Origin of the sequence: Flectobacillus longus (genome assembly GCF_030056705.1) — a bacterium.
In the GTDB taxonomy this organism is placed as follows: Bacteria; Bacteroidota; Bacteroidia; order Cytophagales; family Spirosomataceae; genus Flectobacillus; species Flectobacillus longus.
In genome coordinates, this window is record NZ_JASHIC010000032.1 from 1 (window position 1) to 57,671 (window position 57,671).

At 36.4% G+C, this 57,671-nt stretch carries 46 protein-coding genes (1 of these 46 running past the window's edge); 17 read left to right on the forward strand and 29 right to left on the reverse strand.

Annotated elements, in window-relative coordinates; translation table 11 throughout:
• Positions 1-451 precede the first annotated feature (451 nt).
• Both mog and QM491_RS21270 read right to left on the reverse strand, forming a co-directional pair.
• Positions 452-982 carry a molybdopterin adenylyltransferase gene (gene mog / locus QM491_RS21265; RefSeq protein ID WP_283329545.1) on the reverse strand — a complete coding sequence of 177 codons (531 nt, stop codon included), beginning with the start codon at positions 980-982 and terminating at the stop codon, positions 452-454.
• 372 nt (positions 983-1,354) lie between these two features.
• Positions 1,355-1,936 carry a TetR/AcrR family transcriptional regulator gene (locus QM491_RS21270; RefSeq protein WP_283329546.1) on the reverse strand — a complete coding sequence of 194 codons (582 nt, stop codon included), beginning with the start codon at positions 1,934-1,936 and terminating at the stop codon, positions 1,355-1,357.
• Between the two features lie 264 nt (positions 1,937-2,200).
• Here QM491_RS21270 and QM491_RS21275 point away from each other — a divergent pair, with 264 nt between their 5' ends.
• The 7 genes from QM491_RS21275 (at position 2,201) to QM491_RS21305 (ending at position 8,883) form a co-directional block, all read left to right on the forward strand.
• Complete coding sequence (locus tag QM491_RS21275) at positions 2,201-2,596, forward strand: carboxypeptidase-like regulatory domain-containing protein (RefSeq protein WP_283329547.1); 396 nt, start codon at positions 2,201-2,203, stop codon at positions 2,594-2,596.
• A gap of 11 nt (positions 2,597-2,607) precedes the next feature.
• A complete protein-coding gene (locus QM491_RS21280) occupies positions 2,608-3,822 on the forward strand; it encodes an MFS transporter (RefSeq protein ID WP_283329548.1) in 1,215 nt (404 codons plus the stop codon).
• Between the two features lie 110 nt (positions 3,823-3,932).
• Positions 3,933-5,339 (forward strand): aldehyde dehydrogenase family protein, encoded by a 1,407-nt coding sequence (locus QM491_RS21285; protein WP_283329549.1) that lies wholly within the window; start codon positions 3,933-3,935, stop codon positions 5,337-5,339.
• Positions 5,340-5,488: 149 nt separating this feature from the next.
• Complete coding sequence (locus tag QM491_RS21290) at positions 5,489-5,743, forward strand: hypothetical protein (RefSeq protein WP_283329550.1); 255 nt, start codon at positions 5,489-5,491, stop codon at positions 5,741-5,743.
• Between the two features lie 34 nt (positions 5,744-5,777).
• The gene (gene nhaD, locus QM491_RS21295) at positions 5,778-7,055 is read left to right on the forward strand and encodes a sodium:proton antiporter NhaD (RefSeq protein WP_283329551.1); all 1,278 of its coding nucleotides are present in this window, start codon (positions 5,778-5,780) and stop codon (positions 7,053-7,055) included.
• A gap of 270 nt (positions 7,056-7,325) precedes the next feature.
• Positions 7,326-7,757, forward strand: coding sequence for a hypothetical protein (locus QM491_RS21300; protein ID WP_166550042.1), 432 nt, complete (start codon positions 7,326-7,328; stop codon positions 7,755-7,757).
• Positions 7,758-7,938: 181 nt separating this feature from the next.
• Entirely contained in the window at positions 7,939-8,883 is a 945-nt protein-coding gene (locus QM491_RS21305) for a universal stress protein (RefSeq protein WP_283329552.1), read from the forward strand.
• Between the two features lie 127 nt (positions 8,884-9,010).
• Here QM491_RS21305 and QM491_RS21310 read toward each other — a convergent pair whose 3' ends face one another.
• The 3 genes from QM491_RS21310 to QM491_RS21320 form a co-directional block, all read right to left on the reverse strand.
• Positions 9,011-9,856: an N-acetylmuramoyl-L-alanine amidase-like domain-containing protein gene (locus QM491_RS21310; RefSeq protein ID WP_283329553.1), complete on the reverse strand. Its 846-nt coding sequence runs from the start codon at positions 9,854-9,856 to the stop codon at positions 9,011-9,013.
• 179 nt (positions 9,857-10,035) lie between these two features.
• Positions 10,036-11,367 carry an MFS transporter gene (locus tag QM491_RS21315; protein ID WP_283329554.1) on the reverse strand — a complete coding sequence of 444 codons (1,332 nt, stop codon included), beginning with the start codon at positions 11,365-11,367 and terminating at the stop codon, positions 10,036-10,038.
• A 107-nt stretch (positions 11,368-11,474) separates the two neighbouring features.
• Positions 11,475-13,193, reverse strand: a complete 1,719-nt coding sequence (locus QM491_RS21320) for an alpha-amylase family glycosyl hydrolase (protein WP_283329555.1) — start codon at positions 13,191-13,193, stop codon at positions 11,475-11,477.
• 461 nt (positions 13,194-13,654) lie between these two features.
• Here QM491_RS21320 and QM491_RS21325 point away from each other — a divergent pair, with 461 nt between their 5' ends.
• The 3 genes from QM491_RS21325 (at position 13,655) to QM491_RS21335 (ending at position 19,123) form a co-directional block, all read left to right on the forward strand.
• Entirely contained in the window at positions 13,655-15,559 is a 1,905-nt protein-coding gene (locus tag QM491_RS21325; RefSeq protein ID WP_283329556.1) for a glycoside hydrolase family 13 protein, read from the forward strand.
• A gap of 261 nt (positions 15,560-15,820) precedes the next feature.
• Positions 15,821-16,471 (forward strand): beta-phosphoglucomutase, encoded by a 651-nt coding sequence (pgmB, locus tag QM491_RS21330; protein WP_283329557.1) that lies wholly within the window; start codon positions 15,821-15,823, stop codon positions 16,469-16,471.
• A 324-nt stretch (positions 16,472-16,795) separates the two neighbouring features.
• Positions 16,796-19,123 (forward strand): glycoside hydrolase family 65 protein, encoded by a 2,328-nt coding sequence (locus QM491_RS21335; RefSeq protein WP_283329558.1) that lies wholly within the window; start codon positions 16,796-16,798, stop codon positions 19,121-19,123.
• A gap of 55 nt (positions 19,124-19,178) precedes the next feature.
• Here QM491_RS21335 and QM491_RS21340 read toward each other — a convergent pair whose 3' ends face one another.
• From QM491_RS21340 to QM491_RS21350, 3 genes are all read right to left on the reverse strand, one after another.
• Complete coding sequence (locus QM491_RS21340) at positions 19,179-19,898, reverse strand: sulfite exporter TauE/SafE family protein (protein WP_283329559.1); 720 nt, start codon at positions 19,896-19,898, stop codon at positions 19,179-19,181.
• Positions 19,899-20,000: 102 nt separating this feature from the next.
• The gene (locus QM491_RS21345; protein ID WP_283329560.1) at positions 20,001-20,450 is read right to left on the reverse strand and encodes a FixH family protein; all 450 of its coding nucleotides are present in this window, start codon (positions 20,448-20,450) and stop codon (positions 20,001-20,003) included.
• 124 nt (positions 20,451-20,574) lie between these two features.
• On the reverse strand, positions 20,575-21,027 hold the full coding sequence (locus tag QM491_RS21350; RefSeq protein ID WP_283329561.1) for a hypothetical protein: 453 nt from the start codon (positions 21,025-21,027) through the stop codon (positions 20,575-20,577).
• A gap of 293 nt (positions 21,028-21,320) precedes the next feature.
• Here QM491_RS21350 and QM491_RS21355 point away from each other — a divergent pair, with 293 nt between their 5' ends.
• The gene (locus QM491_RS21355) at positions 21,321-22,865 is read left to right on the forward strand and encodes a S10 family peptidase (RefSeq protein ID WP_283329562.1); all 1,545 of its coding nucleotides are present in this window, start codon (positions 21,321-21,323) and stop codon (positions 22,863-22,865) included.
• A gap of 293 nt (positions 22,866-23,158) precedes the next feature.
• On the opposite strand, the gene QM491_RS21360 is transcribed toward QM491_RS21355, so the two are convergent.
• Positions 23,159-23,791 (reverse strand): NAD(P)H-dependent oxidoreductase, encoded by a 633-nt coding sequence (locus tag QM491_RS21360; RefSeq protein WP_283329563.1) that lies wholly within the window; start codon positions 23,789-23,791, stop codon positions 23,159-23,161.
• Positions 23,792-23,898: 107 nt separating this feature from the next.
• Between QM491_RS21360 and QM491_RS21365 the strand changes: the two genes are divergently transcribed.
• Positions 23,899-24,264: a winged helix-turn-helix transcriptional regulator gene (locus QM491_RS21365; RefSeq protein WP_283329564.1), complete on the forward strand. Its 366-nt coding sequence runs from the start codon at positions 23,899-23,901 to the stop codon at positions 24,262-24,264.
• Between the two features lie 62 nt (positions 24,265-24,326).
• On the opposite strand, the gene QM491_RS21370 is transcribed toward QM491_RS21365, so the two are convergent.
• From QM491_RS21370 to QM491_RS21380, 3 genes are all read right to left on the reverse strand, one after another.
• Positions 24,327-25,097, reverse strand: a complete 771-nt coding sequence (locus QM491_RS21370) for a rhamnogalacturonan acetylesterase (RefSeq protein WP_283329565.1) — start codon at positions 25,095-25,097, stop codon at positions 24,327-24,329.
• Positions 25,098-25,319: 222 nt separating this feature from the next.
• Entirely contained in the window at positions 25,320-26,444 is a 1,125-nt protein-coding gene (locus QM491_RS21375) for a glycoside hydrolase family 88/105 protein (protein ID WP_283329566.1), read from the reverse strand.
• 141 nt (positions 26,445-26,585) lie between these two features.
• Entirely contained in the window at positions 26,586-27,962 is a 1,377-nt protein-coding gene (locus QM491_RS21380; RefSeq protein ID WP_283329567.1) for a glycoside hydrolase family 88/105 protein, read from the reverse strand.
• A gap of 501 nt (positions 27,963-28,463) precedes the next feature.
• On the opposite strand from QM491_RS21380, the gene QM491_RS21385 reads away from it, so the two are divergent.
• Positions 28,464-29,504 carry a GntR family transcriptional regulator gene (locus tag QM491_RS21385; protein ID WP_283329568.1) on the forward strand — a complete coding sequence of 347 codons (1,041 nt, stop codon included), beginning with the start codon at positions 28,464-28,466 and terminating at the stop codon, positions 29,502-29,504.
• 73 nt (positions 29,505-29,577) lie between these two features.
• Here QM491_RS21385 and QM491_RS21390 read toward each other — a convergent pair whose 3' ends face one another.
• The 11 genes from QM491_RS21390 to QM491_RS21440 all read right to left on the reverse strand — a co-directional run bounded on the left by QM491_RS21390 (position 29,578) and on the right by QM491_RS21440 (position 41,084).
• Complete coding sequence (locus QM491_RS21390; protein ID WP_283329569.1) at positions 29,578-30,519, reverse strand: phosphatase PAP2 family protein; 942 nt, start codon at positions 30,517-30,519, stop codon at positions 29,578-29,580.
• Positions 30,500-31,027 (reverse strand): DUF4833 domain-containing protein, encoded by a 528-nt coding sequence (locus QM491_RS21395; RefSeq protein WP_283329570.1) that lies wholly within the window; start codon positions 31,025-31,027, stop codon positions 30,500-30,502. Before QM491_RS21395 ends, QM491_RS21390 begins: the two co-directional genes overlap by 20 nt.
• A complete protein-coding gene (locus QM491_RS21400; protein WP_283329571.1) occupies positions 31,014-31,721 on the reverse strand; it encodes a CDP-alcohol phosphatidyltransferase family protein in 708 nt (235 codons plus the stop codon). Before QM491_RS21400 ends, QM491_RS21395 begins: the two co-directional genes overlap by 14 nt.
• Before the next feature lie 32 nt (positions 31,722-31,753).
• Positions 31,754-34,339: a DUF5686 and carboxypeptidase-like regulatory domain-containing protein gene (locus QM491_RS21405; RefSeq protein WP_283329572.1), complete on the reverse strand. Its 2,586-nt coding sequence runs from the start codon at positions 34,337-34,339 to the stop codon at positions 31,754-31,756.
• Complete coding sequence (locus tag QM491_RS21410; RefSeq protein ID WP_283329573.1) at positions 34,320-34,700, reverse strand: GtrA family protein; 381 nt, start codon at positions 34,698-34,700, stop codon at positions 34,320-34,322. The genes QM491_RS21405 and QM491_RS21410 overlap by 20 nt, the downstream gene beginning before the upstream one ends.
• A gap of 25 nt (positions 34,701-34,725) precedes the next feature.
• Positions 34,726-35,208: a phosphatidylglycerophosphatase A family protein gene (locus QM491_RS21415; RefSeq protein WP_283329574.1), complete on the reverse strand. Its 483-nt coding sequence runs from the start codon at positions 35,206-35,208 to the stop codon at positions 34,726-34,728.
• A gap of 107 nt (positions 35,209-35,315) precedes the next feature.
• Positions 35,316-36,647 carry an inositol-3-phosphate synthase gene (locus QM491_RS21420; protein ID WP_283329575.1) on the reverse strand — a complete coding sequence of 444 codons (1,332 nt, stop codon included), beginning with the start codon at positions 36,645-36,647 and terminating at the stop codon, positions 35,316-35,318.
• Between the two features lie 360 nt (positions 36,648-37,007).
• Positions 37,008-37,625 carry a TetR/AcrR family transcriptional regulator gene (locus tag QM491_RS21425; RefSeq protein WP_283329576.1) on the reverse strand — a complete coding sequence of 206 codons (618 nt, stop codon included), beginning with the start codon at positions 37,623-37,625 and terminating at the stop codon, positions 37,008-37,010.
• Positions 37,626-37,722: 97 nt separating this feature from the next.
• Positions 37,723-38,487 (reverse strand): ABC transporter ATP-binding protein, encoded by a 765-nt coding sequence (locus tag QM491_RS21430; protein WP_283329577.1) that lies wholly within the window; start codon positions 38,485-38,487, stop codon positions 37,723-37,725.
• 21 nt (positions 38,488-38,508) lie between these two features.
• On the reverse strand, positions 38,509-40,215 hold the full coding sequence (locus QM491_RS21435; RefSeq protein ID WP_283329578.1) for a hypothetical protein: 1,707 nt from the start codon (positions 40,213-40,215) through the stop codon (positions 38,509-38,511).
• A gap of 80 nt (positions 40,216-40,295) precedes the next feature.
• Entirely contained in the window at positions 40,296-41,084 is a 789-nt protein-coding gene (locus QM491_RS21440; protein ID WP_283329579.1) for an ABC transporter ATP-binding protein, read from the reverse strand.
• A gap of 230 nt (positions 41,085-41,314) precedes the next feature.
• Between QM491_RS21440 and QM491_RS21445 the strand changes: the two genes are divergently transcribed.
• Positions 41,315-42,802 (forward strand): xylulokinase, encoded by a 1,488-nt coding sequence (locus QM491_RS21445; RefSeq protein WP_283329580.1) that lies wholly within the window; start codon positions 41,315-41,317, stop codon positions 42,800-42,802.
• 376 nt (positions 42,803-43,178) lie between these two features.
• On the opposite strand, the gene QM491_RS21450 is transcribed toward QM491_RS21445, so the two are convergent.
• Positions 43,179-44,474 (reverse strand): Gfo/Idh/MocA family protein, encoded by a 1,296-nt coding sequence (locus QM491_RS21450; protein WP_283329581.1) that lies wholly within the window; start codon positions 44,472-44,474, stop codon positions 43,179-43,181.
• A gap of 221 nt (positions 44,475-44,695) precedes the next feature.
• Here QM491_RS21450 and QM491_RS21455 point away from each other — a divergent pair, with 221 nt between their 5' ends.
• Positions 44,696-47,617, forward strand: a complete 2,922-nt coding sequence (locus QM491_RS21455; protein WP_283329582.1) for a PAS domain S-box protein — start codon at positions 44,696-44,698, stop codon at positions 47,615-47,617.
• 134 nt (positions 47,618-47,751) lie between these two features.
• Here the strand turns inward: QM491_RS21455 and QM491_RS21460 are convergent, their stop codons facing one another.
• The gene (locus QM491_RS21460) at positions 47,752-48,324 is read right to left on the reverse strand and encodes a TetR/AcrR family transcriptional regulator (protein ID WP_283329583.1); all 573 of its coding nucleotides are present in this window, start codon (positions 48,322-48,324) and stop codon (positions 47,752-47,754) included.
• Positions 48,325-48,524: 200 nt separating this feature from the next.
• On the opposite strand from QM491_RS21460, the gene QM491_RS21465 reads away from it, so the two are divergent.
• Positions 48,525-49,052 carry a ferritin gene (locus QM491_RS21465; RefSeq protein ID WP_283329584.1) on the forward strand — a complete coding sequence of 176 codons (528 nt, stop codon included), beginning with the start codon at positions 48,525-48,527 and terminating at the stop codon, positions 49,050-49,052.
• 69 nt (positions 49,053-49,121) lie between these two features.
• On the opposite strand, the gene QM491_RS21470 is transcribed toward QM491_RS21465, so the two are convergent.
• The 4 genes from QM491_RS21470 to QM491_RS21485 all read right to left on the reverse strand — a co-directional run bounded on the left by QM491_RS21470 (position 49,122) and on the right by QM491_RS21485 (position 54,670).
• A complete protein-coding gene (locus QM491_RS21470; protein ID WP_283329585.1) occupies positions 49,122-51,596 on the reverse strand; it encodes a bifunctional glycoside hydrolase family 9 protein/polysaccharide deacetylase in 2,475 nt (824 codons plus the stop codon).
• Between the two features lie 347 nt (positions 51,597-51,943).
• On the reverse strand, positions 51,944-52,288 hold the full coding sequence (locus tag QM491_RS21475; protein ID WP_166553330.1) for a nucleotide pyrophosphohydrolase: 345 nt from the start codon (positions 52,286-52,288) through the stop codon (positions 51,944-51,946).
• Positions 52,289-52,311: 23 nt separating this feature from the next.
• On the reverse strand, positions 52,312-53,067 hold the full coding sequence (locus tag QM491_RS21480) for a DUF6882 domain-containing protein (RefSeq protein ID WP_283329586.1): 756 nt from the start codon (positions 53,065-53,067) through the stop codon (positions 52,312-52,314).
• Between the two features lie 76 nt (positions 53,068-53,143).
• On the reverse strand, positions 53,144-54,670 hold the full coding sequence (locus tag QM491_RS21485; protein WP_283329587.1) for a M20/M25/M40 family metallo-hydrolase: 1,527 nt from the start codon (positions 54,668-54,670) through the stop codon (positions 53,144-53,146).
• Positions 54,671-54,981: 311 nt separating this feature from the next.
• Here QM491_RS21485 and QM491_RS21490 point away from each other — a divergent pair, with 311 nt between their 5' ends.
• Positions 54,982-57,671, forward strand: the 5' portion of a protein-coding gene (locus tag QM491_RS21490; protein WP_283329588.1) for a hybrid sensor histidine kinase/response regulator transcription factor. Its footprint extends 1,438 nt past the window's final position; the window shows 2,690 of its 4,128 coding nt (coding positions 1-2,690); it begins with the start codon at positions 54,982-54,984; the stop codon falls past the right edge of the window.

A 57,671-nucleotide genomic window follows, 5' to 3' on the forward strand; every position in this document is an offset into this window, starting at 1 on the left:
GTTAATGTGTTAATTTTGTTCATGGCTCGTCTTTTTTAGTTTGTTTGGTTTTGCAACTACAAATCTAAAAAATTCAAGCCTTTTTTTATGATACTTCTGAAACCGTGATAATGTCTAATCAATAAAATATGTTTTTTGAAAAGTTTAAACAGCTTCTTTATTTATGAACACTAGTCGATGCTATATTAAGTAAAACTGAAATATCTTCATTTTGTAACTATCTCTGCCAAAGCCTTCCTATTTCAAGTTTTCACACACTAAGAAGTTGTAAATCGGTACCACTTGATAGCTGGTCTATTTCTACTAACATAACTCTCAAAAAAGATATCGCCTGTATACTTTGTAGAGGATTGTGCATTTCAATGATTGATATGTACAAAGATACCTATCAACTTTATCTATTGAAATACTACATTTGTAGTATAATTTGTATGTAAAGATGATTTTTACACTATGACTTTGGTCTAAACTCTTTCATAATAGTCTGATTACATACCAAAAAAGGTCCTTCTATCAAATCTATACAATATGGAACCGCAGGAAATACTGCATCCAAGCATTGACGGATTGCCTTGGGCTTCCCTGGAAGATTTATAATCAAAGATTTACCTCTAATCCCAGCGGTTTGTCTAGAAAGAATTGCAGTAGGAACATACTTCAAACTCTCCGTACGCATCAATTCGCCAAAGCCAGGCATCATTTTTTCACAAACAGCCTCAGTAGCTTCTGGAGTTACATCTCTTTTGGCTGGACCAGTACCGCCAGTAGTTACGATTAGGCAACATTCTTCGGTATCCGACATATATTTTAGTGTTTCAGCAATAAGCTCTTGTTCGTCAGGAATCACTCGATAAACAGTTTCAAATTCAGAAACAAGATATTCTTTTAATGTTTCAACTACAGCTTTTCCTGGGATGTCTTCATAAATACCGGCACTTGCACGGTCTGAAACATTGATTACGCCAATTTTGATTGGTTTCATAAGTACAAAATAATGTTTTAAAAGATAATGTATGGTTATTGGGGGGAGCTTGTGTATTTTTGCTCCGAACAATTTCCTATACTTTCAACAACTAGTAATATGTTATATCTGCAATCAAAGTTACCAGATGGTTTGGAAAAAATCATGACATTGGTCTTTTTCGGTCTGATTCTTTTAGGTTTGTATGTTGCGATGAAAAAGTTTAATAAAAATCATTAAGCAAAGTAAACGTGACGAGTAATGAGCTTTAAATTTGCAATTTTGTTTATCTAAACAGTAAATAAAGTTAATTTTGCCAATACCAAAAGCCAATACCTAATAGGCAAATAATAAAAAGTCCTCCGTTGATGATATATGACGGAGGACTTTTTATTATTGTTTTTTGATACCATCCCAACAAGTAAAAAAGGCTAGTTCGAGGTCAGAGCTTGTCAGTTGAAACTCTCCTGATAGTTGTAATTTAATCAGAGAGCCAACACTACCCATCACAAAAGATATCATGATTTTGGGCGGAATATCACGAACTGCTTGTGTAAACACTGCTTTTCGTAAAAAATCGTAAATAGGCTGTTCAAGCTTAGTTAAATCTGTTTTAGGAATTTGTAGTAAAAACGGAGAGTTTGAAAACTGCTCCAAGAAATAAAATTCTTTGGGGTTTTTAGTGAAGTAATGGAAGTTTTGAAGATAAAACGCACGAATCCTATCCTTATAATTTTTAGATGTATCATCGTTTTTGAGTAGTTGATTCGTCGTTTTCTCTTTCAGACTTACGTATAATGCGCAGATTAATTCATCTTTGCTTTTAAAATAGTGGTAAATGGTCCCTGCTGCTACATTGGCTTGCTTGGCCACTTCTGACATAGGAGAGCTATGAAAACCATGCTTTGATATAAGCTCAAGGGTTGCGTTCAAAATAGCTTCTTTTTTGTCAAATTCTTTTGTAATGTTTGCCATCGTTACTTAGTACACGCTTGTTTTATCAAATTTGCCCATAAATGTTTTTATCTTTCTTGTGGTGTAGTCTTTGTAAGAAAAATGCAATCCTTTGTACTACAATTAATTAATAGAAATTTGTTGTATGAGAATCATCTAAAATGACTTTAAATCATCCAACAATGTCAGTTTTATATGTTATGGATTCGGATAATTCTATCTAAATTGGCTACTTTCGCCATTATGACTGTTAATTTTACATTAAGTTTCAAATTATTTAGCACCATGAAAAACCTACTATTGTTATTTTCATTCCTTTTTTTAACCAATTCTAGCTTCGCGCAAAAAATCTTAACAGGGCGTATTTTGGACGGCGATAGTCAACAACCAATCCAAGGCGTAAATATTACTGTTAAAGGCGGAACCGAACGTGCAACCCTCTCAGATATTAAAGGTAAGTTTAGTCTTCGTACTGAAAGTACCACTACAATTTTATTAGTAGAAATGGAAGACTATGAACCTTTAAAAATTAAATTAAATACAAATTCTCAAAATTTAACAATTTTATTGACATCATCGAACGAAGGTTCAAACGGTTTACGCTCTGTAGGCTTCCTTAATTCAAAAATGTTGCCAAAACGTAAAGATTTGCCCACTTTTTATGCTAAAGTGTTAGACTAATTTTGAAACAAATGAAAGTTTTTACAGGAATGAACAAATTCTATCGTGGATGGTGGGTATTGCTGGGTTTGTCTTTAATGTATATTGGGTCTAATGGATTTGGTATTTATACTATCCCTCTTTTTTACCCAAGTATTTCAGAAGAATTAGCCTTGACCAAAGGTGTTATTACCCAAGCACCTAGTAATATGTATTTGATATTGGCGCTGTGCTCTCCCTTTTGTGGGTGGTTGTTGGATAGATTTGCGCCAAGAGTTATCCTCGGTATAGCGGCATTCATTATGTCGATACTGTTTCTTTCGTTGTCCAAGATAAGTACCTTCGAACAGTTTAAATGGTACTATTTATTTTTTGGAGTAGCATTAAGCTTAGGAGGAGTCATACCGAGTGTATATTTGATTAGTCGCTGGTTCGACAAGCACCGAGGCATTGCGTTAGGGTTATTTCTGAATGCTTCTAGTCTTGGAGCTACAATTTTAAGTAAGCCTTCAGGGCATTTTTTAGAAACTGGTGGATGGCGAACAGCAGCCACTTACGTAGGGATTCCTGTGGTTGGAATTATTCTTTTGGCACAATTTCTATTAAAAAATCGCCCTACAGAAGAGGAATTTCAATATGAATGGACATCTAAAAATCACCATCAACAGGATTTGACCCTATCTGAAGCACTTCGTCAACCAACATTTTTTACGCTATTGATAGCCACAGCAGCTTTGTGGTTCTGTATCAATGGTATTTTGTTCAATAAGGATCTATTTTTAACTGACCTTCATTTAATACCTTCGCAAACAGCGAACTTTGCCTCTTTATTTTTCTTTTTTAGTATTATTGGAAAAATTGTATTTGGGTATATCAGCGATAAAATTCGTAAAAAAGATGCGATGCTTGCGTCTATAGCAGTATTGGGAATTGGTGTTTTGCTTTTAAAGACGTGCCTAATAAATACTGACCTGTTAGCTATCTCAGCTATTGTGCTGGGAATGGGATACTCAGGTGCTTTTACTATGATTCAGTTATTGATAGCAGAACATTACGCAGGCAAATCTTATGGTTTGATTTTGGGAGTATTTACCATGATTGACACCCTAGCGGGAAGCATTGGTATTCGAACTATCGGGCAGCTTCGTGCTTCTACAGGTTCGTATGCGACCTCTTTCGAGGTTATGCTAACATTGTGTATTGTCGCAACAGTATTAGTATTTTTTTCGAGAAAAAAGAAAGTTTAAATTCTAGGTTTTCCCAATAGGAAAAATCTAAATAGTTAATTTTGTCAGAATAGAGAGGCAAAGCAATCATGTAGTTTTGTCCAAAAGCTTAATTTTTAGCATAAAATTTTATGGAAATAAGAAATCCCAGAACTGGCAAATTTGATTTTTCGATACAACCAGTAGATGCAAACGGTGTGCGTTCTAGAACGATTTCATTGAGGGCTTCGCAACCTGGTTGGTTGGCCAAAGGAATCGAACAGCGAGTAAGGGTTCTTCAACAGTGGCACACATTAATTGAAGACTACTCTACGGATTTATTAGAATCCTTAATAGACGATACAGGAAGAAAGACCGAATCAGAGAAAGAGCTAAATTATGTACTTCGTGCTATCGATAGCTGGTGTGAAATAGCCAAAAAGATTTTGCGAGAACCAGAGAGTTTATCTACTTCTATTCCTGTGCTAAAACTCCAAAATCACTATGAGCCTTTTCCTCTGGTAGGAGTTATTAGTGGTTGGTGTTTCCCTTTTGCTCACTTAATGAAAGAGATTATTCCTGCGCTACTGGCTGGTAGTGCTGTAATCGCTAAGCCAAGTTGTGTTACTCCAAGATTTGTCAGAACGCTCAATCATACCATTCATCGCACAAGAGGGTTAAGAGAGGTTCTTTCTATCGTGGAAGGTACAGATGATATTTTAGAGCCCCTTTGTTCTAACTCCGATTTTGTATGTTATAATGGTACTGCCACCGAAGCAAGGCAAGTTTCCGACATTGCTCATAAACTGTTCAAGCCTTCTTCTATTCAGCATGGCTTAAAAAATACCGTTATTATTACCGAAACAGCAGATTTAGAAAATGCTTCTTCGGCAATCTTATTAGGAGGTTTTTGGAACGCAGGACAATCTTCTTCTTCTATAGAAAGAGTATATGTTCACCGCAACGTGTATCATCTGTTTCTGTCAAGATTGGTTGGTAAGGCTAATCTCATACGTTTGGCATATCCCACTACTGAATCTGGGCAGATTGGGCCTATTATTGCCGAACCTCAGATCAATATCATCAACGGACAATTATGGGAAGCCTTAGAAAATGGCGCTAAATTATTGACAGGAATCGGACAATGTGAAAAATGGGAAGGTGGTTATTATTGTCGCCCCACTATTATTACTAATGTAAAGCCAAGCATGAAAATTCTGAATGAAGAAACGCTTGCACCGATTTTGCCTGTAATGTCTTATCAAGATACAGAAGAAATTTGCGAATGGGTAAATGGTATCACACAGGCACATTCAGGAGCTATTTTTTCAAAAACAGCCAATGAAGCAATTGCCTTGGGCGATAAGCTTTCAATACCTTATCTGTCGATTAATGATATTGCTTTAGAAGAAGTTTTGCAAGTGGGGCAGCATCCTCAGATGACCCCTGAAACATTAGAATTTGAGGGTACATTTTCTAATTATAAGAAATTCTTCAGAAAAAAAACATTTATTATCAATACCCATAAACCTTTTGGTACGGGTTGGATTAAATCATAGGAAATGGCGTAAGTGGAATAGCTTACGCCATTTTTGTTTAAAATTGTTTATTTTCAATGATTTAATGAAATTCTAAGGAATTATTCATTAGTTGTTGAAGCTTGTTGAGTTGTTTTGTAAAATATAATTTTACAAAACAATACATTTGTATGCAACTCAAGCTCATCACCAAACTGGAAAAAGCTGCTCCACAAAGAACACCTTTTAGTGTAATTGTGCTGAGTGCTTTTTTACTTCTATCTGTCATTATCAATATCCTTTTAGGTATTTCTAGCAATTCATGTTCACAACAATTAGCGCACTATAAAGTATTGAATGACTCTATTATTACCCAGAAAAACCAACTTCAAGAGCAGCTCAATGAATTTGTTCAAAATTCACAAGGCTCAACCTCACATCAGTAACCTACAATTTTTTATTCAATAAAACTAGCGTATAATGACCACATTGATGATTCTTATATTTGTGATTGGCTATTTAGCAATCACACTCGAACACAATATCCATATCAACAAAACAGCTACTGCCCTACTTACAGGTGTTTTGTGTTGGGCTGTTTATGCCCTTAGTGCTTCCGATATACATATCGTAAGCGAACAATTGTCGCACCACCTTGGAGATATTGCCGAAATCGTCTTTTTCTTATTAGGAGCCATGACCATCGTTGAACTGGTGGATGCCCATGATGGTTTTGCGATTATTACTCAAAAAATCAAGACACAAGATATCAAGACTTTGATGTGGCTTGTGGCAATTCTGACTTTTTTTATGTCGGCAGTTCTAGACAATCTAACTACTGCTATAGTAATGGTTTCGTTGCTAAGAAAAATCTTGGTATCGGGCGAAACCCGAAAAATAATGGTTGGTTTAGTAGTCATTGCAGCCAATGCAGGTGGTGCATGGTCGCCACTTGGTGATGTTACCACAACTATGCTTTGGATTGGCAAACAGGTGTCGGCTATGGGTGTAATTTCTCAATTATTGATTCCAAGTATGGTATCACTCATTGTACCGCTGATATATCTTCATTTTACATTAAAGTCAAAAGGAAATGTGTTTTCTACTAAACTCGAAAACACAATGAGTTTGCCTAATACCGAAAGAAACTTGATGTTTGCAGTTGGCTTAGGGGCTTTATTATTTGTTCCAATATTCAAAACTGTAACGCACTTGCCTCCTTATATGGGTATGTTGATGGGATTAGGGGCTGTATGGTTGGTGTCAGAACTAATTCATAAAGACAAAGATGAAGAAACCAAGTCAAAATACTCGGCAGTGCATGCTTTACGCAAAATAGATACGCCAAGTATCTTGTTTTTTCTAGGTATTTTGGTGGCAATTGCAGCCTTAGAAAGTACTGAACAATTGCATCATTTTGCTGAGTGGATGAATCATACCCTAGGTAATCAAGATTTGATTGTATTCATTATTGGTATTGCATCGGCTGTTATAGATAATGTGCCTTTGGTAGCGGCCTCAATGGGTATGTACGACCTTCAAACATTTCCGACTGATTCCAAATTATGGGAGTTTATGGCCTATTGCGCAGGAACAGGCGGTAGTATGCTTATCATTGGTTCGGCGGCTGGTGTGGCAGTGATGGGTATGGAAAAAATCGACTTTATGTGGTATTTCAAGAAAATATCCTTTGTGGCATTGTTGGGGTACGTAGCAGGTGCAGCAGTGTATTTAGCGCTCTATTCATTTACACATTAAGAAGAAAAAAGGGTATTTAAGCGAAAAAAGCGATAACTGAATATTAATTCTTTCAAAGAGTAGCACTTTTAACACGAATATTTTTTAAATTTTGATGTTTTTTCGGATTCAGTACCAAAAAATTGGCAAATCAAGGTAATCACAATACATTATTGTAAATTTGTGAAACCTTACTTTATTTATTTGGTTTGCTAAGGTTAGGGATTCGAATTGAACGTATTCCCTATATTCAACTTTAATCCAGTATTAAACGCATAACTCTAAGTGATTATGAATAATTCTATAAAATATCTTTCAATCGGTGCTATTGCTTTGACACTAACATCTTGTACCGAATCGAAACAATTAGTTGCTTTGCAACAACAAGCCGCTCAATTAGAAAACACTTTGAAGAAGGAAAGAGAAGAAAATGTAGAACTTAGTAGTTTTCGCTTTAGTCTCGAAAGTCAGTTCAAAAAGAAAACAGAAGATTACGTAAAATGCCAAGAAGATGGTAAAGAAACCATGGAAAGCTTGTCAGAACGCTATAATCGTTTGTTGACTGACTATAACCAACTTTCAGCAAGTTATGAGGTTTTGGACAAGTCAAACAAAGAACAAGTAGAAGCTACCAAAGCACGTATCTCCGAATTAGAGTCTCAATACAAATCGGCTGCCAGCAAAAAAATTGTATCTAAATCAAAAAGAAAAAGAAGAAGATAGATTTTTTTTACGCTTATAGATATTTTAACGCCCTCCTGTATCAGTTACAGGAGGGCGTTTTTTTCTTAAAATCTTCTAATTTTTTTTTAATTGAACTTTAATTATTCCAGATTGTATTTTTTGTAACTTCATTTCGTTAGTATTTTGTAATTAGTATTTGAATTAAAATCCCTTATGTGCTATGGAACGTATGAGAATCGAAAAAATCTTAGTACCTATTGATTTCAGCCTAACCTCAGAAAATGCCTTAAAAGCTGCTATAAATATTGCAGAACAACATCAGGCGAAACTTTACCTTCTACACATTATTGAGCCCGGAATTTTGATGTTTGCTCAAGATGGTAGCCTAATTTTTGATATTACGTCAGATAGTATTGATAAAGAACATGAAAATCGGTTAGAAAAACTATATGACCGTTTCAAAGGCAAAGGATATTGGGAGGTAGAAAGCATAGTGAAACATGGTGAAGTAACCCCTTTAATTGTACAAACAGTAGAGGAGATTGAGGCAGATTTGTTGGTGATGGGAAGTCATGGTACTGAAACAAGCTTGGATGACCTATTGGGTACCAATGCTTACAGTGTTGTAAAACGTGCTAAATGTCCAGTTTTAACGATTCCTACACATTATCATTGGGAAGGAATCAACAAAGTCTTATTCCCGATTCGCTCGGTATTAGGTGCTTTGGACAAATATCCTATAACTGAGGCGCTATTGTCTCCTTCTGACAACCCAGAATGGTTACTTGTTGGATTGAATGACCACGAAAAACCAGATGATAAAGCAAAAGTAGAGGAATTTGTAGGGCAATTTACCAAGTTTTTGGAAAGCCAAAACAAGCAGTTCAAATTGGCAAATTATACTGGTGAAAATTTAGCAGGGAAAGTGTTAGAAATGTCAAATAGTGAAGGAGTAAGTTTGATTGTGATGACCACTTCCACAACAACTTCATTTGCTAAATACTTGGCAGGAAGTTATTCTCAACAAGTGGTGAATCACTCAAGAATACCAGTGTTGTCAGTAAGTCCTGATATTTCGATTAAAATCAAAGAAAGTGACGCAACGCCAGAAGAAATTTTGGAAAACCTTGGATACGGATATCCATTTTCAGGTACAGTGCTCTAATAGTTGAGCCAGACAAAATAGGAACGATTTGAAGACTATGCAGTCAAATTTTGTCAATATCAAAACCTCAATCAGGTAATATGATAGATGCTTTTATCTCTCACTTACCTGATTGAGGTTTTTTATGTTATTTCTTCACCAATCTTGAAATCATAATACCTGTCTGACTAGAGTGTTTTGCCAAGTATTCAGCTAGTGGTTCTGGTGAAATAATGACTTCTTTCAAATCTTGTGAGGCGTGTAATAAATGTACTCGCCCATTGACTACAATCGCAAATCCTTGATGCGAAATATCCAAGCCACTTTTTGAGGTTGTGATGGCAATAATATCTCCGTTTTGAATACAAGACTCTTTTTTCGCCACTTCAGCTTTGGGGATATAGAAGAAACTTTTACGCATCAATTCTATTTCTGCCATTTTCACTGCTTCAAGCGCACGATAATCTTCTAGTTGAGGATAAAGCGGAAGATGAGAGGTCATAAATGACACACTTTTCTTGTAGGGCTTTCCAGCACAAGCCTGTGTTTGGTCTTTGATGAGCCCTTTTCTTTCGTTTTCCTTTAGCCAATCTGTAAAGTAATGTAGGCGTGAGCCATAGCCATTTACATGACCAAAACGATAGCGAAGCGTTTCGAGGTTATGCTTGAACTCCTCAAATGAATTGTTTTTGCATAGCGAAATAGCTAATACGGATTCAACCAAAGTAGAACAGTCAAATTCTCGAAGATTGACGACTAAATTTTCTTTTTTGCTTTCTAATGTGTTTGCTACATAAGGTTTCCCCAAAAATGTTTGAGCAATTTCAATCACCCTTTGACCTTGTTCTGAATTATACTTTTTTTGAATAGTAACTTCAAAAATACTTTTGTCTGATTCTTGAGCAATTCCTGCCCAACTAATCCCACAAAATAAAAGGTTTAAGGCAATCGCCTTAAACCTTTTACCCAGATATGCTTTTTTAAATAATGACACGGTAGTAGTAATAAAATGGTTGCGCTTTTTTTCTTTAACGCAATATTAAAACTTCTTATTTGAAACTTATCCTGATTAATTGTGCTATTACCGAATTAAAAATGGAGAGACATAGCGCTAAAATCTAGTTACTAACAGCGTAAGCCAAGATTTATAAAGCCTACAAACTATTTCCAATTTTATGATTGTTTTTCTTTCACAAACATAACAGATACCGCTCCCAAAATCATAAAGACACCTGCCATCACCAAAGCATATATTTCATTCGAATTGTAAACATTTTTAACAATCCAACCTCCAAAAATACTATTTACAATTTGAGGGAAAGTGATAAAGAAGTTGAAAATACCCATATAAACTCCCATTTTATGAATTGGAATACTATCTGCGATAATTGCATAAGGCATTGCTAAGATACTTGCCCAAGCAAACCCGATACCCACCATACTTAAAATCAAATAATCTGGATTTGTGATAAAGAAAATAGAGATTAGTCCTAAGCCCCCGCATACTAAAGAAAAAGCATGTGTGGTCTTTTTGCCCAATAATGAGGCGATTTTAGGTAAAGACAAAGCAAATACAGCAGCAACTCCATTGTAAATCCCGAATAATGAACTTACCCAGTCTCCGGCATCATTAAAGGCTTTTGAATTATGATCTGCTAATGGTAAACCGTAAACATGGTGTGCAATCGCAGGAGTAGCATATACCCACATGGGAAAGAGCGCAATCCATGAGAAGAATTGTACAAGTCCTAGCTGTTTCATGGATGTTGGCATTTGAACAAAGTCCTTAAATATATCTTTCAAGCTACTTTGTTCATGCAAATCATCATTAAAACCAAATGATTTTCTTTCAGCAGGGGAATATTCCTTTGTAGTAAGAATTGTCCAAAGAATGGCCGCTAGAATAACGATAGAACCAATATAAAAGGAATATATCACGTTATCTTGTACATTTCCATTGATAGATTCATTCGATACGTTGAAAAATTTATTAAGAATCGTAGGAAGAAAACCTCCTGCCACTGCTCCAATTCCAATTAAGGTAGTCTGCACCGAAAACCCTGTTGTATTTTGTTCTTCAGGCAAGTTGTCGGCCACCAAAGCTCTGAATGGCTCCATGGCAATATTGAAAGAGGCATCCATAAACATCAAAAAGCCTGCTCCCAAAACTACCGCAGGAAGTACACCTGCCAAAAATGAAGCATTCGGCATAAATGCTAAAGCAACGGCTGCTAAAATAGCTCCTGTCAAGAAATAAGGTTTTCGTCGACCAAATCGTCCCCAAGTGGTATCCGAATAGTGTCCAATAATTGGCTGGACAATCATTCCTGTTAGTGGTGCTGCCAACCAAAACCAAGAAAGGTGTTCTACATCGGCGCCATAAGTTTGAAGAATACGAGAGGCATTTCCGTTTTGAAGCGAAAAGCCAAATTGGATACCCAAGAAACCAACGCTCATATTGATAATCTGCGCCAGACTCAAGAAGGGTTTATTAATTTTTTTCATGTTTATGGTTAATGGATTATTGGGTGAAAGTGTAAAGTTTTGAATATCAATTCAATGGTTTTAATTTTCCAATAAGTTGTATTTAAAACTCTACACTCTCAAATGTACTATTTTTTAGAAGAAATTTCATAAATCACCGCAGTGTTTGGCGCTACTTTGATAGAGATATTTTCTTTAGCATTAATTTTTTGTGAGCCTTTAGCTTCATAAACACCTTTCATTGTACAATTTCCTTGTGGATCCAATCCCATGGCTGTCCAAGCACCTTCAGGAATATGAAGGTTGATGTTTTTTTCTTGATAATGATCAAAATTACATACAACCAAAAGCTTTTGATTTTCGCTATATCGTAAATAAGAATATACCTTACGACGGTCGTAATCATGATTTTGTATGTATTGAAGATCAAAGAATGCTCCTTTTTGCACAGCTTCAGAACCATTGACAAATTTCAATAAGCCTTTATAGAATGCTTGTAAATTCTTTTGTTCCTCGGTTAAGCCTGCGCCATCAAATTTACCTCCATTCATCCATGCCTGATGGGAAGGAACTCCCCAGAAATCAAACATTGTGGTACGGTCATCGGCTTGGTTGAAACCTTCTTTTCCATCTGCTTTTTCTCCTAGTTCTTGACCAAAGTAAATCATCACTGGTCCTGTGTGAAGCGTGGCTGTAACGACCATGGCAGGTACTGCTGCGAATGGATTTCCTTTGGCAAATGCTGGTGTATTGACACGTTGCTCATCGTGATTTTCTAAGAAACGTAACATGTGCTCAGAAATATCCCCTGATTCATGTTGCCAAACGCGAGTAATATCTTCTACGGTTGCTTCATGTTTTTGCTCAACCAATCTTCTTAGTCCATCATACAAACCAACTTTGTCATACAAATAGTCAAATCCTCCAACCTTGATATAATTGTGGTATTCACGAGGGTTGTAGATTTCTGCAATGAATACCATTTCTGGATACTCTTTTTTAATGGCTGAAGTTGCATACTGCCAAAACTCTACAGGTACCATTTCGGCCATATCACATCTAAAACCATCAACACCTTTGGCAGACCAATATTTTAAGATTTCAACCATCTTAATCCAAGTAGATGGAACTGGATCAAAATGACGACTACGTCCGTTGAGAATATCTACACCATAATTCAATTTTACCGTTTCAAACCAGTCATCAATTGTTGGTTTTGACGAAAATACATCGTTACCCGAGGCTTTTGCAGGCGACTCAATATACGGACCTTCTGGTTTGACAGGAGAGTTTACTCCATCAGGGATTTGGAACTGAGTATGAGGGAGATAGTAAAAGTTATTATGTGGGTCAAAGCCTTTATTTACGTCATCATCTTGACCAAAGTCACGTACACCCGCAGGCTTCATGTCTGAGCGATACACACGTGCCACGTGGTTGGGTACAAAGTCCATTACTACCTTTAGTCCATTTTTGTGAACACGAGCTACCATCGCCTCAAATTCTTCCATTCTTTTGCTAGGATCTGTTGCAAAAAATGGGTTTACGTCATAATAATCCTTGATAGCAAATGGTGAACCACAACGGCCTTTTACTACATCTGGATGGTCTTTTGGAATACCCAACGCCGTTAAATCTTCCATCGTAGCATGCTCAATAAGACCAGTCATGTACAGATGTGAGTAGCCAAATTTTTTCAATTCTTTCAACGCTTTATCGTTGATGTCTTTGAATTTAGTCACACCATTTTCGGCAGCCGAACCATTCATTTTGTTGGTTGAATTGGTATTGCCCCACAAGTGGAACATCATCTGTAGAATTACTAACTTGTCGTTTTTCTGGGTCATAATTTTCGTTTTCTCGCTTGATTTAGTTTTTGTCAGGGATTTATCTTTATTCTTTAATTTACTAGAATTATTCTTGTTGACCAAAACTTGAGTTTTCGGACGTTTTTTAGTTTGCGAGAAGGATGCCCAATTCAGAAATATGCATCCCAATATTGTTAGGAAAATGAAGTGTTTTTTAAGCATTTTTAGAATAATATTTGGCTATTAGCACAGTTTAGCACAGATTCAATTCATTTAAGTAGCTAATAGCTTTGTGATAATTTTGCTCGAATTTAAGATTTTATTATTAGGATTTTCTTCATTTTATTTGAAAAATTGCAAACTTTTAAAGTTGTCATCAGGCATCTTGAGTAATTTTTTTTGTATTTTAGAAATGTTTAATTGTATTTACATTTTCTGCCTTGCTGCTCATTGCCAATAGCTTAATGACTCATTTTTCCATTAACCATCTCTTTATAAACATGAAAAAAACAATTCTATCCTTGGTGCTTTTGGGAAGTACTTTTTTGGGTATCGCTCAAACACCAAGTATCCAACGTGTAAACCCTACAAACTGGTGGGTGGGCATGAAAAACCCATCTTTGCAATTATTGGTATATGGTAAAAACTTGAAAGGCGCCGATGTCAAAATCAATTATCCTGGCGTTACGCTTCAAAAAGTAAATACTGTAGAGAATCCAAATTATTTATTTCTTGATTTGACAATTGCTCCTGAAACAAAAGCGGGTACATTAAACGTAGAAATGACTAAGACCATTCAGGTACAGAAAGGAAAGAAGAAGGCTATAGACCAAGTGGTAAAAATTACACAGCCTTTTGAATTGCGTGTTCGTGATAAAAAGCCTCAAACTGTCAATTCTAAAGACTTTATTTATTTGATATTACCCGACCGTTTTGCCAATGGCGACCCAAGTAATGATAAGTTTGAGGATATGGCCGATAAGGTTTCGGATCGTAAAAATCCTTTTGCCCGCCATGGTGGCGACTTAAAGGGAGTTACCCAACATCTTGATTATTTCAAAGAGTTAGGCGCTACGACTCTTTGGTTGAATCCCGTAATTGAAAATGACCAGCCTCAAACCAACGAGGGTGGTGCAATGCGTTCTGCTTATCACGGCTATGGTTTTACCGACCAATATAATGTTGACCGTCGTTTGGGAGGCAATGCAGCTTATTTGGAAATGGTCACTGAAGCACACAAAAAAGGCTTGAAAGTGATTCAAGATGCAGTGTACAACCACGTGGGTATCAACCACTGGATTTTGAAGGATATGCCATCAAAAGATTGGTTGAATCAATGGGACACTTATACCAATACTTCATATCGTGATGAGCCCGTTGTTGATGTTTTGCACGGGAATAAATCTGACTTTAAGGTTCAGCAAAGTGGTTGGTTTGTACCATTCTTGCCAGACTTAAATCAAAATAACGCTTTTGTAGCAAACTATCTAATTCAGCATGCTCTTTGGACTGTGGAGTATTTTGGTATCGATGGCTGGCGTGTCGACACTTACCAGTACAATGATTTACCATTTATGAACCGTTGTAATGCCGCTCTTTTTGAGGAGTATCCAGATATGTTTATCACAGGTGAAAATGCTGTACAAAATATCTACAGTCAGGTATATCATGTGAGAAACAATATCAATTTGCCTTTCAAGAGCAATTTGCCTTCAGCAAATGATTTTGTATTGCAAACGGCTATCAACGATGCTTTAAATCAAAATTTTGATTGGGGAAAAGGCTTCAATCGCCTCTATCAAGTTTTGTCGATGGATGCTTTGTATCAAAATCCTGATTTGAATATGACCTTCGTTGATAATCATGACCAAGACCGCTATTTCTCAGTTATTGGGGAAGATTTGAACAAATACAAATTAGGTTTAGGTTTCCTATTGACCACACGTGGAACTCCACATTTGTATTACGGAACGGAAGTATTAATGAAGAATTTCAAAAATCCTTCTGATGCAGAAGTTCGTCAAGACTTTCCTGGCGGTTGGGCTGAAGACGCAGTGAGTAAATTCACAGCTAATGGACGAAATGAGAAAGAGAATGAAGCGTTTAATTTTGTAAAAACTTTAGCCAATTTCCGTAAGAACTCTTCAGCACTAACTACAGGGAAATTGATGCAGTTTTTACCACAAAACGGCATGTATGTATATTTCAGATACGATGCACAACAAACCGTAATGGTAATCATGAGTCAAAATAAGGACGAGAAAGAGCTATCAACCGACCGTTTTGCTGAAATTATGGGAGGCTTTACTTCTGGTAAAGAGGTTATCTCAGGTAATACCGTTTCTTCTTTGCCAAAAATCAAGGTTCCAGCTATGTCAATTCAAGTAATTGAGTTGAAAAAGTAGTTTTTTATAGGAATGAAGAAGTGAAGGAAAGGAATTGGGTCTAATAAAATTTCATTGTTACAATTAAGACTTAAGTTTTGATTTTTAATGAGATTTTTTTATAAATCCGAAATCAAATATCCGACCTCTGAAATATTCTCTATTCCTCAGTGTCTTTCTAATCGATACTCCTTGTAACTTTGTAATGATAAATATTTAGAAAAGGTTGGGAATGTTATTATTCCCAACCTCTCTTTTTTCCATTAACCAAACTTTTAAACAATGACAACAGTAAAAGCGTGCCTTTTTGACTTAGATGGCGTAATTGTCGATACAGCAGTATATCATTTTCAGGCTTGGAGAAGATTAGCCAACGAGTTGGGTTTTGATTTTACAGAACACCAAAACGAGCAGTTGAAAGGAATCAGTCGCATGGAATCACTCGAATTGATTCTAAATTGGGGAGGTGTATCGCTAACCGAAGAGGAAAAAATAGCATGGGCTACCAAAAAAAATCAATGGTATTTAGACTTGGTTATGCAAATGACTCCCAACGAAGTCTTACCAGGCGTACCAGATTTTTTGAAATCATTGCGTGAAAATGGTATCAAAATCGCACTAGGTTCTGCCAGTAAAAATTCTAAATTAATTTTGGAAAAAATCCAAATGCTAGACTATTTCGACGCCATTATCGATGGTAATAATATCACTAATGGAAAACCAGACCCTCAGGTGTTTTTGATGGGAGCTGAAGCTACAGGCGTACAACCTACAGAATGTGTTGTATTTGAAGATGCTGTGGCAGGTGTACAAGCTGCCAAAGCAGGTGGTATGAAAGCCGTAGGCGTTGGTTCAGCAGATATTTTAACAGAGGCAGATATTGTCATTTCTACTTTTGAAGGTTTTTCGGTTGAGCAATTACTTCAGGTGTAATTTCATTCTAATACAATCAATTCTGTATATTTTGAATACAATCTAGCCCTTGTGAGGGTAACCCTTGTTGGTTACCCTCTTTCATTTTCAGTACCTTACGATAATATTAGTAAAAAACAGTAAAATCTCATCGTACCAAAATTCAAAAAAACACCCTAGCACAGCAAGGACAATTTTCTACAATTGAAGTAATTTAGCAGACTAATAAAATAATCAACTTAAGGAATTGTACATTTCCAAGAACTTGCGTGAAAAAGATATACTAAAGTATTGAAGAATTGGAAATAGTTAGATACATTGCCATTAACCATCCATTATAATACAATGAAAAACTACTTAAAACATGACGAATGGTGCATAATTGAAGAAGGATTTCACCGTGAATACAACGAAATCACAGAGTCAGTTTGCTCCCTAGGAAATGGACGTATGGGCCAGCGCGGTAACTTTGAAGAAACCTTCACAGGAAAAACTCTTCAAGGAAATTATGTAGCTGGTGTGTACTACCCTGACAAAACCCGTGTGGGTTGGTGGAAGAATGGTTATCCTGAATATTTCGCAAAAGTATTGAATGCTGCCAACTGGATTGGTATCAAGGTCGAAATTGATGGAGAAGAGTTAGATTTGAATCGTTGCGAAGTAGCTGATTTCCGTCGTGTACTCAACATGAGAGAGGGATACTTGGAGCGCTCTTTTATCGCAACTTTGGCTAGTGGAAAACAAATCAAAGTATATACAAAAAGATTTAACTCAATCGTTGACGACGAATCAGGCGCTTTTAGCTACTCGATTACGCCTTTGAATTTTGATGGTAAACTTACTCTTACTCCATTTATCGACGGTGATATCAAGAATAAGGATGCCAATTATGACGAAAAGTTCTGGGATGAAATTCATCGCGAAACTGCTTTTGCTGAAGGTTACATCGAGCTTCGTACTAAAAAAACTGGTTTCCATGTAGTAACTGGTCAGAAATTTGAAATTCTTCAAGATGGTAAATCGGTTGATTTTCAAAGTTTTCCAATCAAAGCGGAAAAATACGTTGCAAGCCAAGTAAGCTTAGATGTTATTTCGGGTCAAGAAACTACTTTGATTAAATATGCTTGTAATCTTTCTTCAGAAAACTATGCAATAGAAGAACTTCTGCCAGCGGCAAAAGCATATTTAGCAAAAGTTTCTGCAAAGGGTTATGATAAAATGTTGGCTGAACAAGCAGAAAAATGGATATCTAAATGGCATATAAACGACATCGTTATTGAAGGCGATGTGGCTGCACAACAAGGTATTCGTTTCAATATTTTCCAATTGAACCAAACTTATTCAGGCGAAGATGCTCGATTAAATATTGGTCCAAAAGGATTTACTGGTGAAAAATACGGAGGCTCAACGTATTGGGACACTGAAGCTTATTGTATTCCATTCTATATGGCAACTTCCGACGCACAAGTCGCTCGTAATTTGTTGGTATATCGCTGGAAACAATTGGGGCGTGCTATCGAGAATGCTGGTAAATTAGGGTTTAAAGATGGCGCTGCTTTGTACCCAATGGTAACCATGAACGGTGAAGAGTGTCACAACGAATGGGAAATTACTTTTGAAGAAATCCACCGTAACGGAGCAATCGCTTATGCCATTTACGACTATATCAACTATACTGATGACAAATCATACCTAACAGAGTACGGTTTTGAAGTATTGTTGGGAATTGCTCGTTTTTGGGCTCAGCGTGTCAACTGGTCTATTGCTAAAAAGCAATATGTAATGCTTGGCGTAACAGGTCCAAACGAATATGAAAACAATGTAAATAACAACTGGTACACAAGTTACATTGCAGTTTGGTGTTTGAAATATGCTAAAGAAGTAGCAGAATATATCAAGTCAACCGATAGTGCTCGTTATGCTGAGTTAGTAGATGTATTGAATTTGAATGAGGAGGCGGAATTTGGTAAGTTCCAGCATATCATCGACAATATGTATTTGGCAGAGGACAAAGAATTGGGTATTTATTTACAACAAGATGGATTCTTAGACAAAGAATTAATTCAGGTAAAAGACCTTGCAGCTTCAGAGCGCCCAATCAACCAAAAATGGTCTTGGGATAGAATCCTTCGTTCTTGTTTTATCAAACAAGCAGACGTTTTACAGGGAATCTATTTCTTCGAGGACGATTTTGATATTGACACGATTCGTCGCAACTACGAATTCTATGAGCCAATGACAGTTCATGAGTCTTCATTGAGTCCATGTGTTCACTCAATCATTGCAGCTAAATTAGGTGATAAACCACGCAGTTATGAATTCTATCAGCGTTCGGCTCGTCTTGATTTAGATGACTACAATAATGATACTGAAGATGGTTTGCACATTACTTCAATGGCTGGTACATGGATGTCTGTGATTAAAGGATTTGGAGGAATGCGCGTGAGAGGTGGACAAGTACATTTGAATCCGTTTGTGCCAGAAAACTGGAAATCGTTTGCCTTCAAAATCAGATTTAGAAATAACATTCTTAATATTATTACTACTTCAGATAACGTAACTATCGAAAATCTTGAAGGTGGAGATATTACTATTAACGTCGGAACTGAGGCATATCAGGTAAAAACTGCATCATCAGTAGTAGTAGCCTTAGGCGAGACAGAATTAGTATAATCATATTTGTAAATTATGGCTGTAGGTTGTGTAAAATCCTTCCTACAGCCGTAATTTAATTTTTTGCTCTAGTATGACAAATAGGTATTTCTTTTGATTCAGGATTTTTATCAAAATATGGACTAAGATACGGAATACCCAAATTTAAGCCTCTAAGCACAAAAAACACCGCCAATACAAAGGTGTAAACTGGAACTATTTTTTGAAATTTTAAACGAAATGTTCCTTTTAATAAATGTGGCAAATAACTTACTAAAAGTAGTGCAGGCACTGTTCCTAGACCATACATCAACATGTAAATACTACCTTGTATTGGCGTTGATGTAGCAGCAGCACCAGCCAAAGCGATGTACAAAATCCCACAAGGTAAATATCCATTTAGCAAACCTAGCGTTCCAAAACCTATCAATGACTTTTGCTGAATTACTTTTGATGCAGTTTTTTTCAATTTTCCCCACAATCCCTGTATAGCTGATATTCCCAAATTGTGCTGAAAAAACACTAATGTCAACATCATTAAACCTATCGCTATAGATAGCCACTGTTGCATTCCTGCCCAGCGAACTCCCCAACCAAAATACCCAAAAACATATCCCAAACTCATGTAGGCAGATAGACGTCCGATATGATAACTCATCCGTGCGATTAATGCTTTTAAAGGACTCATTCCTCCAATCGGTAAAGCCACGGCTATTGGTCCACACATACCCACACAATGCAAACTTCCTACAAAGCCTGTAATTAAAGCGACCGAAAATAAGGTTGAAGACAACATACGTTTTAATGCTGAATGATAAGTTGTGAATCGTGACTGGTGAATTTGTCCTTGCCTAAAATAGATTGCCCTATCAAGTATCTAAAAGTAACCACTATGTGCTTACTTTATAACTACTTCATCTTCTAAATAATACTCCTCACGCCCATCCGTCCAAGTCGTTTGGATTTTCCAAAGTCCTTTTTTGAGATTAGTCGTAGGAATTGTCACAAGCGAATTACTTTGTGCCAATACAGGCACCGAAAAATCAAGATTTTTGTCAGATGGTCTGAAAAAAGTCACCTCACCTTTTTTCACTGAAGTAGGCAAGGCTATTCGAATGATTTGATCTGGAACTGAATAAGTCATTGACGATTTTTGCTTTAAAAGTGAAGTATGTTGTATTCTCTCAATTTGTTTTTGGTATACTTCTTCTTGTTGATAATAATTGTCAGCTACAAGGTCAACTCTTTGTGATATCATTCGGTAAACCATTGTGCCTATAAATCCAGCAAAAACTACAAAGGACAGTACAATTGCGCCACCCCAATTAAATGTATTAGAACGTGTCATAACTCGTGAGTTTATATCAGAAAATCAAAAAGGGTAATGATGAACCTTTTGGCTCAAAATTACCCTTCGAAGTACCTATAAATAATGACAAATGTTAGTTTTTGAAATGAGTTTTCTGCTAAAGCTATTTCTTTAATACTTTCAACTTCAATTCTCCCAAATATTTCTTATCAACTACCAATAACAAAAATGGTCGCATGGTAAAACTAAGTTTTTTGCCCCATTTTTCTTCATATGTTAATTGTAATTTTTTAGGTGCTATTTGAGATAAACTCACTGCTCTATAGCTCAATTCAAAATCAGAAGCCTTTTGAAAAATAGCAATCACAAACTCTTTTTTGAAATCTATAGAGGTGGGTGTACCTTTAGGCCCCATGACAGTTGCCATTCCAAAAATTTCCGAAAACTTCAACGCATCGGTAATAATAGGATTAACAAGTTTGTCTTCTGTAACAGTATTTTTAATAAAGTAGTTATCCCCTGTGTGATAAGGAATCTTTGTGGTTTGAGCAATAGCTCCAAGCGCAGACATAAGTACAGCTAAAAGAGATACAAGTATTTGAATTTTGTTTTTCATACGTATTTTTGAAAAGAGTGAAAATATAGGCTAACTTTTGAAAGCCTCGTTTGCAATTTATAGGTATTTTTAAAGAAAAGTAATTTTGAGAAAAATTTAATGTTCGTACAAAACATCTATAAAAATTAGTTTTTGTTTAAATATATGAGGGAAACTTAATTTATAGCTATTTCAAAATAATCCCTGCTCTAAACTCTACAAGACTATATCCCACAAGCACAAATCCTACTTGTCATTCTGCTAATCTTTTGTATTTTTGTTATAAACCCATTTTTTCACATTCAACAAACCTTATGAAAAAAACACTTTACCTCCTGAGTTTTTGCTTAGGGACATCGCTTTTTGTCCAAGCTCAACAAAAACCTACTCCTAAAGAAAATGCTCCTCTCTTTACTACAGTAGAAGATAAGCCCAATAATGGTAGTCGCACACTCAATCCTGATTCGTATGTAGTTACAACCAACGAAGTAACGATAAAAGGTCAAAAAGTACCATACAAGGCTTTAGCAGGTACAATCCCTGTATGGAACGATGATGCCAAAATTCAGGCATCCTTGTTTTATACTTATTATGAAAGAACTGATGTAAAAGATAAAGCCACTCGCCCTTTGGTTATTTCTTTCAATGGTGGCCCTGGCTCTGCCTCAGTTTGGATGCACATTGCATACACAGGTCCCCGTATTTTGAAGATTGATGATGAAGGTTATCCTATTCAACCTTATGGTATCAAAGACAACCCCTACTCTATTTTGGATGTTGCTGATATTGTATTCGTAGACCCTGTTAATACTGGTTTTTCAAGAATCATTGACAAAGACGCTCCAAAATCAAATTTCTTTGGAATCAACGCAGATATTAAATACCTAGCAGAATGGATTGGCACTTTTGTCAATCGCAACAATCGTTGGGCTTCACCAAAGTTCTTGATTGGCGAAAGTTATGGCACAACACGCGTTTCGGGCTTAGCCAATGCACTACAAGAGTCTCAATGGATGTATTTGAATGGTGTTATTTTGGTTTCTCCAACAGACTTGGGTATCACACGTGAAGGTCCAGTAGAAACTAGCTTAAAACTCCCTTATTTTGCGGCAACGGCTTGGCATCACAAAGTTTTGGAATCAAGTTTACAAAACAAAAAGCTGGAAGATATGCTTCCAGAAGTAGAAAAATTCACAGTTGAGGAATTACTACCCGCTATTACACAAGGCGGCTTTATCGCGCCAGAAAAGCGTCAAGCAATTGCGAAAAAGTTTGCAAGATACTCTGGATTGAAAGAAACTGTCATTCTTCAAAATAACCTAGATATCTCCTTAGATTTATTCTGGAAAGAACTTCTTCGTGATAAGGGCTATACTGTCGGTCGCTTGGATTCTCGCTATTTGGGTGTAGACGCCCGTGAAGGTGGTGAAAAAGTAGATTATAATGCCGAACTCAACTCTTGGTTACACTCGTTTACCCCTCCTATCAACATGTATTTGAGAGAGGAATTGAAGTACAAAACCGACTTGAAATATAATATGTTTGGTCCAGTTCACCCTTGGGACAGAAGCAATGACCATACGGGCTATGATTTGCGCAAAGCAATGGCAACCAATCCCTATTTAAAGGTATTGGTGCAATCGGGGTATTATGATGGAGCTTGTGATTATTTTAACGCTAAATACTCGATGTGGCAAATGGATCCAAGTGGTAAATTCAAAGATCGCCTATTCTGGGAAGGCTATAAATCGGGTCACATGATGTATTTGCGTAAGGAAGACTTAGAAAAATCGAATGAGGATTTAAGAATTTTCATCAAAAAATCTCTTCCAAAACCTGGCGAACCAGCCAAATATTAATGAGTGAATGGTGATTTAGTGAATGAGTGATTATTTTTATGTAGAGACGTAATACTTTACGTTTAGCGAAGATTAATCACGAGCTATAACATAAACATGAATCATCCAGAATTTTAGGATTGGGATTATTCTCCAAATTTTCATCAAAAAAGCGGTTGGAAAATATTTTCCAACCGCTTTTTTGATACTACTATGCTAGATACGACTAGGATTAAGACGCAATCATTCCGTCTCTACAGCCAGAATACTAATTTTAAAATAATCACTCAATCACCACCCACTCATTCACTCAATTATTTAATCTCAACGATCAATTCTTCTTTCGCTTTGCGATATTTTTTCAAATTTACATTCCAGTCATTAGCTGCATCACGGTAGCCTAAAGGAAGTAAAACAACACTTTTCAAGCCTTGTTCTGCCAAACCTAAGATTTTGTCAACTTCTGGAGGAGTAAATCCTTCGATTGGCGTAGCGTCCACTCCTACCTCAGCGGCAGCAGCAATAGCCAAACCAAATGAAATATAAGCTTGTTTAGCTGCGTGAGTTGCATGCCATTCTTGACCAAGAGGTTCGTACATTCCCCAAAGTGTAGATTTGTAAGCATCCATTGTATTCAATGGAAGTCCACGAACTTCCATCATTTCGTTGAAAACTGTTTCAATTTTTTCCAAAGAATAACCATCCCACGCTGCAAATACCAATAAGTGAGAACACTCAGTGATTACGCTTTGATTCCAAGCCACTGGTCTGATTTGCTCAAGGATTTCTTTGTTTGAAATCACAAATACTTTATAAGGTTGTAAGCCCGACGACGAAGGAGCCAATCTAGCTGCTTCTAAGATATAATCCAATTTATCTTGAGGAACAACCTCACCGTTCATTTTTTTGGTAGCGTAACGCCATTCCAAAGAATCTAATAATGCCATAACAAATAATATTTTCTAATTTTATGAGACAAAACTAGCAATACTTGGTGACAAAAAGTAACTTTGTGTCATAAAGTAATAGTTACATTTAGGTAACCAGATGACAAATGACGGAAATTAGCCCAATTCACAAATCCACGGCATGTGGAAAGTCGATTCAAGCCATACATGATGTAATGGATATTATTGGAGGAAAATGGAAAATCTCCATCATTGCCTGCTTGTGTTATGGCAAAATGCGATATTCGGATTTATTGAGAGAAGTAAATGGTATTTCGGGCAAAGTTTTAAGTCGAGAATTGAAGGATTTGGAAGAAAATCTTCTTATTACTAGAACCGTAATAAATACGCAGCCTATCAGTGTAGAGTATGAGTTGACTGAATATGGGCGTTCATTAAAAAGTATTACGAATGTGATTGCCGAATGGGGATTTGAACATCGAAAAAGAATTTTGGAACAGGAGTTAGTATAAAATCAATGGGCTTCCTTCTAGCGATACGCTTTGAGGAAGCCCCTGACCAAATAATAAATTGTCTATTTCAAAAGTTTTTTCAACTTACATTTCTTCAGTTGCTGTATCTGTTCGCTCACAATTTGAGCGGTTAATTTCGAACCTTCGTAATTAGGATGGGTATGATCTTTTGGAAAAAACTTCTCCACATTCTCTTTTCCTAATTCTTCGTATTTTGTTGCTACCACTTCGTTTAAATCGATGAAATAGGCTTTATTTTCTTCTGCAATTTGTTTTGCCCAAAGTCCATAAGACTGACTAGCTCTTTCAACTTTTCCATTTTTCCAAACATTCCTTGGGACTAAAGAACAAACAATTGGCGTGGCACCTTTGGCTTGTGTTTCTTGTACATACTTACGAATATACCAGCCATACGAGTGTACGATTTCGTGCTTTTTGGTCAAAAGGTTATCTATCTCCTCTACCTCGTTGCCGATTCCTTTGATAGAGCCTCTCGCACGACTTGTATCATTGATGGCACCGCCGTCGTTATGTCCAAATTGCATAATTACATAATCTCCTTTTTTCAATTTTGCTATAATTTTATCCCAACGTCCTTCAGTCAAAAACGTACGACTACTACGACCGCCAATAGCATGATTCTCTACGTGTATTTTTACGGTATCAAATTGTTTATCCATAAAGCTTCCCCAACCCCACAAACCATCAGAACCAGCTCCTGATCCATTTCTAACGGTCGAATCACCAATGATATAAATCGTAGGTTTTGTTTTTAGCATGGTAAATGAACATGCTAAAACAAAGGCACAAAGTACCAAAAACTTGTTTTTCATCTGAGTAAAATTTTGAATGACAGAATAGATTTCGAGATAAAGTTGATTTTTGAAGAAACTAGTCCCTCTATAAAAAAGGAAGTTCCTCATGCTACCATAAGGAACTTAACCTAAATCTCCCCTAATCAACTGTTTACTTACAAATTACTTGTGTTGTAATCTTCGAAGTAACAAGTGTTTCAATAACGAAGAGTTATCTTGTCCACTTATATACTCATTATTTTATTTTTTCATTCTCACGATTTCGCTACCAGCCAATAGGAAACATCCTAAACCATAGTCTTCGAAATCAGGAATTTTATCAATAGCCAATGGTTGACCATCTTTTGGTTCTTTTCCTGTGCCTTGTACCCAACCCAAAAATCCTGTTGGTTGTACACTTTCCGTTGCCAAAGCATTCCAAGCTTTTACTAAAGCAGGCTTGTATTGTTTAGCATTCAAATGTCCATGATTGATTCCCCAAGCCATACCGTATGCAAACAACGATGTTCCTGTAGCTTCTTTTCCACCATAATTGTTTGGATCATGTAAACTCACATTCCAGAATCCATCTTCTCTCTGAAGTGGCAACAATGCCTTCATCATGGTTTGGTACATTTGCAAATATTCGTCACGATGTGGTGCATTTTTAGGCATAATCTCTAACACTCTTACTAAAGCAGCCACAATCCAACCATTTCCACGAGACCAATAACAATCCTGTCCGTTTGGCTCTTTATAGGGTGGTACAAAGTCTTTATCTCTCCACCAAAGTCCATCTTCTGGATTAAATAAGCCCTTACCTCCTTCTATTGTTTTTGAGTGATTGTACATTTGGTACATTTTCTCAAAATAGGTATTGTCTTTGTACAAAACACCCAATTTAGCAAATACTGGCATACCCATCTGTAGCGCATCAATCCAAGTCCAATAAGTACAATTAGGATTTTTTACCAGACTATCCATATTGGCTTTAATATCGCGAATACGCTCTGTTTTTTTGTCCATCAAATACAAATCAATATAAGTCTGTCCGCAACATTGGTCATCGGCATTGTGTGTCAGTAAGCCCGAACGTAATCCCCATTTATGACTTTCGCCCCAAGCTACTGCATAATCGATATAGCGCTGTTGAGGGTCTACTTTATACAAATCCATTAATCCTTCATAATACACTGCACGAGTCCAGATATTACTCGGACGTGTTTTGTTGGTTACAATAGGTTTGCCAGTATCTGGCCATTTTTGCATAAAATAGTCATTTGCTTTACGCATTGAGGCTATCACTTCGGTTTTGCTCGGTAATTTTTGAGCTACTACCGACATACCGCCTAACAACAAGCATAGCATTAATGGTACTTTTTTCATATGTTCAGAATTTAATTAACAATTGAGTCCTGTTTACTAGAAATAAGACTTTATGATTACTATTAAACAATTTCGGATTTGAGATTGCTGATTTCGGAATAGACTTTTTGAATCCTTCGTACGGTTCTAATCGGACACAGTTTATTTCTTTTTAATCAACAACTGTACGGAGCTATCGTTTATTTCGAATTGGTTTGATTTTAGCAAGTTTAACATTTCTGCTCCTGCATAAATCACTGGACCATAACCATGTGCCGCAAACGGACTGATTGGACGGTGGTAATAAAACGCTGGGTCAAATCCCATCCCTGTTCCCACACATGTACCTTCTACTTGTCCTTGCTCGTTAACTTTAGTACTTACAGCATTCCAAGCCAACATTGTAGCAGGAGTATAGGCCAATTTGTCAATCCATCCTTTATTGATCGCCTTGGCAAAACAATACGCATAAATCGCAGTAGCGGAGGTTTCCAAGTACGAATCGTTTCTATCTAACAATTGATGCCAAAAGCCTGAACCTGATTGGTATTTCATCAAGCCTTTTACGTGTGCTTTCAACAAATTCAAGACCTCTTCACGACCTGGGTAATTTTCTGGTAAAGCTTCCAACACTTCGATCTTGGTCAAAATAGCCCAACCATTAGCACGTGCCCAGTGGAATTGAGGGTGCTCGGTCATTCCTTCTACCCAGCCGTGCATATAAACACCCTTTTCAGGATTGAACATTCTTTTCGAAAACTGACGAACCTGTTTGATGGCTTCGTCATAGTATTTTTTATCGCCAGTCAATTTACCCATTTGAGCAATCGCAGGAATACCCATAAACATATCATCTAACCACAAAGTACTTGCTTGTGGACGATTACGAGCCAAAGTTCCATCACTCAAACGAAACTCCTTATTCATAATATAATTGATATGGCTATCAATTAAAGGACGATAATTGTTTTGTGTTCCAGCCACAGATGATTTAATCATGGCAGCACACATAGCCCCACAATCATCCAAAGCATGAGGATTCAACAGTCCTTTCAATGGCCCTTTTGTTCCCCAATCTTCGCTGGCACCCGATGATTTTTTAAAGAACGGTACAGCATCGTTGATAAACTTCAAGCGTTTTTCTGTATATTCTTTGTAGCGTGCATCGCCTGTGTATTGCGAAGCCAGCATCATAGCCTGATAAGTTACACCCCATTCGTAACTCACCAAACGAAAATCACCTTTTTGTAAAGCCGTATTTTCATCAATTTTTGACAAATCACTTACTACTTCATTTGTCTTGGTATTGATAAAATTGGTAGGAGTCACCTTTTCTAAATACGCATGAACTCTTTGTAAAGTTTTTTCAACCTCCTCAGCTTTCACTATTCCATAAGGAACAGGGTAGTCAGGCTGAATCAAGTGCAAAGGCGTATTTGAGTCGTTAGATTTAGTAACGTTCTTTTGAGCGAAGCCTTCTGCTCCAGAAAGCAGTAAAAAACCTAACAATGCGACTTTATCAAATGAGTACTTTTTCATAATCGGCTTTGGGATTTTTGGATAATATGTTTTACTCTCAGAAGTAAAAATAGAAGAAATTCTACTTGTAAAATTGTCTTCGATTTGTACAACTTCCTCAAAGATAAATATCATTTATGGGTTAGCCGTCCTGTAGCATCCTTGTTGAAATCAAAAACTGACTTGAATTGGGGGTAGAATATGGTAAGATATATTAAAAAAATACAAAAATCGTACAATGAAATTATTACTAAATAACTCCACTAAAACTGGATTTTGCACAAAAAAAATAGGACAAAGATTGGATTTGGGCAAATTGGCAACGTTCCCGACATCGTTTGCATAAATTAATATTCTGGAAAAATTGAATATGAATTATTCAAATCTTAACCTTTGTTTAGAATTAATATATAAGTTGATAAGATAGGTTTTAGCCTGTCTAAAAAAAGTATAAGTTTTAATGTTAAGTTTTTTTCTAGAATACCTAGAAAAACCTTTTCAACCTTATTTACTCATAATATAATGATTGCGAAAAAACATAGAATCTGGGATGTAATTAGAGTCGACGATATTTCGGCAACACCGAAATATCTACAGATTGTACATTCAACACTCAAAGGCATTGAGGCAGGTCAAATTACGGTCAATGACCGCTTGCCTTCCATCAATGAAGTGAGTTTCGAATTGGATGTTTCTCGCGATACCGTTGAGAAGTCATACCGACAACTCAAAAGTATGGGTATTCTTGAATCAGTTCCTAGTAAGGGTTACTACATCAAAAACGTGGATTTTGAAAAGCCCATGAAAGTATTGTTACTTTTCAATAAACTTTCTGCACATAAAAAAATCATTTTTGATGCTTTTGTAAAAGAATTAGGGCAACAAGTGGCGATTGATTTTTATGTGTACAACAACGATTTTGCTCTTTTCAAAAAGCTCATTACTGCCAAAAAAGACGAAGATTATTCACACTTTGTCATTATCCCGTATCTCTTAGATTACAACGATAAGGTGCAAGAAGTAGTCAATATGATTCCTAAGGAGAAGTTGATTATCTTGGACAAAATGGTCGCTGGAGTCCATGGCGAATTTGGTGCAGTATATGAAAATTTTGAGAAAGATATTTATATGGCACTTTGCCAAATGCTCGAAAAATTAAGAAATTATACGAGCCTGAAACTGATTTTTCCGAAGCAAAGCTGCTATCCTCAAGAAATCCAAAAGGGGTTCTTAAACTTCTGTCAAGATTTTGCGTTTGAAGCTACTATTATCGATAATATCAAAACTGAAACGGTTACAGAAGGTTCGGTTTATATAAACTTGATGGAAGATGATTTGGTAATACTAATCAAAAAGATATTTAATGACAATCTGGTTATTGGCAAACAAGTAGGAATTATTTCGTACAACGAAACACCTCTAAAAGAGATTATCCTTGACGGCATCACTACTATTTCGACAAATTTTAGAGAAATGGGAAAAACTGCTGCCAGATTAGTCCTTGAAAAGTCAAAAGATCATGTAGCCAATTTATTCGAAGTAAACCTTCGCAACTCATTGTAAATAACGATTGGGGAAATAAAAAAAGCCTGAGGTTCCTCAGGCTTTTTTTGTGGGCTTATCAAATGATATATGATTATTTGACAAACATTACTTGAACTCTCTTATCCAAAAACTTCTCAAAAAGAAAAATTCCCAAGGAAGCCACCGAAATGCCACATAATACATCAATAACATAATGATGACTTGTGTACACTGCCGCCCCCCAGATTCCTAAACAGAATATGACAAAAAAGATGTTAAACCATCCTAATTTTGCTTTCAAACCATAATATAGTGTAATCAACGGAAACGCTGAATGTAAAGATGGCATAGCCGCAAATACATTGGAATTTCGTACATACATACCTTTAAATAGGTTTACATCAAGAATCTGGTCAAAGTATCTCAAGCCTGCTTCGCTGCCTTGCGTATGCAAATTTAGGGCAAATCCGTGATCAGCCACGTACCAAGGTGGAGCCGCAGGATAGGCGTAATAGACTATCCAGCCAAGAAAATTCACAAAGACAAAACAGTAAGCAAATGAATAAAATAAAGGTCTTTTCTTGAGGTAAAAATACAATGATAATGCAATCGGGATAGGTACCCAGTTGATATAAAAAATACCCGCTAATACATCAAAAAGTGGAATATGAACCTTGGCAAAATACTCGCTCAGTGTTAATAATTGCCCTTGATAATTTACCCCAAACAGTGCCTTGTCTAGCTCGTAAGGCTGTTGAATGTGAACGGTATTAAATTGGTAATTCGGAAATACCCTAAAAGAATCATAAATAGCCCAATACACTACATAAATGGCAAAAGATAAGATGATTTCACGACTAAACTTATTGCCAAAGTAGGTAGAAACAAACAACACATACAATATTATATGTTCTGGCAACAAGCCAATGAACTTGATATACCAAAAAAAGAATAAGGGTGTGAATATAACTAAACCTAAAATATTCTTAACTGAGAAGCGTTCAAATCCTGTATCCTCAATGTTTAGCACGCTACTACGGTTTGATTTTTTCATAAACATTTTCTCCTGAATAAAAATCTCTTCCAAATACTTCTACATACAATACTTTCGGACGTAAATTACTCCCTTCGATTTGTACATACACATGGTCGAGTTTTGCTAATTGGTTATTAATCAATAATGAAGCGTAAGGCTTTTTGTTTTTGTCAAAGCCTAATCGAAGCTTACGTTTTTTATAAGAAACTACCCATGCTTGAAGCGCATCTGCTTGCCCTTCAATGATTTCGGTATCTACACCATACGCCAGTACCCGCTGTATCCATGAAAGTTCTTTGCGGCGTCCATCTTCTTGGTAGCGTAACCAATACACATCGATGGGGTTATCTTCATCAAACCCACCTTTGGTATTGAGACGTGCATCGTAGACAATAGTATTGACGTTTGAACTTCGTTGAATATAAAACAGTCTTACTTTTGAATCAGGAACTTTGGGGTAATGAGCGGGTGAAAAACTCACTAATAGCAAGCCAACAAACAACCATAAGAGCCTATTTTGTTTCATTTTTACTTAACTCTTTTTGTGTGTATTCTATTCGTTGAATAGCGGTGAAGTTGGACAAGATAGCCACGATGGCCAACGGAACGGTAAATACTGAAATAGATTCAAACCAAGGTATTCTTTCACTTGGACCGTCTATTCTAAAATCTGCGCCAAAAACTGGTGCTAGTAAACCACACAACAATGCAGATCCTCCAATAATTACAATTCTTTCGGGTCTTTGCATCCAACCAATTTCACATTTAATATTCAATCCTTCTGCTCTAGCACGAGTGTAACTCACCATTGAAGAACCAATAAGTGCTAAAAAGGCAAAAAATGAACTAAATAAATAATGATGAGCTACCAAGTAATAGCATATTCCCAAAAACATAAACATCTCGCTGTAGCGATCCAACACTGAGTCATAAAATGCCCCAAACTTTGAGGAGGAATTACTTACACGTGCCAATCTACCATCAATCATGTCGAATACTCCAGCAAATAGAATCATGGCTCCACCCCACCCTACGATACTCAAATCGCCACGATGAGATGCCTCAGCTCCATAAATAAAGATTCCTGCTGCACCAATATTCAACACTAACCCAGTGGTAGTAATCATATTGGGCGTAATTTTTAAGGCAATCAATAAATTTATAAAAGGGTTAATCAATTTGTATATTAATTGTTGCCCTGCTGATTTAAGTGCATACATAGTTTTAAGTGATTTATTAATACTTGTTTAGCCTAAAAATCCATTTTAAATCGTCCTCTAATGCCATATTCTGAAACTTGAGGGTTGTCTAGATAACTTAATCTTTTAACAAGATCCACTCTAAAAAATTTAAGAATATTACCTATACCAATACTAGCTTCCATATATGGCCCATTATTGAGCGAATGGGTAAGTAATTGACCTTCTTCATTGGTTGGGAATTTATACAAATCTGGGTTGAGATTCGGATTATTTTTATCGCTCAAACTACCATAGAGTGCTTTGAAAGTAATAATTTCACGCAACTTCAATTTTTTTACCAATGGTATTTTGTTGAAGAAAAATCCATTGAAATAATGATCGACAAACAAACCAGCGTATTGGTCACTTACAAACTCCAAGAAATTCATCAAGTTATAAGACTCCAACTGGTATGAATATGATTGGTTGGCACGGTGAATCATCAATAAAGGATATGGAACCTTACCAAAAATTCTACCACCTTCGGCTGTCACATCAGTAAAACCAATGGGTGAAATAAAGAAACGTTTGTTTGCACGCAGCGTGATATTATGAAAATTATAACCACTATTCAAAATATTTGCGATGCCCAAAGTATATCTTGCCTGAAAAATTGGATACTTATTAATAATAGGAATTCGGTAATTTTTACCTTGATAAAACTGTTCGTTTGGCGCAAATCTTAAATTAAAAGAAAGCTCCGTTGAAGTCACTGTTTTATCGGTAATCACTATGCCGTCAAGTTTTCCTACTTTTTGGAATGTTAAACTCCCTGCTGCCTCTTGACTCAAGTTTTTCAAACCTATTTCGTAACTAATACCCGAACGAGATTCTTTTCGATAATCTACACGAAGGACTTTATTATAGGTCATTTTATCGTTTACCCCTCTTTTGAAAGACAATAAAAAGTTATCTTCCTGAATAAACTGCAACTCTTGCCCTGGAATACGAACTTCGTCTTGATAAGACACTCGTAAGTAATTATTAGGAAATTCGTAAATCGAGTTTTTCCCTAAATTATAAGTTAAAGCTCCAAAACCTTTCCAGCGTTCATCTTTGAAACCATAAGCCATATAAGTTTCAAAATACAATCTCGGATTCAGCTTTGCCATGGTTCGTCCACCAAGACGTAAACGAAATCCTTCAACAGGGTTAAAACTATAGAATGTATTGACAGGTCCTATTTCAAATGTTCCGAATTCAGAATATCCAAACAAAAACAATCCAGCAATTTTCATCGCTCTTTTAAATGCTGGGACTTTCTGAATGCTATCTGCCATTTGGTAGATATTGGTTTCGACCCTACTGAGTTGTTGATGACGTGCTTCATTCCAAAAGCTTTCATCTCTTACATAAGCATTTTCGGTCAAGACATTCTTCTGAATAGGCTTAAAGTACTCATTATCAATAGGATTATTCAATTTGTAATTTCGATAAGAAACAGCTCTTTTACCAATTACTCCACGAGAGTTTTCTGTTTTAAAGAGATTAAACTCAACTATTATTTCATCTTTTGCCAACATCGAAAACTTATTTGCAGTTGGCTGAAACTCCTGTTCAATTTCCATTCCCATCACAAAGTTGAGATTGATGTTTTTGGGCACTCCCATTTTGATACGGCGCACAGCATAAGACGAATCCATAGCTACGTACATAGTACCCACAAAGGCAAAATCAGCTTGGTTTCTTGGTGAAAAACCTAGATTAATACATTTTACACCATCGTGTTGAAGCGTATCCAAAATCACAAATCGGTAAAATGTTGGAGATAATGGCGAAATTGGACTAATAAACTGTTGTGAAAGCAAACTGATGTTATTATCGTAGATATTTACATCTTCGTACATTCTATTCAGATAAGCACCCATGCCATTGTTGTCAAGAAACTGTTCTAAGCCCACTTTCTTTTCTCCCTTGATATACGACTTTTCCTCTCTAGGACTTTTTCTAAAATAAACATCCGAAACTGTTTCTTTCAAGTATAGAGGCAGCGATACCTTTCCTGTGAGCTTTGCTGTGTCGAGGTTATCAAAGATAAATTGAAAGTTCTTAAAGATTTTCTTATTCTTGTAAGCATCGTCGATATTACTCAAATCCAACTGAAGTTTTTCATATTTCTCATACTGATAATAATCCAAACCTTCCTTTCGGTTATCATCCTTGTGATCAATCACTTTTCTGATAAGTGCTACCGCTGGATTGTCTTTGTTACGATATTTATCTTTTTTCCCTTTTACTACCACCTCAGATAAATTCTGTGTAGTCGAAGTCAAACGAATAACAATAGTTTGAGTTATATCTTTTTTGAAGGATTTAATTTCATTTCTATAACCTACAGACGAAAACTGAATTTTACCAGAACCGTATTCTTTTACAGTAATCATAAAATTACCATTCACGTCCGACTGTACACCTTGGGTTGTACCTAAAATGGTTACGTTGACAAATGGAATCGCTTCGTTCGTTTTATTTTCAGAGATTTTACCTTTGATAATAGTCTGTGACTGTGCTACAAAAGCACATGAGCACAAGAGAAAGAAGAATATGTTATTGAGAAATTTTATTTCTTGAGGGAGACTATAAAGATACCTTTTCATACGTTTTATTCTTAAATACAAACCACTGATTTAAACCGTAGCTGTACACCACAAATACAATCACTCCAACTATTACTCGAACGGTAAGATAATGCCAAGAGCCAAAGTGTGTGAGTAAGGCAACCCCTCCCACATTCATGGCGGAATTACCTACAGCAACAATAGCATATTTGATACCTTGCCATGTTAAAGATTGCGTGTCTTTTGCCTGAAAAACCCATGTTCGGCTTACCCAAAAACCAACGATAGCCCCTAGGATATTACCCACCAAGGTAGCCCATTCGTTATTAACCTGAAAACCTGACACAAGTGAAAATGAGGCACTAAAGTCAACGCTCGTTGCAATACCCGACGCTGACATAAACTTGAGAAATATCCTGAGATATTTATACATAAAAATTAATGAGAAGAAGTAATACTTGTAAGGTTAAATTGGCCCAAATTCCAGCAGCTACGTCGTCTAGCATAACACCCCACCCTTTTTCATATTTTTCAAATGAACGTATGTTAAAAGGTTTGAAAATATCATAAATCCTAAATAGTATCAATCCTAATACCAAGTTGACCCAAGAGAATGGAATTAAGCACAAACTTAACCACTGACCTACTACTTCATCTATCACAATTTTGGAAGAATCTTCACCCCAAATTTGTTCTGTAATCTCAGATGCTTTGCGACCAATAAAGAGAAAAATAATAGTAAGTCCCACTAAAACAGCTTGATAGCTTATTGTATCTATAGGAAAAAGGGCATTTAATCCAATAACTCCCAAACAGGCTAGTATGGCTCCAAACGTGCCAGAACCTTTGGGTATATAACCTACCCCAAGCGCTGACGCTATGATAATATGTAAACGTTGATGATTCATTGGAAAGAGTGCTCAAAGCCTCTAAAAAGAAGGAAAGAAAATCGTTAGCATCTAATTGAATGAGTTGGAAGTAAGTCAAAAAAGCTTACTTCCAACCTTTTAGAAATTTATAGCTCTACGTCTTCTTCTACATTTTCGTAGTAATCCATTCCTAAATTTGTAATTAACTCTTCACCCATTAAATAGCGAAGTGTGTTTTCTAATTTTTCCAATTGCTTGAACAAATCGTGGATTGGTTCTAAACCTGGCAATGTTTGTGGAGCTTTCCAGTAGAATGACAACCATTCTTGGATTCCAGATAAGTTTGCACGTTTGGCTACGTCAAGAAACAAGGCCAAATCCAATACAATCGGTGCTGCTAAAATAGAGTCACGACACAAGAAATTGATTTTGATTTGCATTTGATAGCCCATCCAACCAAAGATGTCGATATTATCCCATCCTTCTTTGTTATCACCAAGTGGTGGATAATATTCGATGCGAACTTTGTGGTGAATATCACCCCACAACTCAGGATTTTGCTCTGCGTCTAAGATACCATCCAACACATTTCCTTTCGACACTTCTTTGGTTTTGAAGTTTTCTGGAGCATCTAATACCAAGCCATCTCTATTACCTAAGATATTGGTACTGAACCACCCACGAACACCCAATGCACGAGCACGCAAACCAGGAGCCACAATAGTTTTCATCAAGGTTTGACCTGTTTTGAAATCTTTTCCAGCTATAGGCGTATGAGTCAATGTAGCTAATTCTTCAAGGGCAGGGATATCTAAACACAAGTTTGGAGCGCCCATTGCAAATGGTACACCTGATTTGATAGCAGCATAGGCATACATCATTGAAGGAGCGATATCTGGATCGTTACTTGCCAAACCAGCTTCAAAATTTGCCAATGACGAGTGCACCTCTTTTGCTTCATGGTAGATTTCTGTAGAACCACACCAAACCATTACCAAACGCTCACAATCATTAGCGATTTTGAAGTTTTCGATGTCTGCCATCAATTCTTCAATCAATTCTAATTTACTGGTTTGAGGCTTTACATTATTTCCTTCCAAGTTTTTTACGTAACGCTTGTCAAAAACCGCTTTCATAGGTACGATTTTTTCCAAATCCTCACGAATCAACTCCACCATACCACGTTCTAAAACACCCGCTTTGAGAGCAGCATCAAACATGTTGTCTCCATATACGTCCCATCCTCCGAAAACGATGCTATCTAAAGAAGCCAATGGTACAAAATCTTTAATTTTTGGATTACGCTTTTCTGTTCTTTTACCCAAGCGGATATTAGCCGTCTGAGTAAGAGAACCTGTCGGATGTGCTAATCCTTTTCTAGAAGCAATAACGCCTGCTACAAACGTTGTAGCAACCGCTCCCATTCCTGGCATCAAAATACCAAGTTTTCCTGTAGCAGCCGAAACCGTAGGGTTCATATTCATAATCTATTTGTAATATATGGTGAATTGTTCTTATAAATGCAACTTAGTAATTTCTAAGGGATTATCATTTGAGCTATGACAATCTTAACCTATATTTTACTTTAGGTATCTACTAAAATATCGACTAAAAAAACTTATTTGAAGACGAAAACACAAAACTTATCGACTAAATTCGTATTTCGGTCTAATTTTTATTCAAAAAAATCAGGCTGTTGTATAAAAAGCCTAACTGCATTTAGTGGAAGGATATATGTTGGAAATAGAAAAAAGAAGAAGAATCTTTTAATAAAACAGTATTTAGAAAAAAAAGTTTCAACAGAAATCAGATTTTCTTAAATTTTATTTTTGTTACGCTTAGGCAAACGATGATTTGATGCCAATGCCACTAATAAAGGTATCAATTAAGAAATCTATATGACGAATGTAGTCTTTCTCAATTTCAAACACTTCCATGTTCGATAGTTCAAACCCACGCAAAGAAGCCACAATTACTCGACTAAGTACTTCGATATGCTCCTCTGTTTCGGAACGAAATTCCTCGTTTTCAATACCAAAAATAAGAAAATCTTTTACCAAGGCTAGCTCTTCATTCAGATGTTTTCGCTTTAGATTAAAAATTGTAATTGCATGATCCATAATCTCCTCCTTGAGTACCTGACTAAGATTACACATCTTCTCAAGTTTTTGGAGACGTGTCAACCAATACACTTTCAATTTTTGTCTCGCTGTAACTTCTTTCGATGCAGCGATTTCGATAGACTCAAATAATTCTCGAATCTCGTTTTCGATTACTGCTTCAAAAATTTCAATTTTACTCGGAAAATAGTAATATAAGGTACTTTTTCCTTTACCTACAAATTTGGCAATATCCTCCATTGTGGTCTTTTTGAGACCATAACGTTGAAACAAAACTTTTGCGGCTTCAATCACCTCCTTGATGATGATTTCGTCTTTTTGAAGTGTGTCAGTCATACGATTCGACCAAATTTGTATTTCGGTCCAAAATTATACAAGAGAATCCGATTTGACAATACATTTTAGTTTTTTTATCAGATTAATCGACCAAATTTTACTTTTTGTCTAAGTATTGATGAAAAAATTCTTTAATTGGAGTAATAGCAGACTGAACAAATGAGGAAATATAAGGATTTGTTGTTTGTGAAAAAATCTCCATAGGTGTTCCCAACATCAATAAATCACCTTTGTGCATCACTCCTATTCGATCAGCTACCAATAATGCTTCAATCATATCATGAGTAACAAAAAGGCAAGCAATTTCTTCATGTTTAATTAAAGAAACTAGATTCTGACGCAAATGTTGTTTATTGATTGAGTCCAAATTTGAAAAAGGCTCATCGAGTAACAAGGCTTGTGGTTCTTCGGCGATGGCTCTTGCAATGGCTGTTCTTTGCTTTTCGCCTCCAGACACATCTTTGGGCTTTTTATCTTTGATATGGGAGATTCCACATAAATCCAACAACTCAGTTACTCTTTCTGTACGATACTCACGAGTATATTTTGTTAGCGATAAATCTATATTTTCCCAAATTTTGTGCTCTGGTTTAAGTTTGTAATCTTGTGGAACAAGTTTTATATCTGGCAATTCACGAATGAGTCTATTAAAGTATAAGTCTATTAACTTGTTATCTAACCACATTTCTCCAGCATCGGGGCGGATATTTCCAGAAATCATGTTTAACAAAGTAGTCTTTCCTGAACCACTTTCACCCACAATTGCTAGAATTTCTGCTGGAGCTACTTCAAGTGAAATATTGTTTACGACTACTCGTTCATCATATACCTTTGTCAAATTATTAATTTTCAAAATACTCATGCCTTTATAGAGGGAAAAACATTACGAATGTCGGATTCTTTCCCAAGAAATAAATTTATACTGTTGAAATAATATGATTGCTATTATAGAAAAGGCTGTAGAAATCACTAAAGTTCCCACCAAGGTCTTTGCAATATAATAATGAATCAGACCAATTAAAGGCATAACAAAAATAAGGTTAAAAAATCTTATCCAATTATTGCCCTTTGCATTCGAGTTAGAAGCCTCTACTGAAAACGGTAATCTAAAGCTTTCTTTAAATACGCTTATGGCGATATACAGCAATGTTACCGAAATATTGAGATATATATCTTTTAGACAATTTACTCCTTCTTTTAGCAACATAATAGTAGTAATTAGGATATAGAGTGGTACAATAAAACGAATAATAACCGAACGATATGCACCCACTAAAAGTTCGCCAGGGTTTTCAATCGGCATAATTTGATAAATCCATGAAGCCTTCCAATTGTCTGACAAAAAGATTTGTTGCACAATCATACTGAGTGTAAAAGTAGTATAATAAAGAATCATCAATCGATTTATATCTACTGTTAAAGTATCATTATAATAACGAATAGTAAAAAGTATCAACAAACCTAAAGACGGATAAGCTCGAAGCTTAAATCTCCTATCTCTTGTAACAATAGTCCAAACAAGCTCAAAAGCAGATTTTTCAAGGATTGAATGTTTAAATAATTGGTGAATTTTGTCGAAAAACTCTCTAATCAGAGATTTGGCAGATGAAGCCTTCGTATCAACAGTCGCAAAATATTGAATAGAAGTCAGTCTATTTGCAAAGAAAGGTGCCAAGTACTTATTGATAAGCACCATAGCTAATATTGGGAAAAATACACCAAGAAAAATAAAATTCAAATGATGCCAATCTTTCACATGATACACATAGCTATCCAGTATATGAGCATACCATGCAGGAGGTGCGAAATAATGCCAAAACTTTACGCTCGAAGGTTGGAATATATCCTCTACTGAGATTTTAGATTGTCCAGATATAAACTGATACCCAATAGATAGACTAAGCGTAAAGAAAATCTGTACATAAATTATAATATCCTTAAAGCGTTCAGGATTTACAAGTCTTGATAAAAAGATATAAAGTCCACTAGAAATAAAGACCGAAATTAAGCACAGAAAAGCGACTCCAATCAGGAAGAGTATACCTACGACAAAACCCATCTTTAGTGCTAGAACTATTGCTAGCCCAATGGCATTGGCGAAAGTTAAAAGACCTAGAAAAATCAACAAATGAAGCAAACGAGATATCCAGATTGTTTTGGGGTCAACTGGTCTTGAAAGTAAAGTAGAATTATCTTGACTATCAAAGAGAACCTCTGCGAAATCGGCTAACATATTGAAGCAAATCATGAACATCATATAAGTAAAACACATCAGCATCATATTAAAAACTGTTTGCTTTACTGAGAATATGACAATTGCATAAAGGAAACTAAAAACAGCCTGAATTATTGAAGTTTTTAGAAAAGTTCTATGGTTTGATTCCTCTTCTATCTCTGGTTCAATAAGTAAGCCTTCTGTTTCTTCTGGACTTTCAGCAGCCTCGGTTGAACGAGGGTTTTTTATCCAAAATCCCCTTGTTTCAATCAATAATTTTACTTCGAGAATGGCACGAAGCGAGGTGTAGTCGACACCGATATTTATAAAAAACCAACGAAATTTATCTAGAAAGTATAATATAAATTTAACCATAGTCTATTTTTTAGTAAAGGATGGCAGAACATCCTGCGCAATTTCTATGTGTCAGCAAATGTAGGGATTACCCAAATCATTTATTTTATATCATCCAACACCGAAACAAATAACTCTGCATTGTCTTTAATATGTGAAGTGTTTCCTGTTAAATTACTAAAGATAGATTCCAAAGAGCCTGTCACATTTTGTTGTAGGTCTTCAAAAGTACCATCAGCAATAATCTCGCCTTGGTTAATGACGATAATTCTATCTGAAATTTTTTCTACCACATCCATCAAATGTGATGAATAAAAAATCGTTTTGCCTTGTAGCTTTAGTTTACCTAAAATTTCTTTTACAAGCAGTACCGCATTGGGATCTAATCCAGAAAGAGGTTCATCCAAAATAATCAAGTCTGGATTATGCATCATTCCTGCAATTAATTGAACCTTTTGTTTTGAACCCTTCGAAAATACACTCATACGTCTGTCAGCCATATTTCCTAGCTCAAACACTTCAAGCATTTTGGGTGAAACTTCCGCAATTTTATAATCGGGCATTTTATGAAGGCGACCTACAAATCTCAGATACTCTAGGGGTGTCAATTGCTCATATAACTGTGCATTTTCGGGAACATAACCTACTTTCTGTTTTACCTCGAGCGAGTGAGTTTTGATATTATACCCTAGCACTCGAACCATACCCGAAAATCCTGTTACCAATCCAATCAATGTCTTAAGCGTAGTAGTCTTCCCTGCTCCGTTAGGGCCGATATATCCAACAATTTGACCACGGCTTACAGTCAAATTTAGTCCTTTCAGAACCTCCTTTTCACCATAATTCATCGTCAAGTTTTCAATCTCTATCACAGGGCAATCAATATTCATTATTATCAGGGGTTAGTAATTCTTAAGCTGTTCAAATTTATGGTTAATGAAAATTTCATTAAAGTTAACCTACTTTTTTGTAAAGTATATTTTTTCATGAAAAAATACCGCAAAATATAGAACAGATTAGAACAGTAAGAAAAAAATTTCTATCTTTGTTAAGCAAGGATAAGTTATATCATTTATCCTATATTTTATAAAAACAAAGCAATCTTTTAATATATTCCTCTATGCTTTTACTAGGAATCGACATAGGTACTTCTTCCATTAAAGCCTCAGTTGTAGATGGCGAAACAGGCCAATTGATGGCCTCTGCCCAGTATCCTGATACTGAAAATACCATCTCGTCGCCCTTACCAGATTGGGCAGAACAAGACCCCGAAATGTGGTGGGATTGTGCAGTAAATGCTATTCAACGTTGTAACAATTCGGGCAAATATAACCCAAAAGATATTCAAGCAATTGGGATAGCGTATCAAATGCATGGATTAGTTATGGTCGATAGAGAACACCGTGTGCTTCGTCCATCGATTATTTGGTGTGATAGTCGTGCGGTGGAAATTGGCAATAAAGCATTTCAAGAAATTGGAGAGGAAAAATGTTTATCTCATTTACTCAATTCTCCTGGAAATTTTACAGCTTCAAAATTAGCTTGGGTAAAAGCAAACGAGCCAAGAGTATATGGTTCTGTTTACAAGATTATGCTGCCAGGTGATTTTATAGCGATGAAACTCACCAATTCAATTACGACTTCAAATTCGGCACTTTCAGAAGGTATTTTTTGGGACTTTAAAGAAAATGCTATTTCTGAAGATATACTTAAGTATTATGGTTTTCCTAAAACTGTTTTGCCAGACTTAAAACCTGTTTTTTCGAATCATGGTGAAGTGAGTAGTTCTATGGCTGATTTAACTGGCTTAAAGGCAGGAACTCCTGTTTGTTACAAAGCTGGTGATCAACCCAATAATGCACTATCTTTGAATGTATTAGAGCCTGGCGAAGTAGCTGCAACGGCTGGTACTTCAGGAGTGGTTTATTCTGTTTCTGACCAAATTAGCTATGACCCACTTTCACGTGTCAATACATTTGCACATGTTAATCATCAATTAGATGGACTCAATCGTTTGGGTACTTTATTGTGTATCAATGGTACAGGTATTCTGAACCGTTGGATGCGTGATCAAGTAGCGCCACAATGGTCGTACAGCCAAATGAATGAAGCGGCTGCTTCAGTACAGGCGGGTGCCAATGGCTTATCGATTTTACCTTTTGGTAATGGAGCAGAAAGAGTACTATCAAACAAAACAATTCATTCGACTATCACTGGACTCAATTTCAATACACATACTACCGCACACTTGATTCGTGCAGCCCAAGAAGGAATTGCGTTCTCTTTAAAATATGGTGTCGACATTATGGCTGAAACGGGCACTGCGCCTACTGTTATTCGTGCTGGAAAAGCCAATATGTTCCTAAGTGATGTGTTTACAAAAGCGTTAGTCAACACAATAGGAGTTGCCGTTGAGTTGTACGATACTGATGGCGCAAAAGGCGCTGCATTGGGTGCAGGTATTGGTAAAGGATTCTTTTCACAGCCCAAAGAAGCATTCGAAAATATGGAATCAATCGGAAGTGTTGAGCCTGAAAAAGACTTGCAAGAACAATATCAACTCGTGTATTCAAACTGGAAAAGTATTTTAAATAAACAACTCCATTAGTAAGTATAAATCATTTACATTCAAGATTGGTTAAATGTTATCTTGCATAATGCAATAAAAATCCGAGACTTAGTCTCGAACTAGGCAACAATTCAATCTATTTTGAGTTAAACAGAGTCATCCCTAATTTTGGAATAATTTAAAATTGAGACCTCTTGTTTGTGTTTATTGGGATTCTCAAGGTGAACCATTGTATTGTTTATGAAAAAAGGGGTCGAAATGAGTTTTTCGCCCCCTTTTTTCATACTATATTTCAACATGACATTTCTTTAGACGCAATGCTTTGCGTATCTACTAGTAAAATCTAGATTAAAAATAATCACTCATGCGCTCAATCACTAAATCACTCAATTTAGTATGACTCATGTTACATAATTTATACCGAAGGATATTCCCAAGGCTTACGATATTCTCTTCTCAACAATTTATTAGCTTCAGGGTCATTGAGAACAATTTCCTTATCGCCATCCCAAATTATACTACGACCTACTTTGGCAGAAAGCATACCTAACAAACTCATATTCGTTGAGCGATGCCCTACTTCAATATCACAAAGAGGCAGCTTATGTTCTTTAATAGATATTAAGAAGTTTTGCCATAGTTCACGGATATTCTGGTCGTCGGGTTTGTTGAGAACTGGCTCTTCGTGTAAAATGGGTTTATTTTTATTAGCAGGATAAAAAGTCCATCCATCTTGCCAACCCATGTGAAATGTACCCTCGGTGCCATAGAAGTAACAACCGACATTGGTACGTTCGGCTTCGTTAGCCGCAAACAATCGATGCTCCCATGAAACATGAAAGTTTTCAAACTCATAGTTTACCAATTGCATATCTGGTGCATCAGTATTGTCTTTACGAATATGCCTTGCCATGGTTGAGTAAATCTTTCGAGGATATTTTTCTTCCATACACCAAAGTATCTGGTCCATCCAATGTATTCCCCAATCGCCAAGCTGTCCATTCGAAAAGTTCAAAAATTGCCTAAATCCTTTCGGATGAATTACCTTATTGTAGGGAATCAAAGGCGCTGGTCCACAATACATATCCCAATCTAGCCCTTGAGGTACTTCCGAATTTGGTACAGCAGTACCTGCGCCTCCACCATAATGCACAAATGCTCGAATCATACCTATTTGTCCCGCTTTTCCAGAACGGATAAAATTCATTCCAGAAATATTATGAGGTGATACTCGCCTATGTGTCCCTACCTGAACAATTCTGCCATATTTACGAGCAGCATTTACCATAGCTCGTCCTTCCATAATAGTATGTCCTATGGGCTTTTCTACATAAACATTAGCTCCTATCTCCATGGCAGCGATAGCTATTAAGGGATGCCAGTGGTCGGGAGTTGCTACAATCACAATTTCAGGTTTTTCTTTGTGAAGTAATTCTCTGAAATCTCGATAACGCTTCGGACTATCACTACATAGTGTTGTCACTTCCTTGAAAGCATTATTTAATTGGTTTTTGTCGACATCACACAGTGCTACAACCTTCGATTCACCAGCTCTGATTGCTTCTCTGAGGATATTCATTCCCCACCAGCCTGTACCAATGAGGGCGGTTCTATATGTATTAATTTTTTGAGATAACGCTGGCAATAATGGCAAGCTTGAATAGTAAAGACTTGCCGTTGAAGAATATTTAATAAAATCTCGTCTTTTCATAGTTTTTGAAGGGTTAAAACCTCAATATACTGATTATCAGCGAACATTTTATGAGTTTTTGCAGGTGAATAAAAAAGCTCTTTGACAGAAAATGTGTATTTTTGACACTCACACAAAAAAATCTCCGTTAATTGAAAGTAATTTTACTAAAAACCAAGATTTTCTTTCTAAAAAACTGTATATTTGACGTATAGGCTTCATACTTAATCACCGCCGATATTATGTTACGAAAAGCCCTTACTTTTAGTGATAATCAAGAATCTATCGACCAAATAGAGCAAAAACTGCGAGGAATGGACATAAGTACTTCGGGGACTTTTGCTCTAACTGATAATACTTTCTCAAAAGTACTCATTAAATCCAAACCTGATTTTATCTTTGTTGACGCTTCTTATTTTGAAACACCAGAGTTTAATATCTTCTCACATACCGATTATCTAAGTCGTACTTTTGCAAGCTCGTCTATCATTATTTTATGTAAGATTCTTGATGCCAGTATCCAGCGAAACTTTTTGCAAGCAGGTGCTCAAGATTGTCTTTTGTGGAATGACTTTTTGCAAAGTGATATAGAAAAAAACTTATTTTTTGCTAGAGAAAGACAGGTTTTGAGAAGTCGTTTCAAAAAAATTGCCAATGATTATAAGCAACTTTTTGATGCAAACCCACTTCCAATGTGGGTATATAATGCCGAAAATGGGCAGTTTATTAAGGTAAATGAGGCAGCATGTCAAAAATACGGGTACAGCGCCAAAGAGTTTTACCAACTCACCATTCATGATTTGAAGGTCGATACAACGGCCAAAAATATTGTTAATACAGACCATGTTATCACTCATCTCACAAAATCGGGGGAGCATATTTATGTAGAACTCACCTCGCACCAAACCATTTACAAAGGCACTGATGCAGTATTGGTATTGGCACACGATGTGACGTCAAAAGTAAAAGCTGAACAAGAAAAAAATGTTGCTTCAAAACAGCTTTTCTTGATTTTCGAACATTCATCTGATGCTATTTTGCTAACCGACAACGAAGGCAAAATCCTAGAGTCAAATAGCGCTTCGGAAGAGCTTTTTAATACTTCTAAAAAATTCCTTCAGGGCAAATCACTTATAGAAATTGTCAAGCCTGAATTTAACACGCCATTTGCTAGTGTGTGGAACAAATTTCATACTGTTGGCAAACACGAGGGAAAGATTTCGATTAAATCAACAAATAATGATACTAAAATTGCCTCTTGGCGTGCATTAGCCAATATCAGAGAGGGAATCCATTTACATATTTTTAATGATGTTACCGAGGTTGAGCTTAAAGCCAGAGAAAACGAGCTAAACAGTAGAATTCTTTCTTCTATTAAGGATTCGTTCACGCTCAAAGATACCCTCAATGCTATTAGCAATAATATCCGCTTATTTACAGGTTGGGAAAGTGTAGAGTTTTGGATTCCTGATTCTCAAAATCAAATATTATTTCTTGCCAGTTCGTCTGCAAATCCTCATAATGCACAATTCGTCAAATTTGCCGAGGCTTCTCGAAATAGAACGAGAGGATATGAGGAAAAAAGTATTTCAAATAATTCTTGGAGAAGTAAGTCAGCCTATTGGTTTAGTGATTTGTATCATCATGATAGTTTTAGTCGAAAAGAGCTCTTAGACCCCAAACTTGATTATACTGCTGTTTCAATTCCAATTTTCGAATCATCAAACAATGACCAGATTGTTGGTATTATTATACTTATTACAGACCAAAAAGTTTCGTATGATTCTTATTTAATTGGTGTTTTGTCTAAGGTTGCAGGAGGTTTAGGTAATCTTATCGAGAAGGTCAAAGCAAGAGAAGAACTATCCAACTTGTTTGATTATTCAGCGGATTTAATTTGTATTGCTGATAAAAATGGTTTCTTGATAAAAACAAACCCTGCATTTTCCAATGTATTAGGGTTTACGGTTGAAGAATTAAAGTCAAAAAAGTTCACTGATTTAATTCATCCTGAGGATTTAGAAACCTCGGCTCAAGAAATTGCCAAACTCTATCACGGAGAAATTATTCGTGCACATGCCAATCGTTATCGGACAAAGTTAGGAACATATCGCCATTTTGCATGGGTAGCGGTTCCAGACCCTAACGGCAAACAAGTTTTTGTGATTGGGCGTGATGTAACAGAGTTAAAAGCACAAACCGATTTGATTCTAAAAAATGCAGAGCAAACCAGAAACATGCTCGAAAGTATTACGGATGGCTTTATTTCTGTAGATAAATCTTGGAATGTAAATTACTGGAATGCTTCGGCTGAACGTATTTTAGGTATTGCCAAAGAAGAGGTTTTGAATCAAAATTGCTTAATTCTTTTACAAGAACTATCGCCCGAACTAGCGACTATGTTTGAAGAAGCAAACCAAAAACAGACCTCCTTATTAGTTGAAACGTATCTCCCAAAACAAAATATTTGGATAGAATCTACAGCCTATCCTTCAAATGAAGGATTATCCGTTTATATTCGTGACATAACTCTTGCAAAAGAACACAGTCTCGCAATTGCCACTATGCAAAAGAATTTAGAAGCCATTATCAATGCCACATCCGAACTGATTTGGTCGGTTGATAAAGAATATAATTTGACTATTGCCAATAAAGCCTATTTTGAATTGCTATCTGATTTGGTTGGTAAGCCTATCGATTTAGACACTTCTACCCTACGTGAATCCCTTAGCGAAGCTGTTCAAGCAAAATGGCGCGCTTATTATGAACGATGTATGCAAGGTCAACCTCATTCAGTGATTGAGGACTTAGCTACCTATCATCCCACAGGAAAGCGTTTGAAAGCAATTGTCAATTTTAATCCTATCTATGACCATCAAGGAAATATTACAGGAGTAGCCTGCTTTGCAAAAGATATATCCGAATTAACTCAGAAAATGGAGACCATCGACCAGCAGTCTAATCAGTTGAAGGAAATTGCATGGTTTCAATCTCATGCGGTAAGACAACCTTTAGCCAAAATTCTTGGCATTGTCGACTTCTTGGAAGTAACTGATACAGAATTAGATAAGGAAACAGCACAACTACTTACTGACCTCAAAGGCTCGGCGCAAGAATTAGACGATGTTGTAAAAACTATCGTCAACAAAGCGCAAAAGAAATGATTAACTAGGTGCTTTAGGACTCAAGCAAAAATATTTCTATTATTTACACATCAACCTGTTTAAACTAGTTAAAAGTTTAAACAGGTTGATGTGTATTTTTGAAGAAAGTCATCTTATTTGCCAAATCGCCAACCTTAATGAATTGCAATGGCGTCCCACATCATATCGATGCAGTCTTCTATCTCGGCGGTACTCAATGTTTGCACCTGAACCGATAGTTCTCCTACAGCACCACAAAGCATGATGATAATAAGCGTAGTAGAGCTTTTCTTCAAAAACCCTTCTGACTGACCTGTCTCTATTAATTCATAAAGTGGTTTCAGTGCTTTATCTTCCTCCGCAATGATGGCTTCGTTGTCACCTTCATTATAAGGTGAGCGGGCATATTGTTCAAAAAAAACCTGTACTTCAGGATGAGTGGCCACTCGATTGATATAACTTCTCAAAGCAGCTTTGAATCTACCTCTAAATGGCACATCTTGAGGGAGGTTTTCAAAAGAAAGCTCTGTTTCTTTTTTAACTAAATATACATACAGGTTGTTGATTAGGTCTTTTTTATCTTTAAAATAGATATAAATTGTTCCAGTAGCAACACCAACCTCCTTAGCAAGAAGGCTCATTTTTAGTCCAGAAAGTCCAATTTTAGAAATCATTGTTAAGGCTTTTTCCAAAATCATCTTTTCTTTTAAGTCATCTTTAGTTCTCATATAGCCAAAAAAATAAGGTATTTTAACAGTGGTTTATTCAAAAAACTATTCAGTATATATGTCGAATGGAAGAGGTTTTGAAGGCTAGAAGTCCAATATAATTAGATTAATTCCAAATTTTATCAAAATTCCCCAAGTTTAAAACTTTTCAGTACATTATGTTATTAATATTGTAACAACTAATTAAGCTACATAAGAATATGAAAGATTTAATGAGACAAAGAACTTCTTTGAAAGAAGAAATAGAAATCGCTCTAAACGCACAATGTAAAATGGAAGCAGAGGCTTCGCAAAAGTATTTGGCGATGGCTTCGTGGCTCGACCGCAATGGATTCGAAAAATCTGCTACATATCTTTATGGTCAAGCAGAAGAAGAACGGGAACATTTTTTAAAGCTTTTTAAATATATTAATGAAGTTGGGGGAACCGCTATTACTCCAACAATCGGTGAAGTGATTCAAGAATACCCATCGTTTAAAAGTGTTTTTGAAGCAGCATTACAAAGTGAAATTTCTGTGACAAATGCTATCAACAAGATCGTGGCAAAATGCCGTGAAGAAAATGATTATGCTACCGAGCAATTCATGATGTGGTATGTTGTAGAACAAAGAGAAGAAGAGAAAAATGCTCGTCGTGCCTTGGAATTGTTTGATTTGATTGATGTAGAAAGCGCTACTGGAAAATTTGCCTTAGATAAAGAAATCGGCAAAATTGGCGCTGAGGAGTAATAATTCAAGTATAATAGATCAAAAAGGGTGCGACTTGAGTCGCACCCTTTTTGATTATAGATAAAGTATTTATTTTAGCTTTTCGAACCTGTATCCTCGCTTTTGTAATTCAGAAATCAACCTTTCCAATTTATCATAAAATTTATCTGTTCGCTTCTCTCCTACGCCCAAATGTGTCAGTAATAAAGCGCCATTTAATCCCGTGCTTGTCTTTGCCTCAAAATCGAAAATTCTCTGATAGATTTCGTCTGAACTCAGATAGTTTTTAGCATCGGGGGTAGTGTAATCTGCCTGTGAAGATATTCCTCCTGTATTATTGACAAGCTTCAATCCCATTTCCCTTGTCCAATCGCTGATGCTTTGGTTATACCATTCATAGGCTGGCATAAAGTAATTGATTTGAGAGGATGACACACCAAGCTTTTCTAGTTCCAATAGATTATTTTGCAAATCCTCCATAAAAGTAGTCTTGTCAACCAATAACGAATCTCGTTTTTCCCAAGAAGCATACAACAAATGTTTGTCTGAATGTGGTCCGACATAATGTTTTTGTTGAATCATCTGTTTGACTGTATTTTGAAAAGATGGATTTCTCAAATAATCACCTGTCAAAAAGAAGTTGGCCTTGATACCTTTTTTCTGTAAAACACTCAAGATAGTAGAAGCTCCCTCATTAAATTCATGTGCCGTAAAGCACAGATATATCTCCTTTTTGGTAGTATCCATTCGTACAATTCCACCCAATGCTTGAAGGTTGTTCGTCGCTTGCAATTTACGTCCTTCTTTTTCGTAAAAAGAAAGTAAAAAAGACAAGCTGGCTGTTCCATCCATAGTAGGTTCATCGGTAGAATAATCGCCAAAGTCGTCATGATAAACTGCCAGTTTTGATTGAAAATCAGCATATTCATCTGGATGATACAAGGTTATCCCTATCAATTTACTCCAAATAGAGCCATAAACAGGCCCATCGACCAAGCCTCCATCAATTTTGTAATTATATAAATGCGTAAAAGCCGAGTGAGGGTCAGTTGGTGAGAGTTTAGACGTCGGAAAACCACAAATCATACTTGTTCCCCAAGGATTACAACCCATCAACCAATCACATAGCGCCATTTCCATTGCCTGATACTTGGTTGAACCCGTCAGTTGTCGAAACAAAATAGCCTGTGTCAAAATCCCAGCCACATAATTGTTAGAACACCATACAAAGGGCACACCATTGAGAAATGGGGTATTTTTCCCTCGCTGAAAAACCTTTTCTAAACCTGACTCCATATACTTGGCAAAAGCCTTATCCTTTGCTTCTTTTGCCATAAAATAATGTCCCAAATTAACAAATGGATACCACTGATAATGTCGTGCGGTGTCGGCACCCATCCAAGGCGTAGTAGGTTCTTGATGTCCAAAATTAGAAGCTTCCTGCCAGATTTCGGACTTCTGGGTTATTTTGGCTAATTGTGTCGCAGCCAATTCCATATCATCAACCCAGTTATCTTCTTCATAAAAATAAGGTGCCCCTCCTGGCGCTGTTTGCGATACCCCAGGTTTTTCTTTGCCAAATGTGTAGGCATCCAAGGCTCTTGCTTTCAGGGATTCGGCAAATTGAGGATAATATTTAGCTAGAATTTCGCTTCCTAGGGCAAATGTAGAGGCAAACTTCCCAATTGTTGAAGCAACTCCAGTTGTACGGTTTTTGTGTTTATACCCTTGGATTTTTCCTGTAATAAAATATACTGGGCGTGCTAAGCCTTGATTCGTGGCGTATTGTACTTTGTCGAGGTTGGGCAATCTCAAACCTTTGTGGTCACGATCATCGGCTAGTTGATTGTAGTACTCATGTGGCGCAGGATTCATTTTTACCAGCCAATCTAAGCCCCATTTGGCTTCATCCAAAATATCGGGTATCCCATTTTTTCCTATGTTTCCCCAGGCATCATGCAAGTCATTATATACCTCAGGATTTTGTTGATAGGCAAATAACATCTGAAAAGTAGCATTGGCAGAGGTTGTTACATATTGCAGATAATCCGAAGCATCGTGCCAGCCACCAGACACATCAAGGTGCGTTGAATCTTTTTTGGGATCAGGGTGATAAACGATAAATCCGTCTTCTCGATGGCAAGAATCTTTCAAAAAAGGATTATAGCCACTTCGTTGCTGGCGCATATATTTCAGGATAAAATCAGCTGAGCCTCTAAAAACCTCCGCATCTATCCGAAAAACAGGAGATTGAGTGCTGGGCGTTTTTACATAATAACTACCTGTTTTTTTAAACCCCGAAAAATCTAATCTAGCTGTTGACTGAAATGGACCGTAAGCGCCTGTCGACACCACCGTTTTTGATTGAAAAACCACCTTTTGTGTTTTTACATCAATCAGTTGAAAACTATTTGGCACTTGTATGTCTTTGCTGACCCAAACTGCCACTTTGGGATAGTTGGGCAAATATCCTAATTGATTAATTCGTATCCATTGGTTGGTTTGTCCAAGGATTGTCAAAGAGAGTAAATTAAATAGGAAAATGAAGTGTAATCGTCGTAACATCTTTTTTCTACTAATTTATTCAAACACACGAACTGACTACACAGGTCTGTAGGGAATAAACTAGAATAAGCGAAAAAATAAAGATTTCATTATTGTATCACTTTAATACAATAAAATATTTATATTTACCTAAATTATTATCCAATGAAACAATTTATAAATAAGAACACGAAGCTTTAGATGCTCTCATTACGCCGAAGTACCATCATACAAGCGCTTGAGAACGTCATTACATTATCAGGGAAAAATGTAGATTTAGCAATTGGTGGATATTCATTTACCACAATTCGGTTAAAAACCAACGCTAAATAATCAGAAAACGGCTAGAAATTTCTAGCCGTTTTTTTTTATAACTCATCATATTTTTTGTTGCTACCCAATGCCTTTTCGATGGGGTATTTCTCGGCATTTTTCATGAGCTTTTTAGTAACGATTTCTTTTACATCAAAACCATATTTTTCTGCTAATAAAAAAGCCGCATAAAAGACATCAGCAAGTTCCTCCTCGATCTTTTCAATTTTGGCTTCCTCAGGTTTTTTCCATAGAAATACTTCCAAAAGTTCAGAGGCTTCTACGTTGAGGCACATCGCTAAGTTGCGTGCATCATGAAACTGCTCCCAGTCACGCTCGTCTCTAAACTTGATAATTTGTTGAATAATTTCCTGTATATCAGATGGCGAGTTTGTAGTCATTGGTTTTTAAATTAAATGCCTTTTTATAACTCAGTATCTAACGATGTTAAGAAATTATCTTCGTTAAAACCAATCTTCATGAATTTCCCATCAGCCTCGGCAAACATTTCTTTGTTAGCCATGGTGACATTAAAACCTTTCAGATAAAGATATGACTCAATTGCATCTATCTGATTAGACACCTCATATTGCTCCAAAAACTCCCCTATTACTGTTACCTCTCGCTCAATGCCAATTTCCTCAAATTCTTCTTTAATTTCATCAGAAAATGTCACTGTTAACAGCATAATACCTTGTCCGTAATCTGCCAAAAAATAACCATCTTGACCAAACATTCCACAGGCAATTAAGCCCAAGTCGTAAAGTTCATTCTCATTTGAATCATACTGAGGTACCGTAAGGTGTGAAATATCAAATCTTTCTCCTAATTGTTTTAAAAGTAAAGAATTGGCTATAATCTCAGGAGTTTGAAGTAAATGTTGGTTTTCCCAAGCCCAGAGCCATGTTCCGCTTGACTTTGAAAAAGAACCATACACTTGCATAGGGAAAGTATAATCCTCAAACATAATGATTCCTTTTTCAAGGTTAAATGACCAAGGTATCCCTTCTGTCAAATCTGCAAAATCTCTTTGTCTGTCAATTGATAATGGAGCAAAATTGTCAAACAAATCCCAAAAGATTACTTGTTCTGTGTTTGAGGGAATAGAACGAATTCCTTCGGCTGTTAACGAACCCTGCCCCAACACTAAGTCATTGATAAGTTTTAAGGTATTTTTCATTATTTATACATTTAACTAGGTAAAAGTTTCAAAATCACACATTCTCTTTCCTTAATTGCCAGCTTGTCAAAAACTCTTACAATCTCATTAATGCCACGTAGGTTTCGATTCCGTTCCAGATATTTTGGATACGGATATTTTCATTCTCGGCATGTTGGTTATTATCATGATTGGCAATTGGAACGGTAATCGTTGGTGTTCCCAAATATTTTTCGAATAAAAACAAAGGCAAACTTCCACCCAAACTTGGCATTAAAACCACCTCATCTGAAACGGTAGTTTGTACGGCTTTGATCACATTTTGCGCTATTGGCAAATCCATCTTAGTACGTTGAGCATTATATCCTTTTCCAAGAATAACACGAGCAATCAGTGGATACTTCAGTCTTTCTTCATCGGTGATACTCTCATTTTGGGTAACATAATAGCCTTGTGATTTGATATGGTCTATCACTTTTTGGGCCTGTCGTTGAGCATCATTTCCCAATACTAAACGTAGATCCAAAGCAGCAGTTGCCGAAGTAGGAATCACATTTGCCACCATTTTACCTACATTGGCGCTCGAAATCCCATTGATATTGAGTGATGGCAAATTAATCAATTCAGCCAAAGTTTTGCCACCACCTTCAGGACGAACAAAGCCCAATTCCTGTTTCATTTGGTCATCAACAGCAGGAACTTTAGCCAAAGCTTTTTTCTCCAAATCGGTAAAAGGAACTACATCATCATAAAAGCCTTTGATCAAAACTTTTCCATTATCATCTTTCATAGAAGCTAATAATTTCACCAACAAATTAGCTGGATTAGGAGCCCAGTTACCGTAGTGCCCAGAGTGTAAAGGTCGTTTTGAGGCAAAAACTTTGATTTCCATACCAATATCGCCACGCACACCAAACACAATTTGCTTTTTGCCAGATTGGTGCACAGGGCCATCACAAATAATCCAGAGGTCTGAATTGAGTTTATCTTTGTGCTTTTCCAAAATTTCAGACAAATGCGTTGAGCCTGCTTCCTCCTCTCCTTCAAAAAAGAACTTCAGATTTACGGTTGGATTTACCCCTAATTCATTCAACACTTGATACGCAGAAAGAATCGAAAAAACGCTTGCTTTATCATCAGAAGCACTTCGTCCATAAATACGCCATTCGGGATTAATGGTATCTGTTGGTTGGGGGTCTGGAATAATTTTACCTCCTTTTTCTAAGGAAGCATCCAGAAATACCGATTTAAAAGGTGCTATTCCCTCAGCCCACTGATTAGGGTTGACAGGCTGACCGTCATAATGCGCATAGAAAATAACTGTTTTGGTAGCATTAGGCACTAATACTTCACCATAGATGGCTGGAGGAACGCCCTTGGTCTTTGCATCCAAAAGTGTGGTTTTAATACCTCTATCTTCCATCATTTTGACAATATATGATGCCGTTTTTTGAATCCCTACAGTATCATAAACCACATTCGGAATAGATAACAAACCTTTAAACTCATTAAGCAAGGCATACTCGTTAGCTTTTCTATAATTTCTTACTTGCTCATTGAGTTTTGACTGAGAAAAAATGGCAGTACTTTGAAGCAATAAAAAGGATAGTAATACTTTTTTCATAAGATAGTTTGTTAGTGTTAACTGTTCCTAATATAAGCCTCAAAGATGAGAATCGTAATAATATCCTATAAAATATTATGCTATAAATCTGTAACTTACTTATTGGCAAGCAAATAAGAATAAGTAAATTATTGGTTAATAGTAGTTCCATTACTAGAATACAATCAATGTGTACCACAGATATATTACTAATTAAATCTTTCTTGTTACTTAGTCTGATTAATCCTCACTTTACTTTGACTTAAAGCCCTATCATTGAATTTCTACCTCACTTGTATCTTTTCAAGAAAAAACTCCGTTATTTTTGTACTATGAAAATATTCTGGTACTTATTTCTGTTCTTTTCCACTAACTCCATTGCTCAATTTTCTCAAAATACTAAAGCTTTAAAATACAGTACTAAAGATGGTTTGTCTTTTGGGATAGTCAACTCTATTGTGCAGGACAATAATGGCTTTATGTGGATTGCCACCGACGATGGTCTCAATCGTTTCGATGGTATTTCTTTTCGTGTTTTTCGCCATGACTCCGAAGAGAAATTTAGTTTACCAGGCAATTACATCAATACCGTTTTCAAGGATTCTCATGGTCAACTTTGGATTACTTCCCGAAAAGGACTCCTAAAATTTGATGCCTCACAAGAGCATTTTTATCCTCAGTCGCTTTACAATGGCAAAAATATGGATGAGGATATTAGCTCGATTTCTGAAGCAAAAAATGGCAATCTCTGGATTTCGTCTTCTTTACATGGAGTATTTAATTTTAATCCTCAGACAGGAAAAACACTTAACTATCGCATGACCAACACAACGGGGATGCGTAGCAATACCATATTGGTCACCCTCGAAGACTCCAAAGGACTCGTTTGGCTTGGCTCGCATACCAATGGGGTAAGTGTTTTTCAACAGAAAAATAATAAACTACTTCCTTATTCCATCAAAAATATTGAACTGCTCAATAATTATCGCATTAACAGCATTTTTGAAGACTCCAACCATCAAATTTGGCTAGCGACTTTTGATGGAATTTACTTTTTTGACAGAAAATCTAATAGTATTTCAAAAGTAGGTTTTGCTAATTTTTCGAGTAGCAAAGTCTTTCTATCCTTATTGGAAGACAAACAAAAGAATCTCTATATTGGCGTTCAAGACGGCGGATTATATCAGGTCAAAATACAACCTAATTACCCTCAAATCGCTGCATTACCCATTCAGGTTGTCAAAGAACCTCATGGTGTGCTAACCCAGCGGTCGGTACAATGTTTGTATGCCGACAAAGACCAAAATATCTGGCTTGGAACTTACGGCGAAGGCATTATGATGCTCAACCATAGTCCACAACGTTTTTTACAGTTTCAGAAAAAAATCACGAACCAAAACACCGAAAGTTGGCTTCGTTACTACGGCATGACCGCCGATCATGAGGGAAATCTTTGGTTAGGTACCGATGGTGATGGTATTTATAAAACTACACCCGACGGAAAGACCCTCAAGCACTATGTAGCCAGTAAAGCCAAAGGAAGCCTGACCAATAATGCTATTTTATCAGCATTCAATGACAGTAAAAACAACCTTTGGTTTGGGTCTTATGCAGGTGGATTATACCGCTATGAACCTAATAGCGACAGTTTTATCAATTACAAACATATTGCTACCGACCCCAACAGCATCGGAGCCAACGATGTACGAGTAATATTTGAGGATGCTCAAAAAAACATTTGGATAGGCACAAATGGAGGAGGATTTTGCCGATACAATCCTCAAAATCAAACTTTTACAAACTATAGCAGCAAACTACGCAATTTTGATTCGAACGATGTGCGAGCTATTGCCCAAGACCATCAAGGTAATTTGCTTATTGGTACTTATGGCATGGGGCTTATTCAATTTAATCCTCTTACCCAAAAATCAACGCAATTGCTCAAGGATGTTCTACCATCGGGAGTTGTGTTGAGTCTGGCATATCATCCCAACAATGGATTATGGATAGGTACACAAGAAATAGGGCTGATTCATTATCAATTTGACTCCAATACTTATACAAGATTTACAGAAAAAAATGGTCTGAGTAGCAATACCATCCTGTCGATCAAAGCGCTACCTAATCAGCAAATTTGGTTTAGTACCAATGCAGGTATTTCAAAAATTGATGCCAAAACCAACAAGATTTATAATTATGATAGAAAAGATGGGCTCCAAAATGGGCAATTCAACGGTGGTTCGGTTTTGTATGAGCCCCTAAAAGGATTTTTATGTTTTGGGGGAACCGAAGGGTGGAATCTTTTTTATCCCAAAAACATCGATGTTCTTACCTACCAGCCCAATGTATTAATTACGGGTATTCAGCTTTATGGAAAAGACATTGACCAAAGTGGCGTGCCCCAGCGAGAATTTATACCCTTTGATAATCAAAATCCTGATGCACAGGTAGAATTACAACCCAATCAATCAGTTTTTTCGATTCAATATGGTGCAATCAGCTATTCATATCCAGACGAAAGTTACTTTGCTTATCAACTAGAAGGACTAGACAATGATTGGAACTATGCAGGTAAACAGAAATCTGCTACCTATCGCTATCTCGAACCTGGGCAATATGTATTTAAGGTAAAAGTGGCGAACAAAGACCGTGTATGGTCTGACAAAATCGCCTTTATCAATGTCATCATTTTACCCCCTTGGTACAAAACATGGTGGGCATATTTGATTTACTTAGGAATGCTTGCTACTGCTTTTTACTACTATCAACGCTATCGACAAAATCAAGCAGAATTGAAATACCAAATTCGGGTAGCAAAAATTGAAGCTGAAAAAGAGAAAGAGTTAAATGAGAAAAAACTTTCATTTTTTACTCAAATCTCACATGAGTTTCGAACACCCCTGACCTTAATTATTAACCCAATTAAGGAGCTGCTGAAAGATGAAACTCAAGATACTAATAGCCTGCAATTGGTGTATCGGAATGCAAGAAGACTATTGAGTTTGGTAGACCAATTATTGCT

Bases quoted from the DNA above. Each gene is read 5' to 3' on its own strand.
- QM491_RS21300 (WP_166550042.1), top strand. From the start codon at position 7,326: ATGAATAATTCTATAAAATATCTTTCAATCGGTGCTATTGCTTTGACA.
- QM491_RS21480 (WP_283329586.1), bottom strand. From the start codon at position 53,067: ATGAAAAATACCTTAAAACTTATCAATGACTTAGTGTTGGGGCAGGGT.
- QM491_RS21455 (WP_283329582.1), top strand. From the start codon at position 44,696: ATGTTACGAAAAGCCCTTACTTTTAGTGATAATCAAGAATCTATCGAC.
- QM491_RS21420 (WP_283329575.1), bottom strand. From the start codon at position 36,647: ATGAACCCTACGGTTTCGGCTGCTACAGGAAAACTTGGTATTTTGATG.
- QM491_RS21335 (WP_283329558.1), top strand. From the start codon at position 16,796: ATGAAAAACTACTTAAAACATGACGAATGGTGCATAATTGAAGAAGGA.
- QM491_RS21380 (WP_283329567.1), bottom strand. From the start codon at position 27,962: ATGAAAAAGTACTCATTTGATAAAGTCGCATTGTTAGGTTTTTTACTG.
- QM491_RS21475 (WP_166553330.1), bottom strand. From the start codon at position 52,288: ATGACTACAAACTCGCCATCTGATATACAGGAAATTATTCAACAAATT.
- QM491_RS21485 (WP_283329587.1), bottom strand. From the start codon at position 54,670: ATGAAAAAAGTATTACTATCCTTTTTATTGCTTCAAAGTACTGCCATT.
- QM491_RS21390 (WP_283329569.1), bottom strand. From the start codon at position 30,519: ATGAAAAAATCAAACCGTAGTAGCGTGCTAAACATTGAGGATACAGGA.
- QM491_RS21400 (WP_283329571.1), bottom strand. From the start codon at position 31,721: ATGTATGCACTTAAATCAGCAGGGCAACAATTAATATACAAATTGATT.
- QM491_RS21290 (WP_283329550.1), top strand. From the start codon at position 5,489: ATGCAACTCAAGCTCATCACCAAACTGGAAAAAGCTGCTCCACAAAGA.
- QM491_RS21440 (WP_283329579.1), bottom strand. From the start codon at position 41,084: ATGAATATTGATTGCCCTGTGATAGAGATTGAAAACTTGACGATGAAT.
- QM491_RS21470 (WP_283329585.1), bottom strand. From the start codon at position 51,596: ATGTTACGACGATTACACTTCATTTTCCTATTTAATTTACTCTCTTTG.
- pgmB (WP_283329557.1), top strand. From the start codon at position 15,821: ATGACAACAGTAAAAGCGTGCCTTTTTGACTTAGATGGCGTAATTGTC.
- QM491_RS21410 (WP_283329573.1), bottom strand. From the start codon at position 34,700: ATGTCAGCGTCGGGTATTGCAACGAGCGTTGACTTTAGTGCCTCATTT.
- QM491_RS21450 (WP_283329581.1), bottom strand. From the start codon at position 44,474: ATGAAAAGACGAGATTTTATTAAATATTCTTCAACGGCAAGTCTTTAC.
- QM491_RS21350 (WP_283329561.1), bottom strand. From the start codon at position 21,027: ATGAAAAACAAAATTCAAATACTTGTATCTCTTTTAGCTGTACTTATG.
- QM491_RS21365 (WP_283329564.1), top strand. From the start codon at position 23,899: ATGACGGAAATTAGCCCAATTCACAAATCCACGGCATGTGGAAAGTCG.
- QM491_RS21465 (WP_283329584.1), top strand. From the start codon at position 48,525: ATGAAAGATTTAATGAGACAAAGAACTTCTTTGAAAGAAGAAATAGAA.
- QM491_RS21340 (WP_283329559.1), bottom strand. From the start codon at position 19,898: ATGTTGTCTTCAACCTTATTTTCGGTCGCTTTAATTACAGGCTTTGTA.
- QM491_RS21360 (WP_283329563.1), bottom strand. From the start codon at position 23,791: ATGGCATTATTAGATTCTTTGGAATGGCGTTACGCTACCAAAAAAATG.
- QM491_RS21285 (WP_283329549.1), top strand. From the start codon at position 3,933: ATGGAAATAAGAAATCCCAGAACTGGCAAATTTGATTTTTCGATACAA.
- QM491_RS21445 (WP_283329580.1), top strand. From the start codon at position 41,315: ATGCTTTTACTAGGAATCGACATAGGTACTTCTTCCATTAAAGCCTCA.
- QM491_RS21320 (WP_283329555.1), bottom strand. From the start codon at position 13,193: ATGACCCAGAAAAACGACAAGTTAGTAATTCTACAGATGATGTTCCAC.
- QM491_RS21280 (WP_283329548.1), top strand. From the start codon at position 2,608: ATGAAAGTTTTTACAGGAATGAACAAATTCTATCGTGGATGGTGGGTA.
- QM491_RS21325 (WP_283329556.1), top strand. From the start codon at position 13,655: ATGAAAAAAACAATTCTATCCTTGGTGCTTTTGGGAAGTACTTTTTTG.
- nhaD (WP_283329551.1), top strand. From the start codon at position 5,778: ATGACCACATTGATGATTCTTATATTTGTGATTGGCTATTTAGCAATC.
- QM491_RS21405 (WP_283329572.1), bottom strand. From the start codon at position 34,339: ATGAAAAGGTATCTTTATAGTCTCCCTCAAGAAATAAAATTTCTCAAT.
- QM491_RS21275 (WP_283329547.1), top strand. From the start codon at position 2,201: ATGAAAAACCTACTATTGTTATTTTCATTCCTTTTTTTAACCAATTCT.
- QM491_RS21425 (WP_283329576.1), bottom strand. From the start codon at position 37,625: ATGACTGACACACTTCAAAAAGACGAAATCATCATCAAGGAGGTGATT.
- QM491_RS21395 (WP_283329570.1), bottom strand. From the start codon at position 31,027: ATGAAACAAAATAGGCTCTTATGGTTGTTTGTTGGCTTGCTATTAGTG.
- QM491_RS21305 (WP_283329552.1), top strand. From the start codon at position 7,939: ATGGAACGTATGAGAATCGAAAAAATCTTAGTACCTATTGATTTCAGC.
- QM491_RS21385 (WP_283329568.1), top strand. From the start codon at position 28,464: ATGATTGCGAAAAAACATAGAATCTGGGATGTAATTAGAGTCGACGAT.
- QM491_RS21430 (WP_283329577.1), bottom strand. From the start codon at position 38,487: ATGAGTATTTTGAAAATTAATAATTTGACAAAGGTATATGATGAACGA.
- QM491_RS21415 (WP_283329574.1), bottom strand. From the start codon at position 35,208: ATGAATCATCAACGTTTACATATTATCATAGCGTCAGCGCTTGGGGTA.
- QM491_RS21375 (WP_283329566.1), bottom strand. From the start codon at position 26,444: ATGAAAAAAGTACCATTAATGCTATGCTTGTTGTTAGGCGGTATGTCG.
- QM491_RS21345 (WP_283329560.1), bottom strand. From the start codon at position 20,450: ATGACACGTTCTAATACATTTAATTGGGGTGGCGCAATTGTACTGTCC.
- mog (WP_283329545.1), bottom strand. From the start codon at position 982: ATGAAACCAATCAAAATTGGCGTAATCAATGTTTCAGACCGTGCAAGT.
- QM491_RS21435 (WP_283329578.1), bottom strand. From the start codon at position 40,215: ATGGTTAAATTTATATTATACTTTCTAGATAAATTTCGTTGGTTTTTT.
- QM491_RS21315 (WP_283329554.1), bottom strand. From the start codon at position 11,367: ATGAAAAAAATTAATAAACCCTTCTTGAGTCTGGCGCAGATTATCAAT.
- QM491_RS21370 (WP_283329565.1), bottom strand. From the start codon at position 25,097: ATGAAAAACAAGTTTTTGGTACTTTGTGCCTTTGTTTTAGCATGTTCA.
- QM491_RS21355 (WP_283329562.1), top strand. From the start codon at position 21,321: ATGAAAAAAACACTTTACCTCCTGAGTTTTTGCTTAGGGACATCGCTT.
- QM491_RS21460 (WP_283329583.1), bottom strand. From the start codon at position 48,324: ATGAGAACTAAAGATGACTTAAAAGAAAAGATGATTTTGGAAAAAGCC.
- QM491_RS21270 (WP_283329546.1), bottom strand. From the start codon at position 1,936: ATGGCAAACATTACAAAAGAATTTGACAAAAAAGAAGCTATTTTGAAC.